This window comes from Pseudoalteromonas sp. AWH4_217 (genome assembly GCF_056161105.1).
In genome coordinates this window covers 57672-115342 of the sequence record NZ_JBSWYM010000004.1, presented here as the reverse complement: position 1 = coordinate 115342, position 57671 = coordinate 57672, and the positions used below count along the sequence as shown (strand labels likewise).

The 57671-nt window shown below is 46.5% G+C and carries 55 protein-coding genes, 1 other RNA gene and 1 pseudogene (2 of these 57 cut by a window edge); 43 read left to right on the top strand and 14 right to left on the bottom strand.

Features of this window, described 5'->3' with window-relative positions; translation table 11 throughout:
* Positions 1 to 103, top strand: the 3' portion of a protein-coding gene (locus ACXAH1_RS05710) for an NAD(P)/FAD-dependent oxidoreductase (protein WP_290444347.1). 1124 nt of this gene lie to the left of the window's left edge; the window shows 103 of its 1227 coding nt (coding positions 1125-1227); the start codon falls outside the window, past its left edge; its stop codon occupies positions 101 to 103.
* Between the two features lie 192 nt (positions 104 to 295).
* On the top strand, positions 296 to 2419 hold the full coding sequence (locus ACXAH1_RS05705) for a TonB-dependent siderophore receptor (protein ID WP_475194658.1): 2124 nt from the start codon (positions 296 to 298) through the stop codon (positions 2417 to 2419).
* Positions 2420 to 2569: 150 nt separating this feature from the next.
* Here the strand turns inward: ACXAH1_RS05705 and ACXAH1_RS05700 are convergent, their stop codons facing one another.
* Positions 2570 to 5674: an efflux RND transporter permease subunit gene (locus ACXAH1_RS05700; protein ID WP_475194655.1), complete on the bottom strand. Its 3105-nt coding sequence runs from the start codon at positions 5672 to 5674 to the stop codon at positions 2570 to 2572.
* Positions 5671 to 6843, bottom strand: coding sequence for an efflux RND transporter periplasmic adaptor subunit (locus ACXAH1_RS05695; RefSeq protein ID WP_475194651.1), 1173 nt, complete (start codon positions 6841 to 6843; stop codon positions 5671 to 5673). The genes ACXAH1_RS05700 and ACXAH1_RS05695 overlap by 4 nt, the downstream gene beginning before the upstream one ends.
* Before the next feature lie 165 nt (positions 6844 to 7008).
* On the opposite strand from ACXAH1_RS05695, the gene ACXAH1_RS05690 reads away from it, so the two are divergent.
* The 7 genes from ACXAH1_RS05690 to ACXAH1_RS05660 all read left to right on the top strand — a co-directional run bounded on the left by ACXAH1_RS05690 (position 7009) and on the right by ACXAH1_RS05660 (position 13909).
* On the top strand, positions 7009 to 7830 hold the full coding sequence (locus ACXAH1_RS05690; protein ID WP_475194649.1) for a nicotianamine synthase family protein: 822 nt from the start codon (positions 7009 to 7011) through the stop codon (positions 7828 to 7830).
* Positions 7831 to 7835: 5 nt separating this feature from the next.
* On the top strand, positions 7836 to 9101 hold the full coding sequence (locus tag ACXAH1_RS05685; protein ID WP_475194647.1) for an MFS transporter: 1266 nt from the start codon (positions 7836 to 7838) through the stop codon (positions 9099 to 9101).
* Between the two features lie 9 nt (positions 9102 to 9110).
* A complete protein-coding gene (locus ACXAH1_RS05680; protein WP_475194644.1) occupies positions 9111 to 9563 on the top strand; it encodes a hypothetical protein in 453 nt (150 codons plus the stop codon).
* A gap of 162 nt (positions 9564 to 9725) precedes the next feature.
* Positions 9726 to 10448, top strand: coding sequence for an ABC transporter ATP-binding protein (locus tag ACXAH1_RS05675; RefSeq protein ID WP_475194641.1), 723 nt, complete (start codon positions 9726 to 9728; stop codon positions 10446 to 10448).
* Between the two features lie 39 nt (positions 10449 to 10487).
* Positions 10488 to 11927, top strand: a complete 1440-nt coding sequence (locus tag ACXAH1_RS05670) for an ABC transporter permease (RefSeq protein ID WP_475194639.1) — start codon at positions 10488 to 10490, stop codon at positions 11925 to 11927.
* Entirely contained in the window at positions 11914 to 13272 is a 1359-nt protein-coding gene (locus tag ACXAH1_RS05665; RefSeq protein ID WP_475194636.1) for a DUF3526 domain-containing protein, read from the top strand. The genes ACXAH1_RS05670 and ACXAH1_RS05665 overlap by 14 nt, the downstream gene beginning before the upstream one ends.
* Positions 13273 to 13414: 142 nt before the next feature.
* Positions 13415 to 13909, top strand: a complete 495-nt coding sequence (locus ACXAH1_RS05660) for a GNAT family N-acetyltransferase (protein ID WP_475194633.1) — start codon at positions 13415 to 13417, stop codon at positions 13907 to 13909.
* Positions 13910 to 13985: 76 nt separating this feature from the next.
* Here the strand turns inward: ACXAH1_RS05660 and ACXAH1_RS05655 are convergent, their stop codons facing one another.
* The 4 genes from ACXAH1_RS05655 to ACXAH1_RS05640 form a co-directional block, all read right to left on the bottom strand.
* Positions 13986 to 15122: a hypothetical protein gene (locus ACXAH1_RS05655; protein ID WP_475194631.1), complete on the bottom strand. Its 1137-nt coding sequence runs from the start codon at positions 15120 to 15122 to the stop codon at positions 13986 to 13988.
* Between the two features lie 169 nt (positions 15123 to 15291).
* Positions 15292 to 15501: a cold-shock protein gene (locus ACXAH1_RS05650; protein WP_010385841.1), complete on the bottom strand. Its 210-nt coding sequence runs from the start codon at positions 15499 to 15501 to the stop codon at positions 15292 to 15294.
* A 277-nt stretch (positions 15502 to 15778) separates the two neighbouring features.
* Complete coding sequence (dgt, locus tag ACXAH1_RS05645; RefSeq protein ID WP_475195120.1) at positions 15779 to 17248, bottom strand: dGTPase; 1470 nt, start codon at positions 17246 to 17248, stop codon at positions 15779 to 15781.
* A gap of 72 nt (positions 17249 to 17320) precedes the next feature.
* A complete protein-coding gene (locus tag ACXAH1_RS05640) occupies positions 17321 to 18196 on the bottom strand; it encodes a LysR family transcriptional regulator (RefSeq protein WP_475194626.1) in 876 nt (291 codons plus the stop codon).
* Between the two features lie 102 nt (positions 18197 to 18298).
* On the opposite strand from ACXAH1_RS05640, the gene ACXAH1_RS05635 reads away from it, so the two are divergent.
* The 6 genes from ACXAH1_RS05635 (at position 18299) to ACXAH1_RS05610 (ending at position 25993) form a co-directional block, all read left to right on the top strand.
* Positions 18299 to 19873 carry an NADH-quinone oxidoreductase subunit L gene (locus ACXAH1_RS05635; protein WP_475194621.1) on the top strand — a complete coding sequence of 525 codons (1575 nt, stop codon included), beginning with the start codon at positions 18299 to 18301 and terminating at the stop codon, positions 19871 to 19873.
* Position 19874: 1 nt separating this feature from the next.
* Positions 19875 to 22325 (top strand): YbcC family protein, encoded by a 2451-nt coding sequence (locus ACXAH1_RS05630; RefSeq protein ID WP_475194616.1) that lies wholly within the window; start codon positions 19875 to 19877, stop codon positions 22323 to 22325.
* A gap of 184 nt (positions 22326 to 22509) precedes the next feature.
* On the top strand, positions 22510 to 22728 hold the full coding sequence (locus ACXAH1_RS05625; RefSeq protein WP_475194611.1) for a hypothetical protein: 219 nt from the start codon (positions 22510 to 22512) through the stop codon (positions 22726 to 22728).
* A gap of 173 nt (positions 22729 to 22901) precedes the next feature.
* Positions 22902 to 23648 (top strand): substrate-binding periplasmic protein, encoded by a 747-nt coding sequence (locus ACXAH1_RS05620; protein ID WP_253049618.1) that lies wholly within the window; start codon positions 22902 to 22904, stop codon positions 23646 to 23648.
* A 135-nt stretch (positions 23649 to 23783) separates the two neighbouring features.
* Positions 23784 to 24734 (top strand): GlxA family transcriptional regulator, encoded by a 951-nt coding sequence (locus tag ACXAH1_RS05615; protein ID WP_253049620.1) that lies wholly within the window; start codon positions 23784 to 23786, stop codon positions 24732 to 24734.
* Positions 24731 to 25993 (top strand): S41 family peptidase, encoded by a 1263-nt coding sequence (locus tag ACXAH1_RS05610; RefSeq protein WP_475194604.1) that lies wholly within the window; start codon positions 24731 to 24733, stop codon positions 25991 to 25993. Before ACXAH1_RS05615 ends, ACXAH1_RS05610 begins: the two co-directional genes overlap by 4 nt.
* A gap of 85 nt (positions 25994 to 26078) precedes the next feature.
* Here ACXAH1_RS05610 and ACXAH1_RS05605 read toward each other — a convergent pair whose 3' ends face one another.
* Positions 26079 to 26264, bottom strand: a complete 186-nt coding sequence (locus ACXAH1_RS05605; RefSeq protein ID WP_475194602.1) for a hypothetical protein — start codon at positions 26262 to 26264, stop codon at positions 26079 to 26081.
* A gap of 384 nt (positions 26265 to 26648) precedes the next feature.
* Between ACXAH1_RS05605 and ACXAH1_RS05600 the strand changes: the two genes are divergently transcribed.
* From ACXAH1_RS05600 to ACXAH1_RS05590, 3 genes are all read left to right on the top strand, one after another.
* Entirely contained in the window at positions 26649 to 28883 is a 2235-nt protein-coding gene (locus tag ACXAH1_RS05600; RefSeq protein WP_475194600.1) for a hypothetical protein, read from the top strand.
* Between the two features lie 404 nt (positions 28884 to 29287).
* Positions 29288 to 30331: a type III polyketide synthase gene (locus ACXAH1_RS05595; RefSeq protein ID WP_475194598.1), complete on the top strand. Its 1044-nt coding sequence runs from the start codon at positions 29288 to 29290 to the stop codon at positions 30329 to 30331.
* Positions 30332 to 30482: 151 nt separating this feature from the next.
* Entirely contained in the window at positions 30483 to 31124 is a 642-nt protein-coding gene (locus tag ACXAH1_RS05590; RefSeq protein WP_475194596.1) for an Nmad2 family putative nucleotide modification protein, read from the top strand.
* A gap of 94 nt (positions 31125 to 31218) precedes the next feature.
* Here ACXAH1_RS05590 and ACXAH1_RS05585 read toward each other — a convergent pair whose 3' ends face one another.
* Positions 31219 to 31353 (bottom strand): hypothetical protein, encoded by a 135-nt coding sequence (locus ACXAH1_RS05585; protein ID WP_475194593.1) that lies wholly within the window; start codon positions 31351 to 31353, stop codon positions 31219 to 31221.
* Between the two features lie 492 nt (positions 31354 to 31845).
* Here ACXAH1_RS05585 and ACXAH1_RS05580 point away from each other — a divergent pair, with 492 nt between their 5' ends.
* Together ACXAH1_RS05580 and ACXAH1_RS05575 are read left to right on the top strand one after the other, a co-directional pair.
* Entirely contained in the window at positions 31846 to 32202 is a 357-nt protein-coding gene (locus tag ACXAH1_RS05580; protein WP_475194591.1) for a PHD finger domain-containing protein, read from the top strand.
* 58 nt (positions 32203 to 32260) lie between these two features.
* Positions 32261 to 34474: a hypothetical protein gene (locus ACXAH1_RS05575; protein WP_475194588.1), complete on the top strand. Its 2214-nt coding sequence runs from the start codon at positions 32261 to 32263 to the stop codon at positions 34472 to 34474.
* A 72-nt stretch (positions 34475 to 34546) separates the two neighbouring features.
* Here ACXAH1_RS05575 and ACXAH1_RS05570 read toward each other — a convergent pair whose 3' ends face one another.
* Positions 34547 to 35383, bottom strand: coding sequence for a hypothetical protein (locus ACXAH1_RS05570; protein ID WP_475194584.1), 837 nt, complete (start codon positions 35381 to 35383; stop codon positions 34547 to 34549).
* A gap of 391 nt (positions 35384 to 35774) precedes the next feature.
* On the opposite strand from ACXAH1_RS05570, the gene ACXAH1_RS05565 reads away from it, so the two are divergent.
* The 4 genes from ACXAH1_RS05565 to ACXAH1_RS05550 all read left to right on the top strand — a co-directional run bounded on the left by ACXAH1_RS05565 (position 35775) and on the right by ACXAH1_RS05550 (position 38495).
* The gene (locus tag ACXAH1_RS05565) at positions 35775 to 36674 is read left to right on the top strand and encodes a sulfite exporter TauE/SafE family protein (protein WP_475194581.1); all 900 of its coding nucleotides are present in this window, start codon (positions 35775 to 35777) and stop codon (positions 36672 to 36674) included.
* A 302-nt stretch (positions 36675 to 36976) separates the two neighbouring features.
* Positions 36977 to 37327 (top strand): hypothetical protein, encoded by a 351-nt coding sequence (locus ACXAH1_RS05560; protein ID WP_475194579.1) that lies wholly within the window; start codon positions 36977 to 36979, stop codon positions 37325 to 37327.
* Between the two features lie 111 nt (positions 37328 to 37438).
* Positions 37439 to 37945: a hypothetical protein gene (locus ACXAH1_RS05555; protein WP_475194577.1), complete on the top strand. Its 507-nt coding sequence runs from the start codon at positions 37439 to 37441 to the stop codon at positions 37943 to 37945.
* Positions 37946 to 38081: 136 nt separating this feature from the next.
* Entirely contained in the window at positions 38082 to 38495 is a 414-nt protein-coding gene (locus ACXAH1_RS05550) for a zinc ribbon domain-containing protein (protein WP_475194574.1), read from the top strand.
* 115 nt (positions 38496 to 38610) lie between these two features.
* On the opposite strand, the gene ACXAH1_RS05545 is transcribed toward ACXAH1_RS05550, so the two are convergent.
* Positions 38611 to 38760, bottom strand: a complete 150-nt coding sequence (locus ACXAH1_RS05545) for a hypothetical protein (RefSeq protein ID WP_475194573.1) — start codon at positions 38758 to 38760, stop codon at positions 38611 to 38613.
* Between the two features lie 78 nt (positions 38761 to 38838).
* Here ACXAH1_RS05545 and ACXAH1_RS05540 point away from each other — a divergent pair, with 78 nt between their 5' ends.
* Together ACXAH1_RS05540 and ACXAH1_RS05535 are read left to right on the top strand one after the other, a co-directional pair.
* The gene (locus ACXAH1_RS05540) at positions 38839 to 39198 is read left to right on the top strand and encodes a hypothetical protein (protein WP_475194571.1); all 360 of its coding nucleotides are present in this window, start codon (positions 38839 to 38841) and stop codon (positions 39196 to 39198) included.
* A 365-nt stretch (positions 39199 to 39563) separates the two neighbouring features.
* Complete coding sequence (locus ACXAH1_RS05535; protein WP_475194567.1) at positions 39564 to 40247, top strand: hypothetical protein; 684 nt, start codon at positions 39564 to 39566, stop codon at positions 40245 to 40247.
* A 285-nt stretch (positions 40248 to 40532) separates the two neighbouring features.
* Here ACXAH1_RS05535 and ACXAH1_RS05530 read toward each other — a convergent pair.
* Positions 40533 to 41052 (bottom strand): annotated as a pseudogene (locus ACXAH1_RS05530) (transposase); the annotation flags it as partial.
* 404 nt (positions 41053 to 41456) lie between these two features.
* Here ACXAH1_RS05530 and ACXAH1_RS05525 point away from each other — a divergent pair.
* Positions 41457 to 41936, top strand: a complete 480-nt coding sequence (locus ACXAH1_RS05525) for a hypothetical protein (RefSeq protein WP_475194565.1) — start codon at positions 41457 to 41459, stop codon at positions 41934 to 41936.
* Positions 41937 to 41989: 53 nt separating this feature from the next.
* Positions 41990 to 42745, top strand: a complete 756-nt coding sequence (locus ACXAH1_RS05520; RefSeq protein ID WP_475194563.1) for a hypothetical protein — start codon at positions 41990 to 41992, stop codon at positions 42743 to 42745.
* Positions 42746 to 42774: 29 nt separating this feature from the next.
* Here ACXAH1_RS05520 and ACXAH1_RS05515 read toward each other — a convergent pair whose 3' ends face one another.
* Complete coding sequence (locus ACXAH1_RS05515) at positions 42775 to 43779, bottom strand: phage integrase (RefSeq protein WP_475194561.1); 1005 nt, start codon at positions 43777 to 43779, stop codon at positions 42775 to 42777.
* A 74-nt stretch (positions 43780 to 43853) separates the two neighbouring features.
* On the opposite strand from ACXAH1_RS05515, the gene ACXAH1_RS05510 reads away from it, so the two are divergent.
* The 3 genes from ACXAH1_RS05510 to ACXAH1_RS05500 all read left to right on the top strand — a co-directional run bounded on the left by ACXAH1_RS05510 (position 43854) and on the right by ACXAH1_RS05500 (position 45603).
* Positions 43854 to 44012: a hypothetical protein gene (locus ACXAH1_RS05510; protein WP_475194559.1), complete on the top strand. Its 159-nt coding sequence runs from the start codon at positions 43854 to 43856 to the stop codon at positions 44010 to 44012.
* Positions 44013 to 44027: 15 nt separating this feature from the next.
* The gene (locus ACXAH1_RS05505; protein WP_475194558.1) at positions 44028 to 44540 is read left to right on the top strand and encodes a hypothetical protein; all 513 of its coding nucleotides are present in this window, start codon (positions 44028 to 44030) and stop codon (positions 44538 to 44540) included.
* A gap of 259 nt (positions 44541 to 44799) precedes the next feature.
* Positions 44800 to 45603, top strand: a complete 804-nt coding sequence (locus ACXAH1_RS05500; protein WP_475194556.1) for a hypothetical protein — start codon at positions 44800 to 44802, stop codon at positions 45601 to 45603.
* Between the two features lie 7 nt (positions 45604 to 45610).
* Here the strand turns inward: ACXAH1_RS05500 and ACXAH1_RS05495 are convergent, their stop codons facing one another.
* Positions 45611 to 46003, bottom strand: a complete 393-nt coding sequence (locus ACXAH1_RS05495) for a hypothetical protein (protein ID WP_475194554.1) — start codon at positions 46001 to 46003, stop codon at positions 45611 to 45613.
* 111 nt (positions 46004 to 46114) lie between these two features.
* Between ACXAH1_RS05495 and ACXAH1_RS05490 the strand changes: the two genes are divergently transcribed.
* The 8 genes from ACXAH1_RS05490 (at position 46115) to ACXAH1_RS05455 (ending at position 53337) form a co-directional block, all read left to right on the top strand.
* On the top strand, positions 46115 to 46354 hold the full coding sequence (locus tag ACXAH1_RS05490; RefSeq protein ID WP_475194552.1) for a hypothetical protein: 240 nt from the start codon (positions 46115 to 46117) through the stop codon (positions 46352 to 46354).
* Positions 46355 to 46365: 11 nt separating this feature from the next.
* Positions 46366 to 48441, top strand: coding sequence for a replication endonuclease (locus ACXAH1_RS05485; RefSeq protein WP_475194550.1), 2076 nt, complete (start codon positions 46366 to 46368; stop codon positions 48439 to 48441).
* 99 nt (positions 48442 to 48540) lie between these two features.
* A complete protein-coding gene (locus ACXAH1_RS05480) occupies positions 48541 to 48864 on the top strand; it encodes a hypothetical protein (RefSeq protein ID WP_475194549.1) in 324 nt (107 codons plus the stop codon).
* Between the two features lie 285 nt (positions 48865 to 49149).
* Complete coding sequence (locus ACXAH1_RS05475; RefSeq protein WP_475194547.1) at positions 49150 to 49284, top strand: hypothetical protein; 135 nt, start codon at positions 49150 to 49152, stop codon at positions 49282 to 49284.
* Positions 49285 to 49576: 292 nt separating this feature from the next.
* Positions 49577 to 51655, top strand: coding sequence for a hypothetical protein (locus tag ACXAH1_RS05470; protein WP_475194546.1), 2079 nt, complete (start codon positions 49577 to 49579; stop codon positions 51653 to 51655).
* Positions 51648 to 51971, top strand: coding sequence for a DUF2523 family protein (locus ACXAH1_RS05465; RefSeq protein ID WP_475194545.1), 324 nt, complete (start codon positions 51648 to 51650; stop codon positions 51969 to 51971). Before ACXAH1_RS05470 ends, ACXAH1_RS05465 begins: the two co-directional genes overlap by 8 nt.
* 7 nt (positions 51972 to 51978) lie before the next feature.
* Positions 51979 to 53133 carry a zonular occludens toxin domain-containing protein gene (locus tag ACXAH1_RS05460; RefSeq protein WP_475194543.1) on the top strand — a complete coding sequence of 385 codons (1155 nt, stop codon included), beginning with the start codon at positions 51979 to 51981 and terminating at the stop codon, positions 53131 to 53133.
* 9 nt (positions 53134 to 53142) lie between these two features.
* Positions 53143 to 53337, top strand: a complete 195-nt coding sequence (locus tag ACXAH1_RS05455) for a hypothetical protein (protein ID WP_046004240.1) — start codon at positions 53143 to 53145, stop codon at positions 53335 to 53337.
* 416 nt (positions 53338 to 53753) lie between these two features.
* Here ACXAH1_RS05455 and ssrA read toward each other — a convergent pair.
* Positions 53754 to 54110: a transfer-messenger RNA gene (gene ssrA / locus ACXAH1_RS05450) on the bottom strand.
* Between the two features lie 260 nt (positions 54111 to 54370).
* Between ssrA and ACXAH1_RS05445 the strand changes: the two genes are divergently transcribed.
* The 4 genes in view from ACXAH1_RS05445 to ACXAH1_RS05430 are tightly spaced (at most 5 nt apart) and all read left to right on the top strand, a layout consistent with a single transcriptional unit that may run on beyond the window.
* On the top strand, positions 54371 to 55045 hold the full coding sequence (locus ACXAH1_RS05445; protein WP_475194542.1) for a hypothetical protein: 675 nt from the start codon (positions 54371 to 54373) through the stop codon (positions 55043 to 55045).
* Positions 55046 to 56155: an AAA family ATPase gene (locus ACXAH1_RS05440; RefSeq protein ID WP_475194540.1), complete on the top strand. Its 1110-nt coding sequence runs from the start codon at positions 55046 to 55048 to the stop codon at positions 56153 to 56155.
* On the top strand, positions 56155 to 57060 hold the full coding sequence (locus ACXAH1_RS05435) for an AAA family ATPase (RefSeq protein WP_475194536.1): 906 nt from the start codon (positions 56155 to 56157) through the stop codon (positions 57058 to 57060). Before ACXAH1_RS05440 ends, ACXAH1_RS05435 begins: the two co-directional genes overlap by 1 nt.
* A 5-nt stretch (positions 57061 to 57065) precedes the next feature.
* On the top strand, positions 57066 to 57671 hold the start of the coding sequence (locus tag ACXAH1_RS05430) for a hypothetical protein (protein ID WP_475194535.1). The gene runs 1023 nt beyond the window's last position; the window shows 606 of its 1629 coding nt (coding positions 1-606); its start codon is at positions 57066 to 57068; its stop codon lies off the right edge, out of view.

The following is a 57671-nucleotide window of genomic DNA, read 5'->3' as shown; positions in this document are numbered from 1 at the left end:
TGGGCAGTTGATGACTGAGCTGATAACCGGCAAAACCCCTTCGCTGGATCTGACTCCGTTCAGCGTCGCGCGTTTTGACGAGGCCGAGCAAAAAGCCGGTTAATTCTGATTACGGGAAGAAACTCGAGGGGCAGGGAGGCTCCCGATTTTAACCTTAACTGTGTCAACATTCTTAATAAAAAACAAAGTGCTGAACGGCAGAAAAACTTCATAGCTTATGTCTTAACAGCTGGCTACATTCGTGGTACAGTCCACGCGCTTAGTTGTTATAATATATCATAATGAAGGATTGATAATGAAACCCTTACACTCTGCGTGTCGTTTAAGTGTACTCTCTTTGTCTCTTGCTGCGGCGTTTACTGCACATGCCGACAGTGCCATTGAAAAAATTGAAGTAACGGGAGAGCGTCAGGCTTATCGCGGTAACTTCACTCATCTGCAATCACCAGAAGCACTGTTCGAATTTGATTCTGAACTGATTGAACAAACTGGCGTAACAGGATTAACTCAGGTGTTGGATATGTCTGCGTCGGTCAGCCGACAGAATAGCCTGGGTGGTCTGTGGGACAGTTTTGCTATTCGTGGTTTTTTTGGGGACGAAAACGTACCCAGCGGATATCTGGTCAATGGCTTTAACGCAGGTCGTGGATTCTCTGGTCCCCGGGATGTGTCGGGCATTGAGCGGGTTGAGGTGCTAAAGGGACCAAAAGCCGCTTTGTTTGGCCGAGGAGAGCCGGGTGGCTCAATCAATCTGGTAACTAAAAAGCCTACCTTTCAGTCATCCAGCGAGTTTGAACTGACGGCGGGCAGCCGTGCGCATCGCCGTTTGGTTGGAGATATCAACACTGTATTGTCTGACTCAGTTGCGGGCCGCTTTATTGGTTTTTATCAGGAAGAAGACAGTTTTCGCGACACCATAGAAACACAAAAGCATGGCCTGATGGCGTCATTTGTGTTTGATCAGAGTGCAGATTCAACCTGGCACTATGACTTTGAATATGCTGAGCAGGAGATCCCATTCGACCGCGGTATTCTCGCACCGAATGGTAACTTTGACTTTATGCCTATTGAGCGTTTCCTGGGCGAGCCGGGGGACGGCCCAACGACCACTATGGTGCATGGTCACCAGGTTCAATGGTTATATGACTTAAACAGCGACTGGCAACTGAGTTCGGCACTGGCTTTCAGGCAAACAGAGCTGGATAGCTTGTCTAGTGATGCCGATATTGCACCTTCTAGGCAAAAACTTTACCGTGATTTTCAGACCCTGACGCGACAGCGCAGGTTGCGTGCCTATGATACTGATCAGTATGTAGCGCGCTTTGAACTGGCGGGTGATATCACAACGGGTTCAATCAAGCATCATATTATCGTGGGCGTTGACTACGACCGGTTTGAGTATGATCGTGACTATCGGGTCGCTCGCGCCCCTTCGCTGACTGATAACCCGACTGATGCGCAGCTGTATGCCATTAATATTCATCAGCCTGTCTATGGCCAGCACACGCCACCGACCCCGAAGGGGGTGATTGAGCGCCAACAAAATCAGTGGGCGACGGGGTTGTATATCCAGGATCAAATTGCGCTGACTGATGCATTGCAGATCCGCATCGGGGGTCGCTTTGACTGGCTCAAACAAACCACCGACGACAAACTCGAATTGATATTCACCGAACAGTCTAAGCAACACTTCAGCCCGCAGTTAGGGGTGGTGTATCAGTTCAGTGATAACTGGTCACTGTACTCAACCTATGGTGAAGGTTATCGTCTGAACTTTGGTCGTGACTATAAGGATGACAGCTTTGACCCGAACCAGAGCGAGTCAATCGAGTTCGGCAGTAAATGGTCGCTGTTAGACAATAACCTGGATATTACGCTGGCGTATTTTGACAGTGAGCAGACTAATATCATAGTCGCAGATATTTTTAACCCAGGCGAGAGTGCCGCCATTGGTGAAGCAACGAGTCAGGGTATTGAACTGGATGTCGTTGGCCAGTTACCTGGCGATATTCAGATCCAGTTCTCTTACGCGTATCTGGATGCGCAGGTAAATAAAGACTCTGTTGATACTGGTCTGGGCGTACCCATCAAAAAAGGCGACGACCTCTTGAACATTCCGGAAAATGCAGCCAGCATTCAGCTCAGCCAGCAATATACTCTGAATGGCAATGCGTTGTCTGCGGGGATAGGTGCGCAGTACGTCGATGAGCGACTGGGACAGCGCGGCACCGAGTTTTATCTGCCTTCATACGTCACGGTGAATTTGTTTGCCGAATATGCCATCAGCGATCGTTGGTCAGTGAAGGCACAGGTGCACAATGCCTTTGACCGTAAACACTTTACCAACTCATATTCTCAGATTTGGGTGCAGCCAGGCGAGCCGCGCAAGGTCTTATTGTCGACTTCTTATCAGTTCTAACTTTTGCCCTTCGACTTGTTAGAAGTGTTTAATGTGCCCTTGCGCTCCCTGCCTGGGCACATTTTTTTATCTGTATTTTCGCAAGCGTAAGTAGCAAGCGCATATTACACTGATGAACAAAACCCGGCATATCCGTCGGGTTTTCTATATTTAAAGCTGATGGGCTTTGGTTGCTGGTTTGTATGACGTGAAGATCTGTTTAAGATCCTCCAGCATCACATACAGGCAAGGTACCATAAGCAGAGTGACCGCGGTTGCAAACAGCACCGAGAAGCTCAGTGATATGGCCGTTGGTATCACAAACTGAGCCTGCAGACTCGATTCAAACATAATGGGTACCAGCCCCAAAAACGTGGTCAGCGAGGTAAGCAAGATGGCTCTGAAGCGTCCAATACCTGCCTCTACTACCGCAGCTTTCATATCTTGCCCGGCAGTTCTTTGACGATTGATCATATCAGTCATGACGAGCGAGTCGTTGATCACAACCCCCGCTGCGGCAACAATTCCAAAGACTGACATCATGCTCAGACTGTATCCCAGCAGATAATGTCCCCACAGGGCCCCGACCACAGAAAACGGGATCACGGACATCACAATCAGCGGCTGCAGATAGCGCTTCATCGGCAGTGCCAGTAAGCAATAAACCACCAGCAAGCCAATGATGCCAAACGTCATCACCTGGCTTTGCTCTTGTTTTTGTGCTTCCAGCGCCACGCCTGGTTGAGTCGTGAGTCCCTGATAAGTGCTTGTCAGCTCGGGCAGAAGCTGAGAGTCGATGTGATCGGCCACGTGTGAAACGGCGGTGTATTGGGTATCAATATTGGCACTGATGGTTGCGACCTGGTGGCCCTGCTCCCGATGGATACTCGAAAAGCCCGGTACTGCAACGGTTTGCGCAACATCACCAAAAAACACCTGTTCACCATTTGGCAGAGTGATCAATGTGTGCGGCAGCGCGCTCAGCTGCTGGCGGTCTGAGAGGGTGCCACGGACCTTGAATACCACTTCCTGTCCTTCGCGCATAATGCGTTGTATTTCCAGGCCATAGAAGCGGGCACCAACCTGGCGAGTCACTTCCTTTGCACTAAGCTTGAGCTGATGGGCCAGTGGTTTAAGTTGGATCTGGTACTCAGTCTGGGCGTTATCCAGTGTAGAATAGACACTGTGTACGCCGCGAATTGTATTGAGCTGATTAATGAAGTCCCGACTTGCCCGTGACAGTGTTTCTGCGTCTTTGGCGAACAGGCGATATTCAAGATCGCTCTTTTCGGCGATGTCGATGACATCTGATTCAATGGTGAGCTTTTTAACGCCAGGTATATCGGGCAGTTGTTCACGCCAGCGCCTTGCCAGCTCGAAAGTGTCGAAGGGACGTTGTGCTTCTGGTACCAAAGGGACAACCACTTCCGCCTCAGTGAGGTGGTCAATGCGAGTATACATCACATCCATCATGGGTTTACCGGTTTCGGTCTGGATCGCATGCTCAACCCGATTGATCAGATTCTCTATTTGTTCGACGGCGTTGAGTGTCTGTGCTTCAGAGACCGTATGATGCATTTTAATATTGATTGACGGGTAGTCATGCGGCACTTTGGGCACAGGGGTAAAGCGTAATAAGCCACTTATAACCAGGCAGATGGCCAGTACCAGCAGGCAAATAAATCCGGCGATGACTGCATAACGATAGTGAATACAACGAGTGAGTAGCGGTGCATAATAGCTGTGTAGCAGGTATTGAAGGCGGGCATTGAAACGATTACGCCAGTGATCCTTCGGCTTAGGCGGTAACCGGGTTGCGGCTAAGTGTGCCGGTAAAATCAGCTTTGATTCAATCAGGCTGAAGAACAAACATAAGATACACACCCCGGCGATGGCGATAAATTGCCCTGAGTTGGGCCCGCTGCTGAACATAAAGGGCATAAACACGGCAATGGTGGTCAGCACACCAAAGGTGGCGGGCATCGCGACTTTTTGTGCTCCCCGGATCACCTGAGCGGGTGTATGCCCATTGGATTCAACCTGCTCACAGACGCTTTCGCCAATCACGATGGCATCATCTACCACAATCCCAAGCACCATAATAAAGGCAAATAATGACACCAGATTTATGGTAATGCCAAATAGGGGCATTAACCAAAAAGCGCCGAGCATAGAAACCGGTAAACCGACCATCACCCAGACCGCCAGGCGGGTGCGCAGAAACACGGCCAGTACAATAAACACTAAAATGGCACCCTGGGCGAGGTTTTCCAGCATCATATTGAGGCGCCCCTGCAAATAATGGGTAACGTCAACAAACTCGTGGATATGAATATGCTCGGGCAACGCCCGGCGCTTGTATTCGATATAGGCTTTTACCTGTGCAACCACTGCGGTCAGTGATTGCTCTTTGGCTGCCAGCACCATGATATAAACCGCCTGTTCACCGTTGAAGCGGCCTGCATCCAGGGTCTCGCGAAAACCATCCCTGATGGTGGCAATATCTCGGAGCAGCACAGTTTCACCCAAAGGTCCGGTAATGACTGGTGTATTGGCAAGGGCGCTGCCCTGATAGCCCCGCTGCTCAAGTCTGAGGTAGATGTTACCACGGGCGGTTTTAATCTGGCCTGCGGAGAGGTTATCGGCGTGGGTCTGGATTGCATTTACGACGTCTGACAGGCTCAGTTTGTACTCCTGCAAGCGAATGGGAGAAAGCTCGATGGCAACTTCGTAGTCGGGAATGGCAGACAGGTCAACATGAGAGATCCCATCGAGTTGCAGCAATTCATCTTTTAATTCGTTACCTAATTTTCTCAGCGCCAGCGGGTTATCCGGGCCTGATAACACAACACTGAGGGCACGCTGGCGCTGTGCGCGCTCGGTAATGCGCAGTGGCTCCATGGTTGCTGGGAATGTCGCGATGGCATCCAGCTTCATTTTAATTTCATCCAACCGGTAAGGCAGATCCTGATCGTGCTCCAGCTCAATATCGACTAATCCGCGTGATGGCGTAGCCTGGCTGGTCAGGCGTTTGATACCCACTTGTGGTTTTAATGCCTGTTCAATCTTAAGCAGGATGTTTTCTTCGATTTCTCTGGCTGATGCGCCAAGCTGGGTGGCTGTTAAGACTATCCTGTTATTGTCAGACACCGGGAAAGTTTGTCGTTGGAGCCCCTGATAGCTGAGCAACCCCATGCAGACGATAAATAGCATCAGCAGGTTAGCAGCCACCGGATGATGGACGAAATAACTGATGAGTCCGTGTCGCTGCGTCATTGCTTTTCTCCTTTGACTGCCAGCTGAGTATGAGTTAAATCGCTACGCACCTGCATGCCCGTTTGAGGGTAATCAGGCAAATGCGTGACAACCTGATGATCTGACAGCGGCGGGGCGCTGAGCACAACATAGTTGTGTTCCCGGCGGAGTATGTTGGCAGAGTACTGAACCAGCCTTTGCTGAGGATTTGTCAACCAGAGTGTGTCGTTCTTAATCCACTCTTGTGGCACTCTCAGCACATTCTTAAGGGTGATCCCCGCAACCTGTGCCTGCAAAAACTGGCCAAAATAGACTGCAGGCATTGCGCTATGCAGTGCATACGGGTCGTCTACCCGGATCACATAGTAGGCCATTCTTGTCGTGTCACTGAGCTGACCGGTATGCCGGACAAGTGTGCCTTTACGGTGTACATTCTCGGCTGTGATCTGCACGTTTGGTGCCGGTAACACTGGCAGAAAAGGCCGCTCAAACTGGGCAACAGGCACATGGAGTTCTGCGTAGCTCAGGTTAACCAGTCGGCCAAGCGCCTGACCCGCAGAGATAACCTGGCCCAGGCCAGTATCTCGTTGTGTTACCAGTGAATCGTAAGGCGCATAATACTGAGTACGGGCCAGATCTTTTTCTGCCTGCGCCAATTGTGCTTCGGCCGCCTTAAGTTGTGCTCTGGCACTGGCGACCTGCGGTTTGCGCAGTGCCAGTTCTGTGACATGGGGGCTGTGTGCCCATTCTTTTTTGGCCACATCCGCGAGGGCGATTTGCTCAGATAAATGTGCCTGAGCCAGCGCCAGTTCGGCCTGCTTGTTCAGCAACTGAGTTTGATAATCAAAGGGGTCCAGCCTGGCCAGTATATCGCCTTTGTTAATAATGCCACCTTCGATAAATGCTTCGTTGAGCCAGGCAATTTTACCTGGCAGCTCAAAAGCGACCTCTGTTTGCTCAGCGGGTTTTAAAATCCCAGACAATGACAGTGTTGTTTGATGATCTATTGCTAACAGTGGAGTGCTTGATACCAGCGGAAGTTGCACATGCTGTGGTTGAGTGTCCTTTGCCGGACTTGCCAGAGTCAGCAAGGCTGCACATGCGGAACCCCCCGCAATCAGTACCGCTATAAGGGCCACATAACGCCGTTCAAGTTGATGAAAAGAAGACTTATTTTTATTTGTATCCATAATAAATTCTCGGGATGTCACTTTCCTTTAATGGTAAATTATTTGTTTCAGTGATTTTTAAGTCGCTAAGTTAATTAAAATTTATTGAATAAATGAGTTTACACATAAATAACCTATGAGTTATGTTATAACATAAAATCGGAACAGTACAGCAGTGACTTACTTATGACTATCGCGAATCAGGTAGGGATCCACGCCTCGCAAATTGTGGACGTTTATGAACAAATTCATGCCATGGAGGGATTGACCATCAACAACGAGTCAATGGCAGTCTTCGATCGGTTTCTAGGATTGCTGTCCAATGAACATGGCAGTGAGTTTGCCGAGCAGGTACTTGCTCAGACAAACATTAAGGCCATCAAACCCCAGATACAGCATTTATTTAGTCTGGCATCCAGCATGTATGAACGACACTGGGCACAGCGCATTGTTACCAGCACAGCGCCGCAACAGGTGTTACAAGAAGAGTACCCATACTTCAAACACTATCGACGTGCTACAGGTCTGGAAATTAATGCCATACACTCATTGGCCGATGAACCGGCAAAGCGGGTGTTGATGGTTGGTTCTGGTGCTTTGCCTCTGACTTCACTGGCATTACATGGTGCCGGGTTAGAGGTTGATAACCTCGATATTCAGTACGACGACCTGATGCTTGGCAAGCAGGTGTGTGGCGCGCTGTCTGTCGGCAATCAGATGGGTTTTATTCACAATGATATCTGTGAACAGGCCGATCTGGATCGGTATGATGTGATCTGGCTTGCTGCTTTGGTCGGAGATGAGCAGCTAAAAGACAAAATCATTGCGCACTTGTACGAACAAATGCGTCCGGGTGCTCAACTGGTCGTTCGCACCGCATTTAATCTGCGCACTTTGTTGTATCCGAGTATCGATGAGGCTGGTCTGGCGCCATTTCAACTGAAACTAAAAATTCAGACTTACGCCGATAACTTCCATTCTATTTTGATTGCGCAAAAACCGGTTTAGCGACTATGGCCATGTTTACGTCTTATCTGAAGCTCAGCGTTGAGTACCGCTGCATGCTCGTAGCGGCATTCGTATTTAATCTGGGCTTTTACATGCTGATCCCGTTTTTAGCGGGTTACCTTAAGCAAGACTTGCTGCTGAGCGCCACCCTGGTTGGACTGGTTTTGGGTGTGCGCTCTTTTTGCCAGCAAGGTCTGTTTCTGGTCGGTGGATTATTGGCCGATCTGTTTGGGGTTAAAAGGCCCATTGTTGCAGGCTGTTTGCTGAGAGCTTTGGGCTTTTGTCTGTTTTTATTTTCACAGGTGACAGAGTTACTGTTTTTAGCTGCCTTTTTGACTGGCTTTGCCGGGGCGCTATTTACACCCGCGGCGCAGTCTTATTTTTCTAAACAAACTGAGCTCAGCAGTGCCCAGATGTTTGCCCTGGTCGGGGTTGCGAGAAATGGCGGTGAACTATTGGGGCCCGTATGCGGGCTTATGCTACTGACCGTAAGCTTTGATGTGTTGTGTGTGGTATCAGCGCTACCTTTTGCGCTCTTTGCCTTGCTCTTTGTGGTGTTACTGCCGGGCAAGCAGGTTCAGGCAAGTAGCAGCAATGTCAAATCAACATCTGAAGGAGGGGGCATATCGGCAATGATTGCGGGTGTACTGGGAAATCGGAAGTTCTTGTTATTTTCCATCATTATGTCCGGGTACTTTATGCTGATCAATCAGATCTCTTTTGCTATTCCGCTGCATCTGGTGACGCAGTCAGGAGAGCCCAAAGAGGTGGCCTGGGTGCTGACTTTGTGCGCACTTATCGCCATTGTTTTGCAATTTCCTGTAACACGCCTGTGTGAGCGTTGGTTGTCGCCCGAAAAGTGGATCAGCATAGGGATTGCCCTGATGGGACTGTCATTTGCGACTCTGGTACCAAACTGGGCATATCAGTCGGGTGTTTTGTATTACCTGCCCATGAGCTTACTGGCCATGCTATTTACGCTCGGTACCATGGTGAGCTTTCCGTTTATCATGAGCCAGATTTCGGTACTGGCTGAGGGGAAATCCGTTGCAACGCATTACGGGTTTTTCTATTTGTTTGCCGGTGTTGGCTTGATTGCAGGGAGCGCCCTGGTGGGGGTTGCATTTGACTATACGGCACTCAATGACAATCTCGCCTGGTATTGCCTGATAGCCATCGGTGTCTTAACCGCTGCGCTGAACACTGTGTTTATGGCAGCGCCCGGCGCTAATTCTCAAATTCAAACAACCAGTCCATCTACATCAAAGTAAGGATTAACCATGATTCAACTAACCCAAGCGCAGCAGCGCGCTTATATGTCAGACTACCTCGAAAATGGCTGGCGTGAAGAGCGTATGTCTTTTAGCTCTGTCTCTTTGGAGCCCGGTTATATTGACGGTCGCATTAATGTTGAGCATTTTCAAATGCCCCTAGATGGCCGTTTTCATTTTAGTGCTCAAAGCGCCATGATCTGGATTTCCCAGCTGGGGATTATTTATGGATGCTGGGACAACCAGTTGACCGAAAAGGTAGGGGAAGTCTACCTCAGAGACTTAGAAATTAAGTTTAAACGTACTATCAATACGACTGAAGAAGTCCGCTTTGAAGGGTTCTTTCCTAAGCATTGTAAGAAGCGACTTTCTGACAACCTCGTCTATTACAAGAATGGCCAGATCCATGTCGAAGGCGGCGCCTTCACAGGCACTGCGAGCTTTCTGGTTCCAACTGGTTAATGGAACAAGTAAATAAAAACTGTTCCTATTTAGTGTTTTGATGTTATGTTATAACTAAACATGGCGTTGATTGCGTCTATTCGAACCGTTCATGCTCAACCAGGCTGACACACTAGCTGGCTTGGGCGTGCGCGGTTTTTATCGTATCAGGGAGTATTCTTAGTGTTAGAAGCCATACAGTTAAACAAGTCCTTTGCGGATAAGCAGGTGATCACCGATCTGAGCTTTAAAGTGGCACAGGGTGAGATCATGTGCCTGCTGGGTGCCAATGGGGCAGGAAAAAGTACCACACTCAATATTTTTCTTAATTTCCTTCAGCCTGACAGCGGTCAGGCACTGATCGACGGTATTGATGTGCACCAAAGTGCCAGCAGTAAAGACAAGTTGGTGTACTTACCTGAGCAGGTAAACCTGTATCAGGAGTTTAATGCCATTGATAACCTCAAGTACCTTGCCAGTCTGTCTGGATTGACGGTCAGTGACGCACAGATCCACGCAGCGCTGGACGAAACCGGCCTGGAACCAAATGCCCGCAAACAATCATTAAAAAATTACTCGAAAGGCATGCGGCAAAAGGTCGGTATCGCATTTGCGATTATGCGTCAGGCTAAAGTTTTGTTGCTGGATGAACCAACCTCTGGTCTGGATCCAAGTGCGACGCTGGAATTCATCGGCATTATTGAGCGGTTGGCAAAAAAAGGCGCGGCTATTTTGATGGTCACGCATGACTTTTACTGTGCCCACACGCTGGCAAATAAAATCGGTATTATGGATAAGGGTCAGTTACTGACATTGCTGGATAACAATAAATTGCCTCTGAGCAGTTTAGAAACCACCTACCATGAACTCATTTCAGGGAAAGCCGCCATGCGAGCAGCCAGCTAGAGCTGACTTGTCGATGTATAAACAGGAATTGTCTGACACATGAATAATAAAATAATGCAGATCTGTCGCCATGAACTGGCCAGTAAGCGCAAAAGCCCGAGCCTGTGGTTGCTCTTTGTTATGACTCAGCTATTGCTGGCGGTTGCCTTGTTTACAGGGTGGCAGCAGTACCAGCAAAGTGTCCAAACCCAAACCAAAGCGCAGGAAATTGTCGAGCAGCAGTGGAATGCTCAGCCCGACAGACACCCGCATCGGGTCGCGCATTTTGGCCACTTTGCATTTCGCCCGCCCAGCGCACTGAGCTTTTTTGATCTGGGTGTGAACGCCTGGGTCGGCGACAGTATCTTTTTGGAAGCACACAAACAAAATAGTGCTAACTTTGCAAACGATCAGGACGGCGGAACCCTGCTGCGCTTTTCCGAGCTCAGTAGTGCCAATATATTGCTGATCATCTGGCCGTTGCTGATCATTGCACTGGGCTTTGCCAGTGTCAGTGGCGAGCAAAAAAGTGGCACATTACGGCAGCTGATGTCGATGGGCGTGTCATTCCGCGCGCTGGTGACAGGAAAAAGTCTCAGTTACTTGTTCTTATCTGTGATCTTTATCTTACCCGTGTTTGTGTTAGCACTGGGCCTGGCGGCCAGTGCTGGCGCACAATTCTCTTCAGAAGCACCGTTAAGGTTGTTGCTGTTATTGGGGGCTTATCTGCTTTACTGCCTGTTCTGGATTGCCGTGACTTTGCTGGTGTCGAGTCTGGTAAAAGCCCCCAAACAGGCACTAGTATTGCTAACCTCGGTGTGGTTTATCCTGACTATTCTGATGCCGCGCATGCTGGCGGAATTTGCCCATCACCAATACCCCCACCAAAAGCGTAATGACTTTGAACTGGCGATCAAGCTGGATAACCGCAAAGTGGGCGACAGTCACAACCCGAACGATCCGTACTTTAGTAAATTCCGCGAAGACACGCTGAAAAAGTATGGTGTGTCTTCGGTCGAAGAGCTGCCTGTTAACTACAAAGGGTTGGTGATGCAAGAAGGCGAGAAACTCAACGCCGAAATCTACAAAAAGCACTATCAACAGCAGGTTGCCCAGTTTGATGCACAGCGACAGTTTGTCAGCCAGTTTTACTGGGTTAACCCTTATCTGTTTGTGCGTGACTTTTCCATGGCACTGACGCGCACCGATACCCGTCACTTCCTGGACTTTGAACAACAGGCAGAGGCACACAGATACGCGCGTATTCAAAAGCTTAATCAGTTGCACACCAAAGAGATCCATCATCACAACGACAGAGCACAACGCGTTGATAAGTCCTACTGGCAGGAGTTTGATGCGTTTCATTACACCATGCCCACGCTGAGGTGGTCACTGAACGCTTTTTCTCTGGCCTGGGCTTTGCCGCTGCTGGCGGTGATAGCGCTGTATATTTTCCTGAACTCAAATAGGATGCAGAGGAGGATTTATGCTGCTGTTTAAACTTGAATGCAAACGCTTGATTGCCGGTACCATCAATAAGCTGGTCCTGGTGTTATTTATCGTATCGGGTGTATTTGCCATTTATCAGGGCGCGCTTGGTTACAAGTCGGTGCGTATCGACCAGTATAAATCTATGGTGGTATTTCAGAAGGAGCGGGAACATGTGAACAGCCGCGATACACTGCCGGCTGCGGGCTCTTTGGCATATTACGCCAGTGCACCAACAGAGTGGAAGCTGAGCCCATGGGCTGCGCTGTTTGTAGGGGAAACACCATCCTCTATGGTCGCGTCTAAAGTGCGTGCCACAGCACTGCAAAGTCAGTTCTTCAATCGCGAAATTGTCAACCCGGCTCAGCAACGGGCTGGCGGATTGGACCTTGGCTTTGTACTGGTTTACTTTCTGCCATTGGTGATAGGAATTCTGACGGTTACTCTGATCTCAGACGAGCAGCATGCTGGCCGCTGGCGATTGCTCAATGCGTTGCCTAATAGCGCCTTCAGGTTGCTTGGCAAACAAATCGCGCTGAGGTTTGTGGTGATCTGGTTGCTGGTGGTTACCCTGCTGGTCAGTGCCGCTGTGATACTGTCTTTGCCTTTTGACGCCTTATTTTGGATTGTACTGGGGGCAACCAGCCTGTATATGGTGTTCTGGTTTGCGCTGGCCACATTGATCATGAGCTTTGGCAAAAGCAGCGTGGTCAATAGCCTGGCCTATCTAAGCAGCTGGGTCGTTCTGGCACTGCTGGTGCCGGGCGCTGTGCACTTATACTTGTCTGCACAGTACCTAAGTGATGCGCCCCTTGAGATAACACTGCAACAACGTATGACGCTTAATGATGGCTGGGACAAAGACAAACAAGCCACGCTCAATGAGTTTCTGACACACGAACCCGCCTGGCAGGATACGGCTCCGCTGGGTGAGGCATTTGACTGGAAGTGGTACTACGCTCAGCAGCACATGAGTGACCTTGCAGTACAGGCCATTGTTGAGGAGAACATAAGAAACAATCAGGCACGTCAGGCGCGCCTGCAATCACTCAGCGTACTGTCTCCGGCACTGTTTTTCCAGCTCACCCTGAACGAACTTGCCAATACCAGCAGTGGTTATCAGCTGCAATATCGACAGCAGGTGGCTGAATATCATCAGACTATTCGCCATTTCTTCTATGATTTCCTGTTTTTCGATAAGCCGGTGACACGTCAGGATGTGGAAGACTTTCCGTTGTTTAAAGCACAACCCATGGAGACACAAAATGGCCTGTGGAAATTGCCGGTCAGTGCTGTATTTGTATTGATCATTGCTGCACTGGCGATTGTCAGGATCCGACAAGTAAAGCCACTGTAACCCGCCTCAGTTAATACGGGCGGTACTCGCCCGTATGCTTTAGCCAACAGCATAAGTAATTGTTGAAAAAGACAGTTGTCGTATCAGGTAATGCAAAGTAGGATGGATGTTTCTAATTTTATCCATTCGCTAAGGGACTGTCATGTTATCACTCAGACCATTTGAACCTGCCGATGAATCAAGCTTGGTTCGCTATTTAAATAATCCGGCGACGGTGCACTTTTTGTCACCAAAAGTCCCTTCTCCTTACACTGTGGAAGATGCGCAGTGGTGGATCAACACGGGCAGTCGAGAAGGGATCACCCGAGCGATTATTCTGGACGGTGCGTTGGTTGGATGCATCGGGGCGCGTCAGGGCACCTTTGAGTATTGTCGCAGCGCAGAAATTGGCTACTGGCTGGCTGAAGAATATTGGGGCAAAGGCATTACCGGCCGGGCATTGCAGTTGCTGACAGACGAGATTGAAGCCACCACAGACCTGGTTCGATTAGAAGCAGTGGTTTTCGCACAAAACGCGCGTTCTGAGCGGGTACTGGAAAAAGCAGGCTTTGAATTTGAAGGGGTACGTCGCAAGGCAATCTACAAAAACGGTTCTTTTTGTGACGCCCGTTTGTTTGGCAAGCTGCTCGTCTGCTGAAATCGTTATCGGCAACATGCTATCGGCAATAATAAAGCAATGACGGGCCGGATTAACCGCAGCCCGTCTTCGTTGTTTATCTCTTCAAGTTAAATTTAAATGCATCAGGTTTAAGCTGTTTTACCTCGGGGATAAAATACCGGGTATCATAGATGCCTTCATAATCGTGCCAGTGCAGGCCCTCGTCATCGCTATCTGACTCATCATAATGCCAGGGTTCCAGTGGTTCGCGTAGAAAGCTTACATGCAGGTGGTTTTTGTGATTGGCTTTGACCTGGGTTACACCCGTGAGGTTATCGGCAAAGATGATCTGAGTGGCGCCCAGCTGGACCAGTGCATCTACCAGGCTTTGTGTCGCCTGGCGGTCATACGCCGCATCGCCGACACTGATGGGGCCACTTTGGGTGCCGATCGGACGAATGTCCACCGTGCCACCAAACTTATGGGTAAAGTGCGGCGGGTTTATACCACCCCAGCGCATCGTGGCACCAGTAATGGTTAAGTGATCGGGCATACCTGCTGGCTTATCGGGCTGGGCATGCCAGGCTTGACCCAGGTTTTGCAGCGCCGTGAGTAAGTCTGGGTGTAAATGACGGCCTACCAATCCTGACGTTGTCAGACCCTGCGACGGTGTGTCAGGGATAGCAACCAGCCCGGTGACTGCGCATTTCACTTTTAATTCGAGATGATGGGTGCTGGTCTGAGCGATGAACTGGTCTGTGCCTGGCGTACCGTCGTTGCCACAGCTATGAAAATTGTCAATCGAGACAACAACCTGGCCTTTGGCATCCGTTACCGGAGCGGATACGTTGTAGGGTGCCGTTAAACGAAACAGGCCTTGTTCAATCCGGGTCAGAACTTTAGCGCGTACACTGCTGCTAAATCGGGCTGCCATACCTGTCGGGTCGCGCCATTGTGGCGTGGTCAGGGCAAGAGGCGCTGAATTTATCTTAACCGGCTCACCCACTATGGGCAGGCCCTGGCCGTTGGTTAACGTGAGTGTCCATATGGCGGTATTGCCATTTTTAGGGTAGAGGGTGACCTCGGTGGCGTTTTCGAACCATTGCTGGCCAAAGTAGCCACTGCCATCGGGCGCCATTATCAAACCATCATAATAAAACTGGCTGGACAGGGTTGAGGTATATGGTGTATTTGCAAAAACCGGGCAGCATAAACCCAGTGCGGCGCTAATGAGCGCATTCCGTGCTTTCATAATGTCTCTCCTTGAGTTGTCTTCTCAAGGCTAGCAGCTCAGAGGGGTGTGACAAATTTATTAAGGTGCAGATTTTTCATGCAGCTTTTCATGTAGCAGGAGAAAGGTAGAAAGAGCAGAAACGAAAAAAGCGAGCCTTAGCTCGCTTTTCTTGCAAAATGCGTAGTAATTAAAGAACTACGATTTTGTCAGCCTGAGGACCTTTTTGACCCTGAGACACTGTGAATTCTACGCTCTGGCCTTCAACCAAAGTTTTGAAGCCGTCGCCTTGGATAGCGCTGAAGTGAGCGAATACGTCAGGGCCATTTTCCTGAGAAATGAAACCAAAACCTTTAGACTCGTTGAACCACTTAACTGTACCAGTAACTGTGTTAGACATAGTATTAACCTGTAATATAAATAAAAAATTAACCTTCGATAGGTGTGAATGCATCAAAAGTAGAGGTGAAACTTAAATACTGCAGGTTGTGTTACGCGGTGTAAAACAACGAATTGTAGGATGTAAATATCGACTTTCTTTCTAGCGGCCTTCACTCTACAGGGACTCTCTGTGTCTGTCTAGTATTATTTGTACAAATTTTAAATTTATCTTGTGGCGCACCTTCGGCTGACCATAACAAAACAGTACAAAGAGCGTACAGGACATTGGTCCCCACCTAGATTTCGTCTATAACCTGAAAAGCCCGATATTCATCGAAGGCGAATTGGTCTGTCATGCCACTGATATAGTCAATGACCAATCGGACTCTTAGATAAAACTCCTGTTCTGCGAGGTCGGGTATGGCGGCATTCATGGTGTCGCTGTTAAGTGCACTTCGATAAGCCTGTTTGTGTTTCTCGGGGAGCTTTTTAAACAGTCTGGCGGAATAGATAGAGATAGCGGGGACTTGCGTATCTGTGGTGAGTGGAATGTCCATCAGCTGCGCAAACTGCGCTTTACTCAGTTGAAGCAGTGGTTCATAGATATTGAGCAAACCGCTGATAACCCGATAGCCCTGCAACTCACGACCTTCAACCTCAGGGTGAGAAAAGGCCCATTTTTTAGCAACCTGCTTAAAGGTTTTGATGAGCAGGTGACAGGCACTGCTATCTTCAATCAGCGCCTGATTGAAGTGTCCGGCTGTCACCGCATCCAGATTATTGACGAACTGTTCAGCCGCATGCTTTGGCAGTTTTTGGTTCACCTCAACCCGCAAAAAGACAAAAAACTGACTCTGATTGCCTGCGATTTTTTCACTACGGCGCGTGGCAACCCGGATCATGTCTGCCATTAGCCCCCGATCTGACTCGGGTAAGTGTGCGCTGAGTGCCGCATAGGTGTTGAGCAGAGCGGTTTGGAGCTGCGAATAACTTAATATGTTCTTCTCTACAGCGTCTTCAAGGTCGGCCATGCCGTAGGAAATATCATCGGCGGCTTCCATGATATAAGAAAAAGGTGCCCGACAACCCGGCGCAATGCTTAATGTCTCTGTGAGCCTGTCAATATAACCCTGTTCACTGAGGTAGAAGCCCACTTTTTTCTTAAGATAGCCCAGTGGCTGCTGTTGTTCTGGCGGTGCTTCGGTACCACAACGGGTGTACTTCATAATGCCTGACACCTGTGAGTAGGTGAGGTTCAGGTTAAGCAGGGTATGCACCAGACGGATCCCCTGCGCATTGCCCTCAAAGTGGGTCAGATCTCTCAGTATATCGGGGTGCATTGCACGTCCGCTAAGCTGTTTGAAGAGCCCATCAATGTGGCCGTCCAGCCAGTCACTGATAGCAGCCTCGCCAAAGTGGCCAAAGGGCGGATTACCTATGTCGTGCATTAAGCAGGCCATTTCCACAATGGACTCCAGCATACGCTGATACTCACTGCTCAAAGACTGATGGTTACTTTGTGGCTCGAGTAATTCACAGATCAACTGACAGATATAACGACCGGCCTGCTGCACCTCCAAAGAGTGGGTTAACCGGGAGCGAACGGCGGCGTTGCGCTCAAGCGGGAACACCTGAGTTTTTTGTTGCAGCCGACGCACGGCAGCCGAAGTGATGATGCGGTTGCGGTCGCTTTCAAATTGTTTGAATAACGGGCTGGAAAATGCGTGAGGACGATCCGCTTGGATCTTACTGCTTAAGGTCGCCATCATCTGTCCTTATGACTGTGTTTATATTGCTATGTTGTCTGTTTTATATCCATAAAGCAACACCTTAAGTCGTTATGCCAGAGGTTGTTTGAGCAAGTCCAGCAAGGCCTGAGGGACAAATTTACGGGACGTGGTAATGGCGTAAAAGTGCTCATAAATGGGCAGTTTACTTTGATACTGCTCCAGCAAGCCCTGGGCTATTTCATCTTTGACAACCACCGGGGGTAACACCGCCAGGGCGCCGCTGTCTCTGGCCAGTAGTCGCAGCATCGCCATGTCATCGACTTCGGCCTGAATGTCGGGCTTATACTCATGCGCTGCACACAGGGCGTTAAAGGCTGAGCGGATCTCAGTGGTGGGTCCCGGTAGTACCCAGCGTACCTTGTCATACCCTGTCGGAAATTCACTGCTGATACCGGCACCTTTCGGGCCAACGATGGCAACCTGCTGCCGCGATACCAACTGTGTATGCCAGCGGGCTTCATCCTGACTGGCCAGGCGATTGGTGAGAACCAGATCCAATTCATGATTACTTAACCCTTGCAGCAAAGTATCCATATCCCGGGTAGTCAGGGTAAAGCTGATGTGAGGATCACAGAGTAAAGGACTGATAAAACTTTCTATGAAGTTTCGCGACAAGGTGGTCTGCACGCCAATGGACAGGTGTTGTCGTTCGGTCGCTACACCTTTCAATAAAAAGGACTCTAGCTCTTCGCCTTTGTAAAAAATATCGTCGGCATACACCAATACTTGTTTGCCTGCATCGGTCAGAGTTAGCCGGCGGCCCTGTTTTTCGAATAATGAGACGCCCATCGTGTGTTCCAGCCGTTTAATCTGGATTGACAGGGCGGACTGAGAAATGTGTACATCCTGAGCAACCTGCGTCAGGCTACCAGCTTTGGCAACACGCCAGAAATAGTAGAGGTGGTGATAGTTGAGGCGGCTCATTTAATAGTTATAAAAAATATATGGTTTAGTTAGAATATATATATTTTTTATATCTTTCAACGTCTGACATACTGAGCCCGTTCTGAATGGAGTGGGATAATTATGTCAATATCATTAATGATGATGCTCGTCATCACGCTCAGTTTTGCGCTCAGTGCCTGGCACTGCGGCCGTGCCGAACGCATCGGCAAACGGTTTGTAACTGTCTTCTCTGGCTGGCTGTTGGTTCTGTTGGTCGCAGCCCTTGCAGGGCAGAGCGTCGACACTAAGATACTTCCCGACAGTGCCTTCACTCAATGGGTTCATGTCACCTCACTGGGACTGTTCATGTTTGCTCTGGTGATATTTATGGCCATTATTCTGATGCGCTTTTCTCTTAACTATATGGCTGGTGAGCCGCGCCTGAATGTTTACTGGCGCTGGCTGCTTGGCACCCTGGCGGCGGTGTCTCTGGTGGTGTTGAGCAATCACTTGCTGCTGCTTTTACTGGGCTGGACGCTGATCAGCCTGGCTTTGCATCAGCTGTTACTTTTCTATCCTGAGCGTCCCCGTGCAGCCCTGGGCGCACACAAAAAATTTATTCTGGCGCGTCTGGCCGAGCTGGCGCTGTGTATTGCCGTGTTGTGTTTATACCAGGCTCACGGAACCTTTTTGTTGACCGATATTGTGGCACATTATCAGGCTCCCAACCCTGAAGTCAGTGTTTACACCCAGATTGCCGCAGTATCGCTGGTACTCGTTGCGCTCATCAAATGTGCACAGTTGCCGGTACATGGCTGGCTGATGCAGGTGGTTGAAGCACCTACGCCGGTCAGTGCTTTGTTACATGCGGGTGTTATCAATCTGGGTGGCTTCTTAATGATAGTGTTTGCACCTCTGGTTATGCAGGTCGCCATTGCGCAGTGGCTCTTGCTGCTTGCCGGTGGCCTGACAACAGTTCTGGCTGCGCTGATCATGACAACCCGGGTGAGTGTTAAGGTTCGCCTGGCCTGGTCAACCAGTGCGCAGATGGGTCTGATGCTGGTTGAATGTGCATTGGGCCTTTACGAGCTGGCACTGCTACATTTATTGGCCCACTCGGCCTACAAGGCTCACGCTTTTCTTAACTCAGGCAACGCAGTTCGCGAAAACCTCCAGGCACGTCTGGCAGTCCCTGTCAGCCCGTCTATGACACGCTGGCTGGGCGCAGCGCTGCTGAGTGTTAGTCTGGTTGCTGTGACCTACTGGCTGGTGGGTCAGGGCACAGCCCTGAGTATGTGGGCCTTACTGGCAATGTCGCTAACCTTGCTGCTGGCACAGCGCAGCAGTGCGCACCACAGTCTGCCATGGGTTGGTGTGGTGGCGCTCAGTGTGCTGTTGCTGGCCAGTTATGCAGCCCTGAAAACCCTGCTGGCGCAGACCGTCTTTGCTAATGTGGCGCTACATGAAGCGCCTCTGAGTGCGGCGGATAGTGTGGTGCTGGCGCTGTTTGCAAGCCTGTTTGTATTGAACTGGCTACTAACCTACCGGGCAGCACACTCTAAGGTACAAAGCCTGTCTGTGGTGCTGTTTGCCGGATTGTATCTGGATGAGTGGTGGACCCGGCTGACATTGAAAGTGTGGCCGGTGAAGCTGCCGGCCCGAGTCAAATCGCAATGCGCTGTCAAGCGCCCGCATGGATTAATTCAGGAGTCTTAACATGGCAAGTGATATTCGCACACTTACTCGGGCACAGCGGATGTCTGTCCAGGCTGCCTGCCAGAAGTTGGCACCCAGCTGGCCGCTGGACCAGATGATAGCAGTCAGCCCCTACTGGCCGATGCGCCACGAGCGAATTGAACAGGTCAGCGCACGGCTCAGCGCGCTGGCGGGGATTTCAATGCTGATGCCAGCCAGCGATTATCTGGACTGGTATCGACGAGGCCTGATCAGCGAGCAGTCACTGCACATGGCGCTGGCAGAGTCAGGGCTAGGTATGAGTGCTGCCGAGCTGGTTCAGGCACTGGAACGTGCGCCAGAGCAGGCACCCTGGCAGTCATTGTCAGCGTTATTGGATGAGCACAGGGCGCGTCACAAAATGGCCTGGAGAGATGAAATCATTCATCAGATCAGCCAGTTCTGCGCTGCGCATTTTCAACAAGCTCAGCCCATGTTGCATCGTGAGCACAGCAATGCGCAGCCTGCTCTGTACACGCACTGGCTGGCGGTTAGTCAGCGCGATCGCGGGCTCAGTATCGTGTTGGATGAGCCTGATCTGCACCGCTATTTTAAACAGTTGCCAGACGACCCGGGGGTTTTGATAGCGCAAGCGCTGGATACCTTTGGGGTGCAGGACGACCAGGTTGAGTTGTACGCACATGCGCTGCTGCTGGATGTGAGCGGATGGGGCGCCTGGGTCGCTTATTTGCGCTGGCAGAACGAGCTCAAAGGCGATCCACAGGATCAAATGCAGGATCTGCTTGCCATTCGTATGGCATGGGAGCTGGTGCTGTGGCGTTATCAGCAAGCCCACTTTCCAACTTTTTTTACTACTTTGGCGCATAAATGGAAGCAATCTCTCGCAATGCTGTCGGAACAACCAGCGCAACATCAAGCGCAACAAAAGCCCCTGTGGATCTGGGCCAGAGCAGCAGAGCTGAGCTATCAGCAGCAATTGCACAAGGCACTGAGTTGTCCGGCAAATCAGCCGGCACAGGCCATACAGTGTCAAGCCGCATTTTGTATCGATGTACGTTCTGAGGTTTATCGTCGCGCGCTTGAAGCGCAAAGCGATGGGGTACAGACGATGGGGTTTGCGGGCTTCTTTGGTTTACCGATTTCATACCAGGTGCAACAGGCAGATGTGAATCGCCCTCAATGCCCGGGTTTGCTGTTACCAAGTCTGGTGGCCTCTCATAGCCAGGCAGATAAACATGGCGCCGCTTCGCTCAATGCAGGCGCCCGCTGGCAGGCATTTTCTAAATCGGCCACGGCCTCATTCTCTATGGTGGAATCGGCAGGCTGGCTGGATACCTTTAAATTACTGAAAAAAGCCTTCTTTGCATCTGAACAGGCCCATCCGGTTGACAAGCTGACGAATAGTCAGGACTGGTCGTTGACACAAAATGGAGAGGAACTGAGCGCACAACAAAAGGCGGGCCTGGCCGCTGGCGTGCTGAATGCAATGGGGTTTGAGCAGTTCGCCCCGACTGTGCTCTTGGTTGGGCATGGCAGCCACTCTACCAATAACTTGCAGGAAGCGGGACTTGGGTGCGGTGCGTGCGGTGGACAAAGTGGTGAAGTGAACGTCAAAGTGCTGGCCTGGTTACTCAATGACAAGGCGGTGCGTGCGGCATTACCTGAGCTGGGGATTGAGATCCCAGAGCAGACAAAATTTGTAGCTGCACTGCACAATACCACCACAGATCATATTCGTTGTTATGATGAACAGCCGGACGCTCAGATTGAGTTATGGCTTCAGGGGGCTACGGCGGCTGCACAAAAAGAGCGGGCGACAAAGCTGGACACTCAGTTAGCTGATGCAAGTCGGGAAGCGCTGGATCAGGCCCTGATAGCACGCAGCCTGGATTGGTCTCAGACTCGTCCAGAGTGGGGGCTGGCAAACAATGCTGCATTTATTGTTGCACCCCGTAGCTGGACTCAGGGTATTAATTTACAGGGGCGCAGCTTTTTGCATGATTATCAGTATCAGCAGGATCCAGACTATCAGGTTCTGGAAGCCATTATGACTGCCCCAATGCTGGTAACCCACTGGATCAATATGCAATACAATGCCTCGACCACAGATAATCTGCACTTTGGCAGTGGTAATAAGGTGTTGCACAACGCGGTGGGCGGCAATATCGGGGTATTTGAGGGCAATGGCGGCGACTTGCGAACCGGTCTTGCAATGCAGTCGCTACACAACGGATACGACTGGATGCATCAGGTGTTACGCCTGTCTGTTTATCTGGCAGCACCTAAATCTGCGATTAAAGAGATTGCTGAGCGTCATGAGGTGGTCAGGCAGTTGATCGATAATGAGTGGTTGTACGTATTTCAGTGGCAACAGACGGGCGAGATAAGCCGATTTTATCAAAATCGCTGGTGGCCGGTGTCGGTTGAATCGTCCGTATCAGATGAAGAATCAAAAATAGTACAGTGTCTTTGACTTCTGGAATTTGTACTACCAGAACAAAGCTGTGGGGCACGAAGCGGCAACCTCTGGGTTGCCGCTTTTTTATTACCACGGTGCTTGGTATATCCGTGTGGATCTGCCACAGTTATAGTAACCATAGGCAGTTTACTATGAGTGACTTAACGTACAAAACAACAGGCAATAATTCGGAGTGAGCATGTCGGGAGATATCGTCAAAATTCAGGCTGAACACTGGTCAGCAACTCAGCTTAAGTTAAAAGCACTCAGTGAAAAAATGGCCGAACTGGAACCTTTAATCCTGGAAGCTGCCGAGCAGCTCGACCCGCACAGCTGCAGTTATGATGCGAGCAAACGTCAGGCACTGGCACAACGTCTGAAAGCGGTGCTGTCTAAAGACGGTGACGCGGTATCATAAATCAAATAACCAGTGTGATATTTAACCTACGCACTGCCCATGCGGTGGCGTTTATGTTTAAGGCGGATAAGGCAAAATCAGATTGCACAAGATCATATCTTTCCCTAAATTGTCATTGCAGCTCGTGTGAACGGCTCTAGAATAATAACTATAGAAGGAAGTTGGTAGGTGATATGAATATATCGCAATGTCTTGTTATCTGCAGCATCTTGGTATCCGGGCTGACTTTGAGCAAAGCCGCGGTGGCGGATACGCTTGATGTTTCAGTCGGTTGGACCAAACCGCCTTACGTTATAGAACAGGGAGACACCGGCTTTGAACTGGATATGGTGAAAGCGATTTTTGCTGCGCTGGGCCATGATCTGCAATTCGTTTATGTCCCGTTCGGTCGTTCAGATTCGCTGCTGAAAACCGGCAAAGTTGATGCGGCGCTGACCATGAACCGACGTATGGATCTGGCGGGGGCGGTCTTGTCTGAACCCTACATTACCTATCATAACACCGCAATTAGTTTAAAAAGTCGTAACTTAAAGCTGCACAGTATCAGTGCACTTGAGAATTATGCCGTAATTGGATTCCAAAACGCATCGCTGGTCCTGGGGATGGAATATCAGCTCGCAACCGCCAATAGCCCTTTGTACATAGAGCTGCCCGACCAGAAAAAACAGGTTGAGCTACTGCTGCAGGGCAAAGTCGATGTAGTTGTCATGGATATTAATATTTTTAACTATCTGAGCAAGGCAATTCTTGGTCGTGACCAGATGGTCAACGTGTCGGTGCATTATCTATTTCCCGCATCACCTTATCGCATTGCATTCAGAGATCCTGAGCTTAAAGAGGCTTTTAATCTTAAGATGGTGCAGTTCAAAAATAGCCCCGCCTATCAAAAGTTACTTAGTCGATATCAATTCCTGCAATAAGCCTTCTTACCTTCCCCGCTTGGCCATAATCAGGTTGTTGTCACTGACACTCAGTTCTCGATGTCTTATTTTGTCGTTTTTGTGTCTTAAGTGACACTGCTTGTTCGGTTATGATGTACATCAAAGGAGTAAACTATGACCAGAAAACAAGTATATTTTATCGCGGATGGGTTTCAGGCCCTGGACTTATTTGGACCGCTGGATACCTTTATGGAGGCAAACGCCTGCGTGCCAAATGCCTATGCGAGTAAGCTGCTGAGCATAGTAGCGGGTCCGGTCAGAACCGCTTACGGTCAGCAGGTTCATGCCGATTTTGGGCTGGGCGATGATATCGACCTGGATGATTTGATCATCTGTGGTGGCAGTGGCATGCGGACGTTAACGCTTGGCGCCCAACAACTGGCAGCTCTGTCTGCGCTGGCAGACAAAGCAGAGCGGGTATTTAGTATCTGTACCGGCGCGTTTGTGCTGGCCCAGCTTTTTCCTGATCAGGCATTAACCCTGACGACGCACTGGCGCTATTGCGAAAATCTGGCCCGGCAACATCAACATTGCACCGTTTCTGCTGACCCTTTGTATATACAGGACCAGCATGTCTGGTCGTCGGCAGGGGTGTTGTCAGGTGTTGATCTGGCACTGGCCATTGTGAGAGAGGATCATGGCAACAGTATTGCCGCACAAGTGGCGAAAGATTTAGTGGTCTATCTGCAACGATCAGGAAACCAACATCAGTATTCAGATGCCCTCGCACTGCAATCTGGTGACAGTTTAAAGCTTTCTCCGTTAATGGATTGGTTAAGCACACAACTTAATCAGTCGGTCACGGTATCCAGGATGGCTGAGTTTTGTAACCTCAGCGAGCGGCAACTGACACGCTTGTTTAAGCAGCATCTGAATTGTACACCCAGCCACTACTTTAAGACCCTGAAACTGAATCATGCACGTGACCTGCTCTGTGAAGAAAATATCAGTCTGCAACATGTTTCGGGCAAGCTTGGCTTTAACAGCTATGACAGTTTCAGGCGCGCATTTATCAGGCAGTTTGGGGTATCCCCGTCACACTATACAAAAGGAATTAACCGATGAAATACAAACTGATAGCGCTGGTATTTGGTTGCTTTACACTTAATGGCGCCGCTTCACCGCTCACCCGGACAGAGCAACAGGCCTGGCTGGAAGACATTGACTTTTATGCCCAACAGGTTAAAACGCAACACATTCAGCCATTTCATACTCTGGCAGAAGCGGACTTTGACCGCAGAGTTGAGCGCCTCAAAACACAACTGCAAGGGCTCACACAAGCGCAGGTAGAAACCCGGTTAATGACGATAAGCAGGGCAATAGGCGACGGACACAGCAATTATTTTATGATGTCGGGGCCACATCTGCACTTTCCATTTCGGTTTAAATTTTTTGGCGATACCTTACGTGTTATCGACACCACGTCAGCATATCGCAACTTACTGGGGGCTCAGCTTAGCTCAATCAATGGGGTGAGTGTGGCTGAGCTGTACACTCAGTTGGCGGCTACTTTGCCTGGTGTAGACAATCAGTACAGTGAAAAAGCCAGCTTTGAGTACTACCTGTCTTTACATAAATTATTGCTGGGGCTTGAGATAGTAAAAGAGGAACAGCCTGCGTTGTTCAAATTTGTCACAGGGAAAGAGGAGAGCAGTGTACCGGTTTCGCCCATCAGTATGCGTGAATTTGGCAAGCTCAGCTCTGCATATTCGCGCACTGAGCCCGAACTGACCGCGCAGAGTATTGGCATGCCTGGGATCACATTGAGCCTGTTCAGGCAGCACAAAGCCGCTTACTTTGATTTTAGGTCCTATCCCGAACCTGAGCAGGTGATAGCACACTGTGAGGACTTACAAGCGACCCTCAGGGCGGCTGGCTCGCGTGTCATGATTATAGATTTCAGAGGTAATGGTGGCGGTAATTTCTACTCGGGCCTGGCGCTGTCCGCGTGTTTGCAACCTCTGGATCAGATTGACTGGATGCAGGGAGTCTATGTGTTGTCAGATGGAGAAACCTTTTCTGCTGCCATGACCAATACCGTGCAGTTCAGGCAAATCCTCAATGCGACAGTGGTTGGCACCCCAACCGGAGGAGACCCAAATCAGTTTTCAGAAAACAGCGTGTTCTCGCTGCCAAACTCGGGGCGTCGATTCAGCTTGTCGAAACGGTACTATCCATTTTCAGACGTACAAAGTGATGCCGTGTATCCGGACATACATATAGCACCGAGCTGGGAGGACTATCGCACAGGGAAGGATACTGTGTTGACACATCTTCTATCACAATTGAGTGCACACACTCCGTTGTCTGTATCGATTGAGTAGAAGCTGCGATTAAGCAAGGCATTGGTTCAGTGGCCCAGTGCCTTGTGTTCTCAACACGCCCAACAGGCACTGTTGAAGCAAACGTTTATAAAGGCAAGTTACACTCTAGCGTGAAACAATCCGTTGTCATACACAGATCCAGTGCAGAGCAGTGATGGTTTGTCAGTCCGGGAAAAGCACCTCCTGCAACCTGGTGTGTTGCGTGCTGTGGCATTTGATTTGCCGTGTGCGTCAGGTTTTTAACCGCTTTCTTTTTGAAGTTAAGTTTCATAATTATTCCTTTAAGTGACGCGCTCACCCAATTGAGCACAGTAATAAATTACCTTAAATAGGTAATTGTGCAACAGAAAAATGCAATTGTGGCAGAGCACCGTCTGTTACTGATGCGGCGGCATCCAGACACCGCTGTGCGGCGTTGGCTGACTGGCGCCGACTATGGTCTCTACCATTTTGCGATTGCATTTCATCGCATTGTTTTTTGAAACAGCATGCTTAAAGGGGGCTTAACCCTGAGGTGGTGTAGATCAAAAACAAGTTACTAAAATGAGATTACCATTGGGGAAAAGTGGCCATCCATATAATTGCAATTTATAGTGTTGGCCGACATGCATATCTGAATTCTGCTGTCAGTATCTACTCAATAAAAGGAATAATAATGAAATTAACTCAACTTCTTGGGATTGCGTTGTTGATGCTATCGCTGCGCGCCTTTGCTTCGGAACAAGTGATTATCAAGCGTTACTTGTCTGATGAAGATAGCCCAATTAAGCACATACCACATTTATCGTATTTCCACCTCGATGATTTCGAATCAGGTAGCGTGTCAGTACCCGGTGTTACAATTGATCAAGGTTATATTCGTGCACCTGCGAAATATGTGGATTCGGTAGACGGTGACGACGGCGTAATAAACAGTCGCTGTGGTGGTTGCCGTGGTTACTTTGTCTCTCAGAAGAACCAGTTAGGGGTCAACATTACGTTTGACCGCGATGCACTTGGTGCACTACCTACAGATGCGGGTCTGGTCTGGACCGATGGAAAGGGACTGACAAAATTCATTGCCTACGACGAAGCTGGTAATGTGATAGCTCAGTCTGAGCCTCAGGACATTTCGGACAGTTCATTTCATGGAACCACTGGAGATGATCACTATTTTGGTACTTTTTATGAGCAGGGTATCGCGCGTATCTATATTGAAAGCACCATTGATGCGCTGGAGTTTGACCACCTGCAATTTGGCCATAGATTACAGGAACGCCAAGAGCCAATTGGGCCTCTGAATTACGCAAGCTTTGAACAGGATAGCCCTTTTTATAGCGAACAGAGTGCATTCGACTACTTCCACCTGCTGGATTTTGAAAGCAGCACAGATCTTGAAAAAGGCGCTATTTTCTCAGATGGCTATGTTCGTACGCCAAGCAATTTTGTCGACTCCGTAGATGCTGACGATGGTGTACTGGACGGGCAGTGTGTAAGCTGCCATAGCTTTTATGTGAACCAAAGTAACAAGCAAGGTGTGACAATAACGTTTGACGCTGTGAGCCTGGGGCACTTACCTACACATGTGGGTGTTGTTTGGGTAGACGGTGCGGGGTTAACGCGTTTTATTGCCTATGACAACGAAGGCGCTGTCATAGCAGACTCTGGCTTGATTAATATTGCTGACGACTCATTTTATGGCACCACGGCGGATGATACATTTTTTGGTGTGATTTCAGAGACCGGTGTTTCCAGTATCTATATCGAAAACAGTGAAGATGATCTGGAAATTGATCATGTTCAGTTTGGTTACCAAAACCTTCAACCCGCCTTGCCGGTTGGTCCAACCCCTTATTTGAGTTTTGAACAGGATAGCCCTTTTTATGCGCTCAAAGATGTTTTTGGGTATTTTCATTTGCAAACATTTGAGCATGGCATGGGTGATGCTGTAGGAGCGAGCTTTTCACGCGGAGTGGTGCGTGCACCAGCTAGTTTTGTCGACTCTGTTGATGGTGACGATGGGGTTGTTGATGGCAAGTGCTCGTCATGTAAAAGTTTTTATGTTGACCAGTCAGCCGAGCTGGGCCTGATGATTACCTTCAATAAAGCAGAGTTAGGTACATTGCCGACTCATGCCGGAATTGTCTGGACCGACGGAAAAGGCGAAACACGCTTTAAAGCTTATGATGAGTTTGGCAATGTGATTGCTGATTCTGGTCAGGTATCTATTGCTGATGATTCATTTTATGGCACTGTTGCAGATGATCACTTTTTTGGCGTGACTGCGCACAAAGGCATCGCCAGGCTGTACATTGAAAATACAATCGATGGCCTGGAGATAGATCATCTGCAATATGGTTATCTGGGGGCACCGCAGACCATTAAGCCACTATCTTATCGAGATTTTGAACGTGACAGTCCGTTTTACTCCTATGCTCAGAGTGCGCTTTACAGTCATCTGGAGACATTTGAATCGGGTCACCTTAGTGTACCAGGCGTGAGTGCTAGCCGTGGTTTGGTGCGTAATACTGCTCGGTATGTTGATTCTGTGGACGCGGACGATGGAAAGATAGATGGGTACTGTACAGGCTGTCGAAGTTATTATGTTAACCAGTCCACGCAAGCGGGAGTCAGCTTTACATTTGATAAAAATTCACTCGGCAAGCTCCCCAATTATGCAGGCCTGGTTTGGGTTGATGGTAAAGGGCTAACCCGCTTTATAGCCTACGATGAACAAGGGAACATGATAGGTGATTCGGGTTATGTATCAATTGCTGATGACTCATTCTACAGTACCGTTGAAGACGATCATTTCTTTGGTATTGAGAGCAGTCAGGGAATTTACCGGATCTTTATTGAAAACACCGAAAATGATCTGGAGCTTGACCACCTTCAGTTTGGCCACAAGTAGTCACTTAGTTTACTTGTGGCTTAGTATCGGCGCTATTTTTTGATGGCGCCGTACTCGTTTTTAGGTGTATGACGCAGCAGTATTGCGTGATAAAACCAGTCATTATTGTATGTGGCATTGCAAAGAATTGAAAAATCCGATTGCTAAACAAAGACGACAGGATTTGTGACAATCAATAGTCAGATCAACATCATTCATTGTAATCAGCACGTTTCGTACTATTTAGAATTGTACCTACTTGTTAACTACGAAAAGTTATTTATTGTGTGTTCCTGTTTAATTATCTGATTTAAAATGGTAAAAGTAATTATTTAAAGAAACAGTTGTTAATTTTATTTTTTATTTTTGTGAAATTTATTTGGGTGAGTCGGGTCTTTTTGTATGAATTCAAAAGGAGATACAACATGACCACATTATGCAAACCCGCGACTTTTTACCCAGAGCACCTCGTCAATGCTGATGACATCATGACAGTCATTGAAGTTTGTCACCCCGACAGCCCATATAAGCAACGGGCCTTTGAAATGATCCAAAATACTGAGGTCAAAAACCGGCACCTGATCCTGCCGCTTACTGAAGTCGTGAAGCTCGAGGACTTTGGCGCGCGTGCCGCTCGCTACAAAGAAGCAGCTATTGATATGGCCGAAGCCGTTGCATTAGAAGCGATGGCAAACGCGCGGGTTCAGCCGGAGGACGTCGATATGGTGATAGCCACGTCTTGTACTGGTTTTATGATGCCCTCATTGACTGCGCATTTGATTAATCGACTGGGTTTGCGTAATGAAACCAAGCAAATCCCGATTGCACAGCTAGGCTGTGTGGCAGGGGCCTCGGCGATTGGTCGGGCATTTGAATACTGCCAGACCCGCAGAAACAGTAATGTGCTGATCGTCTGTGTTGAAACCTCCTCATTGTGTTTTCATCGAGAAGCCAACCGCTTACAGGACTTTATTAGTGATGCACTGTTTGCCGATGGTGCTGCCGCTGTGGTCATGCGTGGTGACAGTCAGGTATCTGGCCTGAAGCTGACCAATAATCAAAGTGTTACCATCAAAGATACACTGCCTTACATCGAATATGATATTACCCATCAGGGCTTTAAGTTTTCTCTGGATAAGCAGGTCATGCACTCCATTCCTCATGTTGCACCTTATCTGCAATCATTCTGCAGACGCAGTCTGTCGCGCGATGCCAACCAGGTTGATAGTACGATTTTTCACACCGGTGGAAAACGCATTCTCGATGAGCTGGTGCGGTGTTTGTCGCTTGAGCCAGATATGGTGGCCCGCTCCCGGGCTTGCCTGGCTGAAACGGGTAATACCTCCAGCGTAGCAGTCATTGATGTTTTAAAGCGGACTTTTGACTCTGCAAGACACGGTGATACCAGCCTGCTTGCTGCATTTGGGCCCGGATTTACCTCAGAGATGAGCGTTGGGGTGTGGCACTGAGTGATACTCAAGCTGTGATACTAGTATATGTGTTTGGTTGAAAAATATTCATCCAAACACCGTTTGTTTTTAGTTTTTTGACTATAGTGACAGTCCACATTGAATTATCGAGCTTAAATTATTTAAATAAAAAGAAAATTAAGGAGAATGAGTGAATATCCTATCGTATGTGGTGACCCATGATTATGGGTTTGCACCTAACCCTTATCATGGGATCCTGTCTTTGGCTAACTGCAAACCAGTTGTTCGAAGGTGCGCTAAAGTTGGCGATATGATTGTCGGAACTGGGTCAGTAAAAACAGTTGGTAATGGTCAATTGGTTTATGCAGGCATTATTTCTGAGGTCGTTAATATTTTCGAGTATGGCGCTGAACTAAAATATAGGGACAAGCGTCCTACCAGTTCCTTTCCCACCGGAGATGCTATCTACTACCGAAAGAATGGTACTCGCTGTCAAAGAGAGAATGCTCACCACTTTGAGAGTGATGTCGACCATGATACAAAGGTTGAAAATGTACTGTTATGTGGAGAGTTTTGGTACTTTGGGCGCGACGCAATAGAAATACCGTACCATCTGCGTGAAGTGATAAAAAAAGGCCGTGGTCACCGGCGAATTAAAGATAGCCAATTAATAGAGAGTTTTCTGACCTGGATACGTATTTACAAAAGAGGAGTGGTTGCAGAGCCTTTTCATAAGGCAAAAATTGTAAGATGCACCCCTTCCAAATCGGATAAGAAACCACCAGGTTGCTCCAATAATATAACGGCCGCTTTAAAGCCCAGCTGTATGTGAGGTTGCAGAGGGAAATGGTGCGCGCCATGCTCCAAAATCTCGTGCTGGCTGAATTTACCAGCACGAGTAAATTCGGTTACTTAAACAGTTCCAGCTAACCTAAGCTCGGGTAATTGCCAAGATCATTTGAGACATCAAGGCGATAGTACTGATAGTGTGCCTTTGAGTCCAGACAGTATTCAGACATAGCCAGGAAGTCGGGCTGCCACCTGACCCAATGGGTGTCCATAGTTGTTGTTTTAAAGCGGACTTTTGACTCTGCAAGGCGGGGCGATGCCAGCCTGCTTGCTGCATTTGGGCCCGGATTTACCTCAGAGATGAGCGTTGGGGTGTGGCACTGAGCTGAGAAGATGAATCGCCCGCGACTAGTCTGAGCCAAGGCTGTCAGTGTGGTACGCGCACCCCTAATTTAACGGAGGTTGACGAAGTTTGGCTTGTCAATCTCCTGATTATGAGGCCCTGGTCCGCCCGTTATTCTGTCTTTATAGATCGCAGTACTGGGTGTTGGTTGTGTTTTCTACATCAATCTTGGCGGGTAGAGTTCACTCAAGTCGCAATTGGTAGTCTGCCATCCTCCCGAAAACTTCTGGTGTAATAGCCTGTAATTGAATGCTTTTCTCAGACGTACTAATTTTATGTTTCAGATTTGAATACAGTCTATTTGTTTTTTTGCAATTAATAGCGTTATAAAACGCTGAGTGATCAGAAGGAGTCATTGCTCATGAGCAGAGATGTCACACTTACTATCGAAAACAATACGGGCGTAGCGCTGAACTATGTCAGTAAAAATGCAAAGCACGGTAAGTTCGTTAAAAACCCACCCGCTAAAATTGAATCGACAGGTTCCTGGAAATGCAGCAGTGTAGACGCTGGGCTGTATGGACCTGTGGGAGATGTTGTGTACCAAATGGAAAACCAGAATAGCACCATCAAATTCACATTTGACCACCCGATCTCGAGCACGAAAAGCCATTATGAGGTGAAGCCCGATCCCTCTGATGCAGTGGACTATGAAGTGGAGCAATCTGGAGGCACCGTTCAGAAAGTTATTTATAAGCTGTACTCAAAAAGTGAATGAGTTCGCCTCGTAGCTGATAGTTCCTATCAGAGTTTACCGATTAAACAGGAATAAAATTATGGAATCTCCCATTCAGAACCCATTGTATGGTGTCACTATTGGTTCAAAGGTGTTTTCATCTTCAACCGCGCAGTTTAAACACAGTGTGCTTAACAAAAATGTGAGCCAGATGGTAGCGCAGGAAAAATCCGACAAATTCATGTCGGGTGAAAGTAGTTATGTATATCAAGGTAACATGAATGAAGGCTCGTTTGGTATGTCTGGCGCTTATGGCGTCTCAGGCATAAGTCAGTTTAAGGCCTCTTTGGCAGCGTATGCTGGTAACGCCGCTGCGCAGTCTAATAAATCGATTACAGTAAACTATAATGCAATGTCTCAAGCAGGTATTGAATATATTGATTTTGAAAACCTCACTGTAGGTAGCTTTCTTGAAAGCTTAAATAGTAGTGCAAATGCAGCCTGTATTAAGGCACTTGATGCATACAACGAGGTAATGGCTGAGGCTGGCCGGCTTGATGTTGATATTCAGACTGCGTTGAATGATGCTGCAAAGTATCCCGTGCTCACTGCAAGCATCAATGAGTGGATCCACGCCTGCAACGAGTTCAATAGTGGATTTGGCGATGGCCTGGTCGTTGGGGTGCTTTGGGGTGCTTGTGGCTCGGTGCAAATGAAGATGGAGTCTGAAACCGAAGACAGCTCATGGCAATACGGTGGTGAAGCCAGCTTTTCTTATTCTGGGGCATTCAACCCTGTTAATGTCAATGTCAAAACGACCTATGCCGGAAGTAACTCCAGCAGTGATGCCAAGGTCAAAGTAACGTGTAAATCGTTTTGTAGTGGCTCTAAGTTAGAAACGGCTATTGACACTTGGTTTAATGAACTTGCAGGCAAAAGTTACAAGGAGCTGGCGGATGTGGAGGTCATGGCCAAAGCTCCTAGCTTGTCTATCAAAGATACACCTAAGATCCCCCCATTTGAAAAACCTCTGGTAAGTGAGAGTGTGGCCAGTCGCGTGGGAAAAATAAAGGACTTAAAAGGGCTTGAGGCACTGGCTACGGCTTCTGCCTATGATGAGGCTAAACGACAAAACACAAGTTTAACGCTTGAGCAGTTTATGAAAGATGCTAATAAAAAAGCGGATGTATCTGGATTAACTCAAACCATTGAACAGGTTAAAGAGAACAGTATTGATACGTTGGAACAGGGTAGTCAGCTGGATACCTATGTTGAAAAAGCGCGTCTTCAGAGTAGGGCAGGAATGGTAGCTTCAGCTGTGTCACAAGCTGCTGAACCAGTGCCGTCAGGTGCGCCTGCGACCCCGGAAGGGTGTGTCCCTCTGGGCGTGTGGATCTCAAGCTGGTCAGATATTTTCCCCTGGCTGGCGCGCGGTTTTGATAACAACGTAAAAAATGTAGACGACATAAGTTCTTTGAAAATTCGGGTAATGCTTCAGGATTTTCAAGCGCTGAACAAAATCTATACTATTGCGCATAATTCGGGGATCACTAATCTGACTGATAAAGTCAGAACGTCAGACATAGCCAACGCATTTGCCCATGGGGCAGGGGAGCTACAATTTCCTAACGCGAATATTAGCTCGATTGTTGAGGGGTTAGGGGAAGAAGCCCGAAAAATCTATAAAACCTGGAATGACAATGGATTCCTGAGGGACTGTGAGCTGGGTCTGGGCCTACTCAAAGACGATAAATCTGTGAGTTTTAAAAAGGTACCTGGGGGCTCCGATAAGCGTCAGGCCTACTATTTAGACACTTGTACGTTTCGAGCTAAAGACAATGATTACTGGAAATTCAGCCGGTCCTATTCCTTACTGCCCCTTATCACAATGGAAGGCGATGTATGGCTATTTGGACCAGAACAGGGTGCAATGAGTTCTATCTATGATGATGAAGTGGTGTTTTCAAAACCGGGGAAGGCCAAATATCTTAGATTTGAGTTAAATACGAAGCGTAAAGTGCTGACTGGGCTGGAGGATAAGGTCATTTGCTATCCAATCCCATTTTCTGCTGCCATTGGTATTAACGGCGGTAAGGAGTCTGCCTGGTATGGCATGTCGGTCAGTACCAATGTAGCGTCCTGCGATAGTTTGCGGGAGAACCTGGAACAATTGCAGACTCGCCTGCAAAGATTGAATGCCTGGACTGTCAGCAACAGCTGGCCATCGGGTTGGACGCCAGAGACACCATACACGCAGAAGTCTATCCCGAAACAATACATAGGGCTTGCAGAGGAGGTTACAAGTGTAATCTAGTCGCACCAGCCCTTAAACTTCATAAGCTTCTTATAGTGGTCAGAAGGACCTGACCACTATACCTGTGCATTACTACTTAAACAGTTCCAGCTCACCTAAGCTCAGGTAATTGCCCAGATCATTTGAGACATCAAGGCGATAGTACTGATAGTGTGCCTTTGAGTCCAGGCAGTACTCAGACATTGCCGGGAAGTCGGGCTTGTCGCCTGACCCAATGGGTGTCCAAACCTGTTGATCGTTACTACCAAACAGTTTCCAGCTGGTGGTGATCCAGGTTGTGGTGTGATTGTAGCCCTGAGCAAGTGCGATTTTTGATACCGCTTCTGCCTGAGGCAAAGTCACATAAATAGATTCCTGATTTTCTTTGGAGAACCAGACGTGGTTGTAGCTGTAGACCACAACACCATCATTCAGGTGATTAATGCTGCCATGGCTGGTAGTCGCGACCTCAAAAGCGCTGATATCAACTTTCTCATCTGCCAGCTGGCAGGCGCGGTTGGGCACCGTACCATCTCCTATGGTCAGCTCGAAATCGCCGCTTTGCTCAGTGACATCGACCCAGTGTCCGTACCAGCCGTTGAAATCCAGTGACGGGGTGCCGTAGTAGGTGGCTTTTATTCCATCGTTGTTGATCACATCAAAGGTAATGAACTTAGTGCTGTCTGGTGCGTTGATCTGAGGTTGAGCACTGTGTACCTGGATGCCCGAGATGATGCTGCCCTGACTGTCTGTGGCAATAAAATGCGTGCCACGAAACTCAGGTGTAAAGGTTGTCAGTTTATCCTGAGTCAGCAGGTTGTCTCTGAGGCTGTCCTGTTTGAGGATAAGTCCATCATTTTGCGCTGTTGCAGAGCAGGCAACCAGTGCCAGCGCACTCAGTAAAAATTGGGGTTTTTTATTGGTAAACATCGTTATTCCTTAAATTATCCTTGTTTCCAGTAACCCATTTTAAGGGACAAATGAGTAATTAAGAAGGCTTAAGGGTATAAAGTTTGTTTTATGTCACAGTTGGCAGCATCGTATTTTCAAAAAACATTCAATACGAGATAAACGAGGGAGCCATAAGGCGCCTGTTGCATGCTCGATGTAATCGTTTAAACACTACTTGCCGGACAACCCGGCCCAAACCTTATCCTCATGGCCGCGCGCAATCACGTTTGTTGGCATTAAACCTTTGTGCAAAGAGCCTGGCCAGTGGTTTCACACCATTATCTAATCAGGATATTTTGGTTTTCGGTAAACGTGATTGTTCCAATCTGGCAGACATCAAGGATACAATGTGGCCGCTTAAGGAGAAAGTATGCTGCAAAACACCATCCGTCAGAAAATATCAAAACGCTCTGTACCACTACTGGTCTACCCCTGCTTGCTTTTTTGCTGGCTGTTAAGCCTTGGCCCGGATCTGGCTGTGAGCAACTTCTATCAGCAGATACAGATAGCGCTGACCATGGTGTTTGGTTCATTTATTGCCGGCGGTACGGCGCTTGGTGGCGGGGCTGTGGCCTTTCCCGTCATGACCAAAGTGCTGTCTGTTGAGCCATCTACTGCGAAGGTGTTTTCGTTGGGTATTCAGTCCTTTGGCATGGTGGCCGCGACACTGACTATCTTGTTCTTTAAGATCCGTTTTTATCATCGGGTTGTATATTCGGCGCTGCTGGGGGCGATCCCAGGCGTAATTGTTAGCCTGACGTTATTGGGCGACCTGCTGCCAAGGTTGGCAATCAAATCCTTATTCAGCGTACTGCTGATTTTGTTTGCGGTAACCCTGATAAAGCAGCTCAGAGTTGGCATTCAGTCTCATTTGACAGAGAGTTCGACTGATTATCAGTATATCCCTTTGGTTGGATTTATAGGTGGGCTGGCAAGCGGCCTGGTGGGATCCGGAGCCGACATTTTTATTTTTGCCTACCTGGTTTTAATGCTGAAAAAAGACATCAAGGTTGCCACGGCAACCAGCGTGATCATTATGGCCATCACCTCTGTTGTGGGCACGATGACGAATATGCTGGTACTGGACACACTCACACCCGAGATCCAGCTGATGGTGCATGCAGCCATCCCCGTGGTGATCCTCGGTGCACCACTGGGAGCACTGGTGTGTGCAAAACTACCTGAACGCGGCGTGGTTAACATGTTATTGTTGCTTATCGCACTGGAGACCGGGTTCACAGCGTATGAGTGTGTCAGACTTTATCTGTAGGCAGAAATAGCCTGTGTATAGCTAACATGCGGGTTCTGTAACCATGGAGTGTACTGATAAAACTATCAGCTGTTGAGTGGCAGCAAGTATAAGTGTGAGAAGGAAGCGCACTGGCTTTTTTAAAACTGTCTCCGATTATGGTTAACCAGACATCGAGAGCGGGCCAATATCAGGCAATGAAGCCTAACTCAGCGCCCATTACTTCTTATGAGGCAGGACCCAATAGCGAAAAATGCTCAACGATGGTATTTTACGGCAATCTTGATAGTGGGCAGATATCAGATTCCATTAAGGGTGCAGCATTGATATTAAGAAAAGACATTGATTATTCAACCTATTCGCTCAGCGAGCTAAAAGAAGCCTGGCTTAGCGTAGATGAGGACGCATATCCCGAAAGAGCAATAGAACTTTACACGCACATAAAAAGCCTGGAACCTGAAGATGATAAAGAAACGGCTGAAGGTGAGATAGAGGAAGTAACACACTGGCTTGAGGACCTACTGTGTTTTCTTTTTAAGCCACGCAGTAACTTTGTGGATACCACCTCCAGCGATGAACTACTTGAACAAAGCAATGCAGCAATGAAAGAACAAAGAGTGTTGGCAATGATAGAAGCCAGACGCAAAGCTGGGGGCTCTGATACACAGCTGTAGACGTGGTAAAGACAGCATCAGGCTTCCACGTAAGCCGCCTATCGGGTTAACCGAATACCGCCGTGAAATATCAAACTAAGTGAATGGCTTTTATTTTTTCAAGGATTAAACATGGATAACTCCAATTTCACCCATACGTTTACTATATCCAGGCAATATCTACTGCTTGCAGTATTGGCTGTATCTATTTTGGCATGCATATTCATTATTAGCTGGGCACGCACACCTGAATACAGGCCATTGGTGCAGGATATGCGGGTGGTTGATGCCGTTAAAATAGTCGACATCCTTGAAATGAATGATATTACCTACAGGGCAGAACTGTCTGAGCATATTTTATATGTTCTTAAGCGAGATACCGATCAGGCGCGCCTGGCACTGGCCAGAGCCGGATTCGTGCTCGAATACCCTGAAAAAGATCGATTCACCGGATTACCAGAGGCATGCACCTTACTGGAAGATCAGGCCGGGGAGAAAAAAGTGAAACCCTTGTGGGAGCAACCCTGGTTTATGCAGTCCCAGAGGTTGCTTATGGGCGCACTTGTAATGATAGTCTTTATACTGGCTGTTATACGACCAGCGTTGTCTGCTCTGATTTATCCTCAGGCCAAGAAGTAATCGTGCAGACTGAAAAATGGGGCCTATCAAAACCGTTGACAAATAACATGTACTTTAGGTTTTGAAGCTCACTTGTTGCCTATTCACTGGTTGGTGTTATTTTTGGCTTGAGTAAACAGGGATTTGGGTAAAAGTCATGAAAATAGAATGTCCTAACTGTCAGACGGATAACGACATTGATTTTGCAGAACATATTGTTTGTAACAAGTGTAAGCATTCGTTCAAAGGCTTTAATTTTGGCAAACGCAAATTAGTTTCAGCGGGTACTGCATTGGCCATCGGGCTTATAGGAGGATACAAGGTTAACGGAGCTCTGGAAGATGAACGTTATCCGTTAGAGGTTGAATATGCGATTATTGATACTTGTGTGAATGCATCAAAGAATCTGATGCCGTTGAATAAGTATGAGAGTAAGCGTGATATTTGCCTGTGTGCACTCGCTAAAACAGAAGAGTCCGTGCCGTACCCAGATTTTATATCCGATCAGCAGCTATTCTCTCGTAGCTTCGAGTTGCATGCAAAAGCCTGTGATAAGCAAAGTCTAAAATGAGGCAGATATTACTGCCTCTAAGTAGTCATATGCGTTGTGTCGTAATGCCATGACCTTACCCACCCGTGACAGGGAAATGAAGCTCCCCTAACTGGGTTAAGTCATCATTGTGTGCCTACTTCCCTTGTTTTTGGTTATTGCTGGCGGCACGTTGGGCACGGGCCGCAAATGAATCCTTAGCGACATGGCCGCCATTGTGTTTTGCTTGAGCTGCCTGAATACGGGCTGCGGCTTCAGGGGCCATTGGTGATTTATCTTTAGACATAATATTTCCTTTTTCTGTTGTTTATAGATTTTTGTCTTTGTTGAGACAGTTGCATCATAACTAGGAGGGTAGAGACAAATGGGGACAGCCCAAAAACAACAACAAATTCGTATCATGCTTGATGCGTTAGGCTGGAGTTATAGGCAATTAACGGATGTCCTTTATGAGGAACTTCTATGCTCTGAACATGATGATATAGAGGATGTTTCTCCTGAGGAGATTCGTAAGTTCCGAGAGGTTATCAAGAAGCACTTACAAAGGGAGTCTACCCCTGAGTCTAGGCTTGAACAGTACGTAAAAGTCATTTCGGAGCACCCAGACTTTATTGCATTGGGGTTAGATGTAGTGGTCCCTAAATATGTAAGGCATCGATGTTTGAATGATGAGTTTCTTGCAGGGTTAACAGATGTATCTAATTGGTTGGATAACAGAGAGTAGTTAGATTTAAGTCTTTTTTCGGTTCATCGTTTTGGTGTTTTTGCGTGTTTGTACGGCCTCAGAAGTGGCTTTAACTGATATACAGCCCATAAAAAAAGCCCCCGCAAATGCGGAGGCTTATTTATTGGTGGAGCTGGGGGGATTTGAACCGCCGTACATAAATATCTAACACTTTGATCTTAAAGTTCAATAATAGATAAGTGCTTTGTGGGGACATTTTTAATGACAATTCAATGGGCTTGAAATACAGTTCGTTCATATAGTGATGTTTGGTTTTGCTGTAAATGATTCGGTCGAATCAAATAAGTTAACAAGCAAACCCTTATGCATGCTTGAAAAGTATAGTTACTCATAAGAGGACACTTATGGATAAATTAGATGGAAACTGGTCTAAAAGGTCGATTCTTGAACCTGGAACAGGAAACTTTTATAACAAATATTTCTACAAAAGAAAGCCAGCTTTCAGAGTTGTGGTTGACACACCAAAAGCAAATGTTTTGGCAGGTTACACCTTGATCGAAAAAGATCTACGTAGTGCATTAATTTGGGTTCGCCATATAAAAGATATGCTATCCGATGACCCTAACTTCAAAAACCCAAAAGGTCATATTAAGGCAACGTATAATCGAGAAAAATTTAATATTGTAAAAGGATTATTTGTTGCCTCGCTTACATTTTATGGTAAATGCTTCACTACTTGTGAAGGCAGAAAAGTTAAACTAGAAAAAAAGAACTTGGATGAGAAATACCATGAAGAGCATGACAATGCTATGGAATATAGACATAACTACGCAGCTCACAGTGGCGCCAAGAAAATCGAGCACGCAACAGTAGTTCTAGCAATTGAAAAGAAGAAGCGAGAGTTACCATATTTAGTCAAAGAATTACTGCAGCCGGATACTACTAGTCTGGAAGATTTAGATAATCTCATCGAATTGTTTGAGCATGCGAGAAATTTTGCGATTAATAAAATTAATACCTTAACTGAAAAAGTTTACAAGGAAGATGTTTTGGCGAAAGGTCCTGATTATTGGTATGCAAAAGTTTAACACTCATATCCATACTCGAGTGTTTGGATAATTAACCCATCTAAAATGAATGATTGAATATATCTATAAGGAATTTTTATAGTGACTGGACAAGAAAAAATGCTTTGTTGTAACACCAATTAACAGGGCAAGTGCTTGAACACATTTTAAATGTTGACTTGGTTGTGGCCTTGTCGATCAAATCCAAATAGCTTAAGCAACACCGTGATTTGAGCTGTTTCCCTGATATTCAGGCATACCTAGCCCAGCCGAGGGTGTTCATAATTCTGTGTCAGCCTACTGAGCTCAAAGCTCGATGTAGTCATCCAAGCGTCCTGGAAAGTAGATGGCCATCTGCGACAGCGTGAGACTCCAGTTCTGGATAGGATGCGTCCAGCGCTCTTGAGCTATAAGTATACCTGCATAGAGTAGCTTTAGTAAGCTGTTTTCATTGGCAAAAACACCCTTGGTTTTGGTCAGCTTCCGGAACTGGCGATGTACAGCCTCGACGGCATTTGTTGTGTAGATAGGCGTTCTTACGTAATCCGGCTACTTGAAGTAAGCGCTGAGCGTCGGCCATTTCAGCAGCATTCAGGGCTGAAGCCTTATAAACGCATTTGAGTGAGTTACGGATCTGGTGAATGATACAATGTTGGATCTCTGTGTTCGGATAGATGGTTTCAATGGCTTCAGTGAAGCCTTTGAGGCCATCCACGCAGGCAATCAGGATGTCTTTAACGCCTCGATTATTAAGGTCGGTTAACACGCTTAGCCAGTGATGGGCACCTTCCTGGTCCGAGAGAGCGAGGCCCAAAAGCTCCTTTTGGGTTTTAGGGTCAGGTCTGCATTGTGCAGGGCATCTACGGAAAAAACCCATAAAAAAAGCCCCCGCAAATGCGGAGGCTTATTTATTGGTGGAGCTGGGGGGATTTGAACCCCCGTCCAGAAAGCGTCGATATTCGAATCCCCCTAATAGAAACAATAACTTATAGCCTTTTCAAATAGTTATAATCTCATAGTATGAGGCGGGGGCTCTCAGAATCTCGTGAAATTGGATGGAAATTGGATGTTTTTGGCAAGTTGCTCGTTGCTTGACTAGGCGCAAGGGATTTTAAATTCACTTCAATTTTAGTACAGGTATGGCTTTTCGCCTATTGTTAACAGCTTCCCCTTGCATTAATATATCGTTCACCTTTTTGTTTCCTTAGTCATACTAGGAGTGTGTGATATATGGATATCTTTTCAGCTGTGTTTGCCACATATATGGACGCAGTATCTAGCACAGCGTATTCCCGCTTTACCGATATTTACGGCACTGATATCAGGTCTGAAATGGTTCATTATGAAGGTTTCAGGGTCTCTTACTCTTATCAGTTGTGGCGTGTTCAAAAGAAATCCGTTTGCGGCATCTATTCTCGAGACCTAAATCAGAAATCCCAATGCTCTCAAGCAGCTAAACGTATGTTCCATGAGATGTGCATTCAGCTTAAGAGTAACCCTAAGTTTGGTTGGCGTTATAAAAAGACCAAAAGTATGTATTGTGATGCTGCAAATAATTACGAGCCGATAATCGCTACGATTGCTTTTGCAGATAAATCAAATGAGGAAAAGAAACGTGGCGAATGTAGTGTGGCAATTTTGAATTACATGCAAGAGGCAACTCCAGCGAACTTAAAGGCAAAGGAAGCTGCTTGCAGTGGCATTCAGTAATTTCTCATTTTTAATAAGTATAAGTAGCTGTTATGGTGCTTTAAGGTATATCGTTGATTGAAAAACTCCCCCCCAGAAATAGAGAATTGTCCGAAGGATTGCTAAGGCAGAGACGTAATTTATTTATTTCTTCCATTTCTCTGATAGTTTTTGTTGCTCTCGGATTTGAGATGGAGCAAATAAAAATACTAGGAAACACTGCTAAAGTTAATGCTCCAAATGTTGTCCCTGTAATTATTTTTATAGCCCATGCTTATTTTACACTTAGGTATTTTCAATATTACAAGGAAGAAAATCACAGGGTAAGCATTACAAGAGTAATCAAAGAAAATATTGCTAGGTATGAAGTTGGCTATTTAGAAGATAAGGCTAAGTGTAAATTAGATAAGCTATATAAATTCAAAAGTGTTAACTTTTCATTCCCAAGATTTAAGGAGGTAGGGATGTGGGATGGAGAGGAATCGGGTGAGGATGATGTTATTTCAATCTCAAGTCGAAGGGTAGAGGTTTATGCTCAGATTTATTCGTCTGATAGGGTGGATGTTTTTGATTGTTATGATTTAACATATTTATACAAGTCTGAGTTTGAAAATTCATCTTGGTTAATCGCTGACCGTTTGGCTAGTCAATCTGGTGTTAGAATTAAGAGCAGCATAGAGTGCAGCAACTTTGTTATAATTGGCTTTAGATGTCTAGGGTTTTTGAAGTGCCTCTTTATTCAGTCTGATTTTTCTGACTATATGCTACCTTTCTTGCTGTCTTTTTTTGCATTTCTATTTGGCGGGATAGTATATTTCGATGTTTTTTAATTTTAAATAAATCTCCAAAATAGCACCTTCTATTTTTTTATACCGTTTGAAATAGCTAACGGATTTAACCTGACAGCATCCTCATAGTGGCTTGGTGCAAAGTGCGCGTAAACCATCGTTTGCTCAATCTTTGCGTGTCCAAGTATCTTTTGTAGTACGAGGATATTGCCACCGTTCATCATAAAGTGTGATGCGAATGTGTGTCGCATGACGTGTGTGCACTGACCAACGGGCAATGTTATTCCCGCTCTGTCTATGGCCCTTTCAAACGCTTTTCGGCAATCGGTAAAAAGAGGACCCGCCTTTTTTGGAATCTCTTCGAATAGTTGCTTGCTGATTGGAATGCTTCGGTTTTTCTTTCCTTTGGTTTTAAAAAACGTCACTTTGAACGAGTCACCCGATTGAATTATATGTGAGCCGTGTAATCCACATGCTTCCGATATTCTGGCTCCGGTACTTAGGCAAATTTTGGTGACTATTTCTAAGTTTGGGTGCCTTGCTGATTCGATGGCCTTGAATAGTTTCTCGATATCTTCATGAGTCAGGAAAGCGAGTTCTTGCTCCTGGACTTTTATTTTTTCGACATTTGCTATTGGATTTGGGTAGTGGATATCTTTAATACTTATCAGCTTGTTGTAGACGCCTTTTAGTAGCGTTAGGTCATTGTTTGCTGTTTTTGGCTTTAGACCAGATTCTAGCCGCTTACCTCTGTATTTGCTGTAGTCGTTTGCTGTTAGTTGCGAGGCAACGGGGTTGCCGAGCGCTAGTGCGATAGCATCAAGTTTTCTTTTAGTCGATTCTGGGTCAGCGTAAGTTCGCCCATGAACGTTATACCACTTGTCAATAACTTCACTCAGGCGACGTTTATCTTCTCTTTGCTTGGTCCAGGGCTTTTTTTCACCCTCTGTTACTATGTAATTCAGGTAACGTTGAGCCTCTGCTTTAGTCTTGAATTTCTTTTGAACCCGCTTACCAGATGAGCCCCAAGGTCTTTCATCCAAGTAGTACCCACCTTCCACTTTTTTTATAGGCATACAACTCAATCCTATTGACAAAATGATACAAAAAATTAATATACCGCTAATCGCAACATAGGGAGGTTATAGCGATGAACAACAAAAAATCAAATCAAAAAGTAGCTTTATTCTCAATAAGTAAAAAGTGCCTCAAAAAAATTAGTGGTGGTCGTGATGGTGGTGCAGTAGTTGTGCCTACAAAAGCAGCTGTAATTGACCCAACTCGATTGGAGCCATCAATTAAAGGATAGTGGAACTTTTATTTTATGATAAAAGTAGAGTTGCTTAACGATTGGTCTTACGTAGTAACGTTAGACACGCTTATATTTTTAGGCTTTTTTGCCGCTTGCTTTGTGACTTTTTATGCTGGACGCAACAGATCTCGCAAAGTTGCATCAGTAATGTATTGTATCTCCTATGCTTTTAGTTATTTTCGTGGAGAGCTAACAAAAAGCCAGGATGGTTTCTTTGCGCTAGATGCCTATTATCTTAACTGGGTCTTGTATGATGCAGTTACGATTTTTTCAATTTATATCATTCATACGATTTTGAAGGCGCAGCATTCAAAAATAGTGATATTGGCCTACTGCTTGAGTCTCATCAATATGATTTCATATTTAATCATGCATTATCTGGCCTTTGTACAACGGTATGAATCGCATTGGTATTATGTGGTTTATTCATCCACCATCAACGTAACGGCACTTGTTATTATTTTCTCGTTTATGTTTCTGAGTGATCGGAGGTTGACTTCAAGATGTACACCTTATTACCGATAGCAATTTTTTGTGTCTTCTTAACGTTTATTATTATTGTCTCTCTTATTCGAGCTCAATATAACCATAAGTCTTCTCTGGAGGAATTGGCTAAGTTATTGCTTTAAGAACTTGAAGAGATAAGAAAGCTGCCTATAGAGCAGAGAGTTGAAGCAAAAAATATCTGGGATGAAAAGTTTAATGATTATTGTGTCCGAGTTGACAATAAACCAGTCAAAACGTTTCGATTATACATAGTTAAATAATAGGATTGAGGGATAACATGAAAAAGTGTTTTGTTATTACACCAATAGGACAGGATAATAGCGATGTAAGACGTTCAGCAGATGGCCTTATTGACGCTGTTATTGAGCCCGTATGTAAAGAATTGGGCTTAGAAATGTTTGTCGCTCATCGAATAGATACTCCAGGCTCAATAACAACGCAGGTTCTAGAGCATATCTTACAGGATGATATTGTAGTTGCGAATTTGACTACTTTAAATCCCAATGTCATGTATGAATTGGCTGTTCGGCATTCTGCTCGTTTACCTGTTATCAGTTTAGCCCAGCATGGGACTAAATTGCCGTTCGATATTTCCGATGAGAGAACCATTTTCTATTCAAATGATATGGCAGGGGTTACGAACCTTACCCCGATGTTATTGGGAATGATGTCAGAGGCGTTAAAAGATGGTGAAGTAGATAACCCAGTATATAGAGCTGCGAAAAATAAAGTGATGAAGGAGTTACATCCTAACGATGATTTCCAAGCGCATGTGCTTGGGCGCTTAGATCGTTTTGAATCAATTATTCGAGGTTCAACAAATGGAACCACGCCTTCAAAGAGTAATGGAAATGTACTAGAGTTTCACGCCCGTTTTTCTAATAAGAAAGAGAAATCATACTTAGACGCTAAGGAGATGATAAGTAAAGAACTAATGCCGGCTGGTGCGTATAGTATTTCTATTGATGACGACCAGCTGATATGTCTTACTCAAGCAAGGGACAGCGGTAACATTAATGATATTTTATGTTCGTCTGGTATATTTAGTTCTATCATTTCCTTCGAAGCCCCCTCTCTTTAACCGGCTTCTATATAGCTTTTTTTTTGTTTGTTTGATTTTGGCTTTGGGTTTCAACAGCTTTTTCCAATTGTTTCAGAACTAGTGCTGAGGTCGCCTTTAATTGTTCTAGGGTTAATCCTTCGAGGATTTCCAACTCTTTAGATTCAAATAACCCTTCTTGAATAAGGCTAAGCAAGTCACTTTTATCGATTGCTTGGCCTTTGTTTCCTAGTATCAACCAGTCAAGAGTTGTTCCCTTTTCGATGCATACTTGAACGCACTGAGGGTATGGAATTGATTCATTCTTGATCATTGAAGCCGCCCAATTTCCGTTTTTCCCAAAATATTTCGACAGCTCAGTCATATTTTTTAATCCATATAAAACTCTAATTTCTTCAAAGACTTCTTTAGCTTCTCTCATTGGTGTCACCATAAAAAAAAGGCGAAGCGATAAAAAATATGTTTGACCAACAAAAAATGTTGGTTTACGCTTCGTTTCGTTAGTTTCAGACAGACAATCAAGGAATATAACATGGGTCAGCAATTAATTTTATCAATTCCTGCACCAGTACTAACGTATGACGCGTACGCAGATTTGCAAGGTCAGAAGGTCAAAGATGTTGTTAATGCCGTTGCGCGTGGTCGCCTTCCGGTATACCAACCGCCGACAAGTCCAGACGAAAACCCTGCCAAGGTCAAAAAATACATAAACATGGTTGCATTGTATGCAGATGCTGCAAAGCAAGCGGGCATCGAAATCAATTTAGGGTAGGGGTTTCGGTCATGGCCTTCCAGATTCGCACACCAAAACAGAAGCCGCTTAATCAGCTTTCAGAGCATACTCTTTCTGTGTATGAGCGCATTTTTCCAACTCAGTCCGCAGTTAACGCGCTGGCAGATTTGAATGGAGATACCAGCGCTCAAGCCATTGCTAACCGCGCACGCATGGGTAAGAAAGAGCGCTTAGCGGATGACAGGCTAAACAGTTTGGAGGCCAGAACACAAATACTGACTCGTCACAGTTCGCTATCAATCATGCTAGCCAATGGTTACTTGGTAACGGAAAAGTTTTTCGGTTATGCCGAGGCCCGTGACAGATTAATGAATGCCGACAGAGCGTTGACGCTCGGCGGTATCAATCTCAGCGTTTGCGATGATGAGTTATGTGACATTGCAGAAGAAAAAGCACGTGTTTTCGAGCTCAAAGTTAAATTGCAAATTCACACCTACAAGCTTTATCTCGAATTGTGCCAGGCTATGCAGCGTTACAATATCGAGCCACCTGCATTTGATGATGAATACTTCAATATGGATGCAGGCCAGCGTGCCCAACTTAAACCCGCTTATGTCGCCAATGTAATGAACCTTCTTTCAGGTGCTCTGAATCGCATGGCTTGTCCGCTGTGGTGGCGCAGACGTTTGCGCAGTAAGCAAGCTTTGGTTATCGAGCAGCTGGCGCGAGACCTGAGGACCGTACATAAAAAATCATCGCCATATGTCAGCGAATTTACCATCCGAAATAAGCGTGAACGCAGAAGTAAATCAGACCGTTTGATGTCTGATTTGTATGTTGTTCCCGAGGGCTCTAACCCGTATCGGGATTTCGAAACCCTTCATGATGTGGCAGCTCGTAGCTCATCAAGCGGCTACCAGCTTGCCTCTGAATTAATGGTCCGTATTCGCGGGTTTGAGGAGTGTGCTAAAACGCTAGGTCATCGTGGTGAATTTTACACACTGACTGCTCCGAGTCGTTTCCACTCGGTCCATGCTAGCGGTATTCCGAACCACAAATACAATGGCTCGACGCCGAATGACGCACAGGAATATTTTAACGAACTTTGGAAGCGCGCCCGAGCGCTGTTCGCTAAGCAGAAAATCCGGCCATACGGTTTTCGTGTTGTTGAGCCCCATCATGACGGCTGCCCGCATTGGCATATGCTGCTTTTCTTTGCTGATGGTCAGGCTGTGGAAGCACGGAAAATTTTACGCAAGCTATCTATGCAAGATACGCCGTCAGAAGTTCGAACATCGTCAACTCGTTTTAAGGCAATTGCCATAGACCCCAACAAAGGGTCCGCCGCAGGTTACATTGCGAAATACATAACGAAGGCCGTTACAGGCTCAAATATCGAATCAGTAAATTGCTCTCAAGCTGGTGAAATGTCCGTTCTTCCTGCTGATGCCGCAGAGCGTGCCAGTACATGGGCAAGTACCTTTAATATCCGTCGATTTCAACAAATCGGCGGTCCCAGCGTCACGACATGGCGTGAACTCAGAAAACTAGGTCAGGGAGACACCGGAAAATGCGAGGTAGCAAATAGCATGAACACAGATTTAGACACGGTATCACGGTATGCACTGGAGAAAGTCAGGTCAGCTGCGGATGCGTCAGACTGGGCGGCGTTTTGTATCGCAATGGGTGGTGTCCAGGTTAAACGCAAAGACCAGACTTTGCGGATTCACTATCAAATCCCTGACATCGTTGACCGTATCACAGGTGAGATAAGCCGCTCAGAATCCAATAGCCCATATTTCACCACCAAGTACGGTGACACTCCTGCAAATAGGATTTTGGGTGTTGCGTGGGATTCAGTAGTTGTTATCACGCGCAGAGGGACCAGTCAGATTTTGACTGATAAAGAGCTTAAAGCGCAACGCAAGATAATGATGGGTGTCAGCGAATCTATCGAGAGCTGGATAGAGGATGGCCGTTATATGCAGCCCAGCGAAGAAGAAATGGCGTTTCTCGAATCGTGCGCTATCGAGGATTACCAGAATATGTGTTTGTTCATGGATTACGAAGCTTTGGGTTCTGTTATCCAGAGCGACGAAGTCGCGACCTTGGACTTGTGTCATTAACTGTAACCCAGAGGCGAATATGAACTATCAGGTACAACTAATCGACTTTTTGACATCGCAGTATCAACTAATTGAAAGCTACATAAAGGAGCAATAGACATGGCCAGTATTGAAGGCGCTATCACTGATGTGAATTTAGTGAACAAAACAGACGACAAGGGCGCTCCGTTGCCTCAGTCAGGTGAATTTAAATTTCATACAAAGAATCCGGCAAGCATCTGGACTGTAAAAGTAACGCCTGAGCAAGTGGCGGACGGCACTTATCGCCAGCTTGAATCATTGCAATCGGACCCGAATGGATGGGGCCTGAAACCAGTGCTGCTCAATCTTGAGTATTACGAGGGCGCGAACGTTGCTCGTCAGATGGCTTGGAATGGTTTCCGACTAAATTCGATTGCAACTGAATTGAAAAAGGCGAGTTAATCCATGGCTACTTGTGTAGAGCTTCAACACGGCCAGCTAACTCCGACTGCTCAGAGTATTGAGAGTTGCGCGGGATTCGTCTTGTTGGAGCCCACCGAGTACCAACAATTTTTACTGGGGTCATCCCTATTTGACCCGAACATGATTGACCAAGTGACGGCTCAGCAATTGTTTATGTCAGGGTTTTCACTTGTCCTTGTTTGCTATCTCGTGTCATGGGGATACGGGACGGTTATTAACTGGTTTCGGCCAGAACACGATAATTAAATCAACAGGAGAAACACCATGGACTTTAGTTCTATTACATCAGCAGTAGATGCAACAACCATCGTTGCGGCAATCACGGCAATTGCGGCAGTCAAGATTTTGCCGGGCGTTGCGAAGTGGGGGTACAACAAAGTTATCGGCTGGTTCCGTTAGGGCCTCCATCAGACAAAGGCCCGAAAGGGCCTTTTTACTTTGAGGGATATAAAAATGATTTGGGGGATATATTATGCTGCACTTGGTGTCGCGTGCGCGGTTGCAATCATTCGCGGTTTCAATGAGTCGTAGGGCGTTTTCGCTACTTATGCACGTGCTACGTCACCCTATAAAAACCGTATTCTTTTTCTTAAAAATGTGGTTCGTCCTAGTTCTTTTTACCGTTTTTTCGTTCGGCGCCTTTGCTCAAATCAACCTCCGAGACGAATACGACATGGTTGGAGTTGAACCCATGACTGAATCGGTTGGCGAGTTTCAGTGTGATACTTCATCTACCGCCATCTCTGTCGGAACGTCAATGCTGGCTGCGTGTAAAGACGTTTGGCAGGCAAAATACAGTGACGGCGGCAGCGGTACAGACCGTTGCTTTTATAGCGTCGAGTTTGACGGTTACTGGGCAATCGTTACGTCTGGCCGAGGTACACCAGATAATTGTGTATTATCCAAGGTGCGTACAAAAATGTCCCGTAACGCTCGCGGTTTGGGGACTATTGATTCTCAAAAATCATGTCCCCCTGAAGAGTGGCCGACACACATACATAAACTGCGCGTTTCCTGCGATGGAGATATTTGCTATGCGGATAGTTCTCAACCTGAGATGTGTTACAAAAAGCTCAGCCAGACGGACAAAGACGAACGCCCCAAAAGCTGCTCGTCTATGATTGGGAACAATGCCGGCTTTTATGGTGTGAAAGTTGATAATGCTACTCACCCAGACAGTAGCAAGCTTAAGTGCGTAGAGAACGGTTCCGATGCATCCGGAAAAACAAAGTATTGCGAGGTCACATCGCGAGTATGGGTTGACCAATTTAGCTCAGATACACACACCTACTGGAGCCCTGTTGGGGGTGGTACGTTTACAGGTGCCAGTTGTCACAATGCTGAATCTCCTATGGGTGATTACGAGGACCAGTTTTGTTCGGTAACGTCTGAGAGTGGCGTTTACCGTGTTGACTGTCCAGACGGTCAATTTGCTATCAACTGGAACACCGTTCAGGGTCTTGCTGAAGCTTCAGCTCAAGACAACCAGCGTATTGCCGCGCTCGAATCAAACACCATCTCAAGACAGGAACTTGATGCTTTGCTTGCTGCTGGCCAACTCCAAGGCGAGCAGGGAGAAAAGGGCGAGCAAGGTGAGCAGGGTGAAAAAGGCGAAAAAGGAGAAAAGGGTGAGCAAGGTGAACAGGGTGAACAGGGTGAAAAAGGCGAAAAAGGAGACAAGGGCGAGCAAGGTGAAAAAGGTGCTAAAGGCGACAAGGGAGACAAAGGCGAACAGGGCGAACAGGGCGAGCAGGGCGAACAGGGTGAAAAAGGTGAGCAGGGTGAGCAGGGGGAAAAAGGTGAGCAGGGTGAGCAGGGGGAAAAAGGTGAGCAGGGCGATAAAGGCGATAAAGGCGATAAAGGCGATAAAGGCGATAAAGGCGATAAAGGCGATAAAGGCGAACAGGGTGAACAGGGTGAGCAGGGCGTAAAAGGTGATAAAGGCGACAAGGGTGAAGCTGGCATCAAGGGTGAGCAAGGTGAACAGGGTGAAAAAGGCGAGAAAGGCGAGAAAGGCGCTAAAGGAGACAAGGGCGATAAAGGAGACAAGGGTGATAAAGGTGATAAGGGCGACAAAGGTGATGAGGGTAAAGTCGGTGTCAAAGGTGAGCAGGGCATAAAAGGCGACAAGGGTAACAAAGGTGATAAAGGTGACAAAGGCGACAAAGGTGACAAAGGTGACAAAGGTGAACGGGGTAGAGATGGCGTTGATGGTGTAGATGGGGTTAATGGTGTCGATGGCGTTGACGGTGAAGAAGGTGAGGCGGGTGAAGATGGTAAAAGCTGCTCTGTCTCTCGTGTGAACGGTCACAATGCTCGAATTACCTGTGAAAATGGTACAAGCGTAGAAATAGAGGGGGTCGATGAAGCGGGCATTATCGATGAGCTGGTCAGGCAAACTGAGGTAATCGAGGGGTTTGTGGGTACTGGTGATGGTGAAATTCCGTCTTTGGATTTATCCGAACGCCCTGATGCATGGACTGAGATTGCGGAATTTGACTGGGAAGAAAATAATTTTGGGACCGTGCTCGAAGAGCATGTCAATGAAATTAAGCAGCAGCCAATTTTCACGGCTATCGACGGCTTTTTTGATGCCTCATTTGGTGGTAGCTGTCCGACATGGAGCACATCCGTTAACGTTATGGGCGCTACGCTGGATGTAACGATAGACCAGTTTTGTTCGGCGGCGGTGCAAGATATCTTGCCGCTCATTTCGAGAATACTAATGCTTTGCGCGGCATTCTTTGCATGGAGGATTGCAATTGAGTGATTTCATTACTTGGCTACGTGATACGTGGCAGGCGTTGATAGACTGGTTTTACGAGGTCATATTGTTCACCTTCAATGCGTTTATGTGGGTTGCTCTTCAAATATTTACGCTGTTTCTGGAGGGGATTAGACATGTTTTGTCCTTGATTGAGCCGCCCGAATTTATATCGGGTGGTATATCTGCATTTACCGCGGGTATTCCTCCTGATGTATCTTATCTGTTAGGGGTGACGGGGTTTGATAATGCACTGGCTATTATCGGCTTAGGTTATACGTTTCGGCTGACTCGCAAGCTATTCACTCTCGGACAATGGTAGGTACACGATGATTATATTTCACGAAGGCCTGCCAGGTTCGGGTAAATCATACGAGGCAGCTGTTAATCATATTCTGCCAGCTTTAACGGCTGGTCGCCGTGTGTATGCTCGCATTAATGGGTTTAACATCCCAATGTGTGCTGAATTGATAGGCAAAACAGAGCGGCAGGTCAGGGATCTCTACACTGAAATTAGCGAAGATGATGTACATCGAATTCCTGAGATAGTCAGCAACGATTCAATGGTCGTCATAGATGAAATGCAGAACTTCTTTCGGTCTGGTCGTCAAAAGCTGTCTGACGAAATGACGCAATTTATTGCTGAACATAGGCATCGTGGTATCGATATAATCGGAATGGGTCAGGCGCTTGCGGATATTCACACTACATGGCGGCGACGTATCGAGCGTAAGGTTACATTTCTCAAGCTGTCTATGGTTGGTCTTGATAAGAAATACAAATGGGAGATGTACCAAGGGGCCATCAATGGTGAGAAGGGCGATATTACCTTTCATAAGATAAAGTCTGGTTCTGGCAAGTACGATGAAAAATACTTCGGTTTATATGCATCACATCAGGCTGAGACAGATAACACAGACGTCTATAGTGATGACCGAGTAAATATATTTAAGAGTGCGGCATTCCGTATCTATTTACCGACATTCCTTTTTGTCGTTGCTGCTGCTATTTGGTTTTTGGTCAGCCTATTTTCTGGCGATGTAGGCATGGTAAATGGCGACCCTAAGCAAGCTCAAAAGCAAGTAGAGCAGTCACAATCGCGACCTGTTCAAACAGCTGGTGTAACTCAGCCTGTTCAGCAAAAGCGAAGGGGGCAACCGACAAAGGTGGCCGTCCATCCGTACCAAAAAATCAGGGATACAATTCAAAATAATGTGGCATACATTACGTATGAGGAGGTACATCAAGGTCGTGTCATTGATTTGATTCTGGTCGTTGAAACGACTGCCCGACAAACAATTGATGTATTTAGCAGGAATGAATTGCTAATGCTTGGTTATCGATTGCGGAAAACTGAGCTGGGTATCGAGGCATATTACAAGGATGTTTTGTCGGCCGTGTTCCGATACAAACCCAACCGCGATGTATTCAGACAAATTCCTGATGATGTTGCTCCTGACCTTAAAAGTGATTTTGGTAACTAAGGGGGTCACATGACTAAGCAGAATCGATATGAAGATAAGCTAAAATCAGAAGGGTTGAAAAAGACGACTGTGTGGCTACCGGAAGAAATGGAGCCTGAGTTGCGGGAGCTAATCGAATTTTTCAGGCGTAACCGCCATTGTGAGCCCATGCTTGTTGCCAGAGATATGAATACAAATAAATTTGTTTCGATTAGAAATAAATGAACCGACTAAACCCAAGCATTTAGATGCTGTCCCTTCTTTAATGGGTGATTTTGATTGATTGCAATTCAACTTGTTGAATTTCAATCAATCAAATCACCCCTAAGTCTCACGCACTCACAAATCACCACTATCAATAATCAGGTACGCCAGAGCAGGACAGCCGAAGGCTGTGATAAGCATTCCAGAGACTTAGTATTGTTTCTTTTTGGTTATCAAGGAAGGTGGGGTTGGTCATGGTTCGGTCTGCGTATTCGCGCTTATTTTCGCTGCGCCCCGATTTTAATCGATACAGAAAAGTAGGTTCGCCACCTGATAAGCTGAAAAAAAACTGGACAACAACTGGACACTTTCCATCAGGTACAAAAAAGCCAGTTAGAGATTGTCTCTCTAACTGGCTGTTTTATAACACTTTAAAGTGGTGGAGCTGGGGGGATTTGAACCCCCGTCCAGAAAGCGTCGACCTTCGGTCCTACATGTTTAGTATCGTCTTTTGGTTAACCTTTAAGTCTCGGACGAACACGATAAGTAAAGGCGAGGCCGCTTAGTTTTAGCCCTTCAACCCCGGCCAGGGTTTCCGTAGCGATCTTGTGTAGGGTGACACTCCAGAACCAGAACCACAAGCATTTCATGGAGGAGTGCTAGCGGGCTATTATGCCGCTAGAGCGTAGTTATCGTCGTTTGCGATTACTTTAAATGCGGCTTTTTTACGAGGCCAACCGCCCCTCGACATGCACCTCAGGCTTCATGAATCCTGTCGAATCCTAATCAGCCCCGATTCAGTCATAAGACATAAATCTTAAAATACTTTTCCATCGCCAGCAAAGCTAGCTATGTTGCGGATTTTAGCGATATTGCATTGGTTTGACAACCTTTTTTCGTTTTTATCTAGTGTGTCTGTTTTTTATCTCAGTATGAACGAAGTCGCATGTGGGGAGTTTGGTTTTTATTTGAACGGAAAGCTTCTAATAATCATCCATTTTGTTTATATTGAAAACAAATTGTAACTAAAGTAATCAATCAATAGGCTGTGCGAATGATGAAGGAACGCATCCCTTTAAAGGAAAAAAACAAAGAGGTTACGAGATCTCAAAACCTAAAGGTACACCCATCAAACACTAATGCAGGTGAAGGCGCGCATTCTTCAACCAATCCTAACAAAAGTAAGCTCTACACTATTTTTGCTGGTGTAGGCGTAGTGTTAGCCAGTCTGGCTTTTAGTTTTTCATCACAAATATCAAGCGCTTTAAATACAGATTCTATTAGTAGCAATGAAATAAGCGCGATAAATAGCAATTTCAATACAGCGGTGGCTAATGGCACGACAATTTTCCTGCCTGTCGACTTTTTAGATAGTAAAGAAAGACAAAAAGCTAAAAATGCTTCAGGTTTACCTGAGTCTGAAGCAGAGCACTTATTGAAAGAAGCTGAGGGAGGGTATATCTCGCTAGCCTGGATTACAGTTTGGGATAACTTGGCCGAAGATGGCGATGTGATAGAGGTTAGCGCCGGTGGAATGACACATATTGTTCCTATTATGCACAAACCGACGACAATCGTTGTTCCTTATTCAATGGGTAATGCTCAGCTCATGATTAAGGGACTCAGAGATGGCGGCGGAGGCATTACCGTGTCGGCGAAAACAGGCTCTGGGGATTTAGCGTTACCTCCTTTGGAAGTTGGTGAAGTTAAAAACTTGAGGTTTAACTAGATGACAAAAAATAGCTTTTTTAGATTTTGTCTGGTCGTTTCGGCTTTCATTTTAGCTTTTGTTTTTGCAACTTCTCTAGCTTGGCTAGTTGTTATCGTATTGTTAGGTTTAGCTATACTTATTCTGCTAGATAGTTTGTTAGTGCTTCCACATGGCCTGAACTTATTGCTTGCTAAAGTAAGAAGCTATTTACCTCATAAAATTGATAACCAAGGTTACAACTCAACTCAAGGATCATCTTGCCAGGCAAAAAGTCACAACCCCAATGTTCAGCAGGTGCAACAAAAGCAAGAAAGTAGCCGCAACGACATTAAAGAAGAGGTACGTGTAGCTTTAGAGATGATTAACAACCACCAGTCGGACGCATTAGAAGAGATAAATAAACTAGTCGAACAAGTGAAAGCTGCTAAAAAGCACAATCAAATTGGTTTTGGCGTTCACTCACCAGCGGTACTGGTTGCCATTTCAGGTCCGAGTGGCACAGGCAAAACATACATTTCAGAGCTCTTGGCAAAGCTATTTTACAGCTTTGATGCACTGCCTTCGATGCTAAGTGTGTCTTTATCGAAAACTCGCTTTAAAGGATATGAACCAGCGTCGGTCATTGAACATTTTTTTGGTTCTGCCAGAGGTGGAGCCATTGTAATAGATGATTGCGATTGGGTAGTGGAGTCAACAAGCTATGATAATCACAAAGCTATTGAGAGTTTGGGGCCTGCGCTGTCTGAGTTTGTTGAGGAGAACCCTAAGCGATTTATCGTGGTAATGAACGGCAGTGAAAAGCAAATTGACAGAGTATTTTCAGATTCGAATAAAAAATGGCTGCGCAGCTTCTATGTGGTAAAGATAAATACAAAAGCAGTGTCACCTAAAAATCTCACCTCATTAGTTAAAGACCTGCTGCAACAAAAGCAGTGGTCAGTTGCAGAAGAGGCAACGTCACGTATTGAGCGTGTATTTTCTCATTTAGAAAGAATAGAAAAAGATCATTTTAGTTACGCACATGAGGCGAGGAAATTCGCTGATTCTTTAATTGCTTACAAAATGCAAAAAGGTGAGGTTTGCAATAAGCTAATAACAGAACAAGATGTTAACGAGGTAATGGACTAATGAATAATCAGGGCTTTATAAAAACTAAGAAATCCCGGAGTGAAGTGACCAGCAAACGTGATTCACTCACAGAAGTGCTAAACGAATTTGAAGATATGATTGGTTTAGATTCAGTAAAGGAAGAAATCAATAAACTAATCGCCTTTGCAAGATTGATAACGCTCAGAAGAGAAAGAGACATACCAACGGGGGCAATCAACCTCCATATGGTTTTTTCAGGTCCTCCAGGCACAGGTAAGACTGAAGTCGCCAGAAAAGTCGGCAAATTATTAAAATCAATAGGACTGCTGAGAAAAGGACACTGTGTAGAAGTAGATAGAGCAGCCCTTACAAGTGTTTACGCAAATTCCGGGGCGCAATTGATGACAGATAAGGTCAAACAGGCTCTTGATGGTGTTTTATTCATTGATGAAGCGTACACGTTATCAGGTAGTGATCCATTAAATGGCCCTGATAAGTCTGGACAAGAAGTGATAGATACCTTGTTAAAGTTAATGGAAGATAACAGAGACAGGTTAGTTGTTATTGCAGCGGGTTATACAGATGAAATGCGCCGTTTTATCGAAAGTAATGTTGGTTTGAAGTCTAGATTTTCCAGAACGGTTGAATTTGAATCGTATGACTCCGAAGAGTTGTTCGATATCTTCAGGCTTATGGTAAGAAAGGGGCATTATTTCCTGACAGAAGACGCCGAAGAAGCCTGTCGTAAGCACATACAATGGATGGCTAAGCAAGCCAGAGACCGTGACTTTGGCAATGCCCGAGCCATACGTGGTTTTTTTGAGCAGTTACTGCCTTTGCAAGCTGAACGTATTGCTTTTACACCAAACTATGAATCAATGAGTAATGAAGAGTTACTGACTATCGAACTTGAAGATGTAGTCAAAGCAACAGATGAGGGCTGATTAACATGTTAGGTAGTATGGTGAGTAAAGGGCGAGAGCTTTACCATCAAGACCGCCTCTGGCAGTTGATGGTCAGGCTGATAGCTGCGGCCTTAGTGGCTCTATGCTTAATTAAAGTATGCCAGAAAATATTTGGGGCAAATAGTCCCAACATAACGAGTAATCAACAGCACTCTGCTTCATACAAGCCTTCTGTACCGCCTCGCGCTTTTAGTTCGGGAGGCACTTCACAAACTGGGCGAACGATAAATATGCCTATGTCAGCTCAGGACATAGCAAGCAATGAAAGGCTTAAAACGCTGCATTTAGCTGCGCAATCGATAGACAAATCTAGCCATAGAGCAAATCAATGTGAGCAATATTTGCTGCTAGGTCAAGACATAACGGCTTATGACAAAAAAAGGGCAAAACCAGTTCATAACCAAATTTTGACTGAAATTTCACGTTGCAAACTAAGTAATTCGCAAAGCGATAAGAGGTTAAGTGCTTTAGAAAGTGCAGCTAAAAACTTTCAACAATTAAAAGACGTAAATAGCGCAATAGGACTCATCACTAGCTCGTCACAATTGACGGATTTTGACAAAGAGAGATCTAACTTCTCGCAGTTTGAA

Bases quoted from the DNA above. Each gene is read 5' to 3' on its own strand.
- ACXAH1_RS05705 (WP_475194658.1), top strand. From the start codon at position 296: ATGAAACCCTTACACTCTGCGTGTCGTTTAAGTGTACTCTCTTTGTCT.
- ACXAH1_RS05700 (WP_475194655.1), bottom strand. From the start codon at position 5,674: ATGACGCAGCGACACGGACTCATCAGTTATTTCGTCCATCATCCGGTG.
- ACXAH1_RS05695 (WP_475194651.1), bottom strand. From the start codon at position 6,843: ATGGATACAAATAAAAATAAGTCTTCTTTTCATCAACTTGAACGGCGT.
- ACXAH1_RS05690 (WP_475194649.1), top strand. From the start codon at position 7,009: ATGACTATCGCGAATCAGGTAGGGATCCACGCCTCGCAAATTGTGGAC.
- ACXAH1_RS05685 (WP_475194647.1), top strand. From the start codon at position 7,836: ATGGCCATGTTTACGTCTTATCTGAAGCTCAGCGTTGAGTACCGCTGC.
- ACXAH1_RS05680 (WP_475194644.1), top strand. From the start codon at position 9,111: ATGATTCAACTAACCCAAGCGCAGCAGCGCGCTTATATGTCAGACTAC.
- ACXAH1_RS05670 (WP_475194639.1), top strand. From the start codon at position 10,488: ATGAATAATAAAATAATGCAGATCTGTCGCCATGAACTGGCCAGTAAG.
- ACXAH1_RS05665 (WP_475194636.1), top strand. From the start codon at position 11,914: ATGCTGCTGTTTAAACTTGAATGCAAACGCTTGATTGCCGGTACCATC.
- ACXAH1_RS05660 (WP_475194633.1), top strand. From the start codon at position 13,415: ATGTTATCACTCAGACCATTTGAACCTGCCGATGAATCAAGCTTGGTT.
- ACXAH1_RS05655 (WP_475194631.1), bottom strand. From the start codon at position 15,122: ATGAAAGCACGGAATGCGCTCATTAGCGCCGCACTGGGTTTATGCTGC.
- ACXAH1_RS05650 (WP_010385841.1), bottom strand. From the start codon at position 15,501: ATGTCTAACACAGTTACTGGTACAGTTAAGTGGTTCAACGAGTCTAAA.
- dgt (WP_475195120.1), bottom strand. From the start codon at position 17,248: ATGGCGACCTTAAGCAGTAAGATCCAAGCGGATCGTCCTCACGCATTT.
- ACXAH1_RS05640 (WP_475194626.1), bottom strand. From the start codon at position 18,196: ATGAGCCGCCTCAACTATCACCACCTCTACTATTTCTGGCGTGTTGCC.
- ACXAH1_RS05635 (WP_475194621.1), top strand. From the start codon at position 18,299: ATGTCAATATCATTAATGATGATGCTCGTCATCACGCTCAGTTTTGCG.
- ACXAH1_RS05630 (WP_475194616.1), top strand. From the start codon at position 19,875: ATGGCAAGTGATATTCGCACACTTACTCGGGCACAGCGGATGTCTGTC.
- ACXAH1_RS05625 (WP_475194611.1), top strand. From the start codon at position 22,510: ATGTCGGGAGATATCGTCAAAATTCAGGCTGAACACTGGTCAGCAACT.
- ACXAH1_RS05620 (WP_253049618.1), top strand. From the start codon at position 22,902: ATGAATATATCGCAATGTCTTGTTATCTGCAGCATCTTGGTATCCGGG.
- ACXAH1_RS05615 (WP_253049620.1), top strand. From the start codon at position 23,784: ATGACCAGAAAACAAGTATATTTTATCGCGGATGGGTTTCAGGCCCTG.
- ACXAH1_RS05610 (WP_475194604.1), top strand. From the start codon at position 24,731: ATGAAATACAAACTGATAGCGCTGGTATTTGGTTGCTTTACACTTAAT.
- ACXAH1_RS05605 (WP_475194602.1), bottom strand. From the start codon at position 26,264: ATGAAACTTAACTTCAAAAAGAAAGCGGTTAAAAACCTGACGCACACG.
- ACXAH1_RS05600 (WP_475194600.1), top strand. From the start codon at position 26,649: ATGAAATTAACTCAACTTCTTGGGATTGCGTTGTTGATGCTATCGCTG.
- ACXAH1_RS05595 (WP_475194598.1), top strand. From the start codon at position 29,288: ATGACCACATTATGCAAACCCGCGACTTTTTACCCAGAGCACCTCGTC.
- ACXAH1_RS05585 (WP_475194593.1), bottom strand. From the start codon at position 31,353: ATGGACACCCATTGGGTCAGGTGGCAGCCCGACTTCCTGGCTATGTCT.
- ACXAH1_RS05580 (WP_475194591.1), top strand. From the start codon at position 31,846: ATGAGCAGAGATGTCACACTTACTATCGAAAACAATACGGGCGTAGCG.
- ACXAH1_RS05575 (WP_475194588.1), top strand. From the start codon at position 32,261: ATGGAATCTCCCATTCAGAACCCATTGTATGGTGTCACTATTGGTTCA.
- ACXAH1_RS05570 (WP_475194584.1), bottom strand. From the start codon at position 35,383: ATGTTTACCAATAAAAAACCCCAATTTTTACTGAGTGCGCTGGCACTG.
- ACXAH1_RS05565 (WP_475194581.1), top strand. From the start codon at position 35,775: ATGCTGCAAAACACCATCCGTCAGAAAATATCAAAACGCTCTGTACCA.
- ACXAH1_RS05555 (WP_475194577.1), top strand. From the start codon at position 37,439: ATGGATAACTCCAATTTCACCCATACGTTTACTATATCCAGGCAATAT.
- ACXAH1_RS05550 (WP_475194574.1), top strand. From the start codon at position 38,082: ATGAAAATAGAATGTCCTAACTGTCAGACGGATAACGACATTGATTTT.
- ACXAH1_RS05545 (WP_475194573.1), bottom strand. From the start codon at position 38,760: ATGTCTAAAGATAAATCACCAATGGCCCCTGAAGCCGCAGCCCGTATT.
- ACXAH1_RS05540 (WP_475194571.1), top strand. From the start codon at position 38,839: ATGGGGACAGCCCAAAAACAACAACAAATTCGTATCATGCTTGATGCG.
- ACXAH1_RS05535 (WP_475194567.1), top strand. From the start codon at position 39,564: ATGGATAAATTAGATGGAAACTGGTCTAAAAGGTCGATTCTTGAACCT.
- ACXAH1_RS05525 (WP_475194565.1), top strand. From the start codon at position 41,457: ATGGATATCTTTTCAGCTGTGTTTGCCACATATATGGACGCAGTATCT.
- ACXAH1_RS05515 (WP_475194561.1), bottom strand. From the start codon at position 43,779: ATGCCTATAAAAAAAGTGGAAGGTGGGTACTACTTGGATGAAAGACCT.
- ACXAH1_RS05510 (WP_475194559.1), top strand. From the start codon at position 43,854: ATGAACAACAAAAAATCAAATCAAAAAGTAGCTTTATTCTCAATAAGT.
- ACXAH1_RS05505 (WP_475194558.1), top strand. From the start codon at position 44,028: ATGATAAAAGTAGAGTTGCTTAACGATTGGTCTTACGTAGTAACGTTA.
- ACXAH1_RS05500 (WP_475194556.1), top strand. From the start codon at position 44,800: ATGAAAAAGTGTTTTGTTATTACACCAATAGGACAGGATAATAGCGAT.
- ACXAH1_RS05495 (WP_475194554.1), bottom strand. From the start codon at position 46,003: ATGAGAGAAGCTAAAGAAGTCTTTGAAGAAATTAGAGTTTTATATGGA.
- ACXAH1_RS05490 (WP_475194552.1), top strand. From the start codon at position 46,115: ATGGGTCAGCAATTAATTTTATCAATTCCTGCACCAGTACTAACGTAT.
- ACXAH1_RS05485 (WP_475194550.1), top strand. From the start codon at position 46,366: ATGGCCTTCCAGATTCGCACACCAAAACAGAAGCCGCTTAATCAGCTT.
- ACXAH1_RS05480 (WP_475194549.1), top strand. From the start codon at position 48,541: ATGGCCAGTATTGAAGGCGCTATCACTGATGTGAATTTAGTGAACAAA.
- ACXAH1_RS05475 (WP_475194547.1), top strand. From the start codon at position 49,150: ATGGACTTTAGTTCTATTACATCAGCAGTAGATGCAACAACCATCGTT.
- ACXAH1_RS05470 (WP_475194546.1), top strand. From the start codon at position 49,577: ATGACTGAATCGGTTGGCGAGTTTCAGTGTGATACTTCATCTACCGCC.
- ACXAH1_RS05460 (WP_475194543.1), top strand. From the start codon at position 51,979: ATGATTATATTTCACGAAGGCCTGCCAGGTTCGGGTAAATCATACGAG.
- ACXAH1_RS05455 (WP_046004240.1), top strand. From the start codon at position 53,143: ATGACTAAGCAGAATCGATATGAAGATAAGCTAAAATCAGAAGGGTTG.
- ACXAH1_RS05445 (WP_475194542.1), top strand. From the start codon at position 54,371: ATGATGAAGGAACGCATCCCTTTAAAGGAAAAAAACAAAGAGGTTACG.
- ACXAH1_RS05440 (WP_475194540.1), top strand. From the start codon at position 55,046: ATGACAAAAAATAGCTTTTTTAGATTTTGTCTGGTCGTTTCGGCTTTC.
- ACXAH1_RS05435 (WP_475194536.1), top strand. From the start codon at position 56,155: ATGAATAATCAGGGCTTTATAAAAACTAAGAAATCCCGGAGTGAAGTG.